The organism is Pseudomonas sp. No.117, assembly GCF_054558395.1.
The window spans coordinates 110996-166684 of sequence record NZ_BAAJNP010000009.1 but is presented as its reverse complement, the minus strand read 5'-3'; the positions used below and the strand labels follow the sequence as shown (position 1 = coordinate 166684).

55 protein-coding genes (2 of these 55 only partly in view) are annotated in these 55689 nt (G+C 66.8%); 25 read left to right on the top strand and 30 right to left on the bottom strand.

The window, feature by feature from the left end; genetic code table 11:
* Together ACYJP6_RS21755 and ACYJP6_RS21750 are read right to left on the bottom strand one after the other, a co-directional pair.
* On the bottom strand, positions 1-1527 hold the 5' portion of the coding sequence (locus ACYJP6_RS21755) for an ATP-binding protein (protein WP_459477757.1). 663 nt of this gene lie to the left of the window's left edge; only the first 1527 of its 2190 coding nucleotides appear in the window; its start codon is at positions 1525-1527; its stop codon lies off the left edge, out of view.
* Between the two features lie 92 nt (positions 1528-1619).
* Positions 1620-2207 (bottom strand): HAD family hydrolase, encoded by a 588-nt coding sequence (locus tag ACYJP6_RS21750; RefSeq protein WP_459477755.1) that lies wholly within the window; start codon positions 2205-2207, stop codon positions 1620-1622.
* A 101-nt stretch (positions 2208-2308) separates the two neighbouring features.
* On the opposite strand from ACYJP6_RS21750, the gene ACYJP6_RS21745 reads away from it, so the two are divergent.
* From ACYJP6_RS21745 to ACYJP6_RS21720, 6 genes are all read left to right on the top strand, one after another.
* Positions 2309-3058, top strand: coding sequence for a haloacid dehalogenase type II (locus tag ACYJP6_RS21745; protein ID WP_459477753.1), 750 nt, complete (start codon positions 2309-2311; stop codon positions 3056-3058).
* A 67-nt stretch (positions 3059-3125) separates the two neighbouring features.
* Positions 3126-3752: a CatB-related O-acetyltransferase gene (locus ACYJP6_RS21740; protein ID WP_459477751.1), complete on the top strand. Its 627-nt coding sequence runs from the start codon at positions 3126-3128 to the stop codon at positions 3750-3752.
* A gap of 69 nt (positions 3753-3821) precedes the next feature.
* Entirely contained in the window at positions 3822-4094 is a 273-nt protein-coding gene (locus ACYJP6_RS21735) for a hypothetical protein (protein WP_459477749.1), read from the top strand.
* A gap of 31 nt (positions 4095-4125) precedes the next feature.
* Positions 4126-4821: a tRNA (N6-threonylcarbamoyladenosine(37)-N6)-methyltransferase TrmO gene (gene tsaA / locus ACYJP6_RS21730; protein ID WP_459477747.1), complete on the top strand. Its 696-nt coding sequence runs from the start codon at positions 4126-4128 to the stop codon at positions 4819-4821.
* A 119-nt stretch (positions 4822-4940) separates the two neighbouring features.
* The gene (ppnN, locus tag ACYJP6_RS21725) at positions 4941-6317 is read left to right on the top strand and encodes a nucleotide 5'-monophosphate nucleosidase PpnN (RefSeq protein ID WP_459477745.1); all 1377 of its coding nucleotides are present in this window, start codon (positions 4941-4943) and stop codon (positions 6315-6317) included.
* Positions 6318-6665: 348 nt separating this feature from the next.
* The gene (locus tag ACYJP6_RS21720) at positions 6666-8879 is read left to right on the top strand and encodes a putative bifunctional diguanylate cyclase/phosphodiesterase (RefSeq protein ID WP_459477743.1); all 2214 of its coding nucleotides are present in this window, start codon (positions 6666-6668) and stop codon (positions 8877-8879) included.
* Here ACYJP6_RS21720 and ACYJP6_RS21715 read toward each other — a convergent pair.
* A complete protein-coding gene (locus tag ACYJP6_RS21715) occupies positions 8876-9562 on the bottom strand; it encodes a dihydrofolate reductase family protein (RefSeq protein ID WP_459477741.1) in 687 nt (228 codons plus the stop codon). The genes ACYJP6_RS21720 and ACYJP6_RS21715 overlap by 4 nt on opposite strands.
* 137 nt (positions 9563-9699) lie before the next feature.
* Complete coding sequence (gene fpr / locus ACYJP6_RS21710; protein ID WP_058760032.1) at positions 9700-10479, bottom strand: ferredoxin-NADP reductase; 780 nt, start codon at positions 10477-10479, stop codon at positions 9700-9702.
* 120 nt (positions 10480-10599) lie between these two features.
* On the opposite strand from fpr, the gene ACYJP6_RS21705 reads away from it, so the two are divergent.
* Positions 10600-11532: a LysR family transcriptional regulator gene (locus ACYJP6_RS21705; protein ID WP_459477739.1), complete on the top strand. Its 933-nt coding sequence runs from the start codon at positions 10600-10602 to the stop codon at positions 11530-11532.
* Here the strand turns inward: ACYJP6_RS21705 and ACYJP6_RS21700 are convergent, their stop codons facing one another.
* Positions 11533-11970: a DUF4345 family protein gene (locus ACYJP6_RS21700; protein ID WP_077172295.1), complete on the bottom strand. Its 438-nt coding sequence runs from the start codon at positions 11968-11970 to the stop codon at positions 11533-11535.
* A gap of 185 nt (positions 11971-12155) precedes the next feature.
* On the opposite strand from ACYJP6_RS21700, the gene pdxY reads away from it, so the two are divergent.
* The gene (gene pdxY, locus ACYJP6_RS21695) at positions 12156-13049 is read left to right on the top strand and encodes a pyridoxal kinase PdxY (RefSeq protein WP_459477736.1); all 894 of its coding nucleotides are present in this window, start codon (positions 12156-12158) and stop codon (positions 13047-13049) included.
* A 511-nt stretch (positions 13050-13560) separates the two neighbouring features.
* Here the strand turns inward: pdxY and dksA are convergent.
* Positions 13561-13965 (bottom strand): RNA polymerase-binding protein DksA, encoded by a 405-nt coding sequence (gene dksA, locus ACYJP6_RS21690; protein WP_459477735.1) that lies wholly within the window; start codon positions 13963-13965, stop codon positions 13561-13563.
* A gap of 192 nt (positions 13966-14157) precedes the next feature.
* Here dksA and ACYJP6_RS21685 point away from each other — a divergent pair, with 192 nt between their 5' ends.
* The 6 genes from ACYJP6_RS21685 to otnI all read left to right on the top strand — a co-directional run bounded on the left by ACYJP6_RS21685 (position 14158) and on the right by otnI (position 20105).
* Positions 14158-14862 (top strand): FadR/GntR family transcriptional regulator, encoded by a 705-nt coding sequence (locus tag ACYJP6_RS21685; protein ID WP_007163085.1) that lies wholly within the window; start codon positions 14158-14160, stop codon positions 14860-14862.
* Between the two features lie 22 nt (positions 14863-14884).
* Positions 14885-15778 (top strand): L-threonate dehydrogenase, encoded by an 894-nt coding sequence (gene ltnD / locus ACYJP6_RS21680; RefSeq protein WP_459477733.1) that lies wholly within the window; start codon positions 14885-14887, stop codon positions 15776-15778.
* A 5-nt stretch (positions 15779-15783) separates the two neighbouring features.
* Positions 15784-17076 (top strand): 3-oxo-tetronate kinase, encoded by a 1293-nt coding sequence (gene otnK, locus ACYJP6_RS21675; RefSeq protein ID WP_459477731.1) that lies wholly within the window; start codon positions 15784-15786, stop codon positions 17074-17076.
* The gene (otnC, locus tag ACYJP6_RS21670) at positions 17073-17711 is read left to right on the top strand and encodes a 3-oxo-tetronate 4-phosphate decarboxylase (protein WP_042138545.1); all 639 of its coding nucleotides are present in this window, start codon (positions 17073-17075) and stop codon (positions 17709-17711) included. Before otnK ends, otnC begins: the two co-directional genes overlap by 4 nt.
* A gap of 139 nt (positions 17712-17850) precedes the next feature.
* The gene (locus ACYJP6_RS21665; RefSeq protein WP_459477729.1) at positions 17851-19311 is read left to right on the top strand and encodes a GntT/GntP/DsdX family permease; all 1461 of its coding nucleotides are present in this window, start codon (positions 17851-17853) and stop codon (positions 19309-19311) included.
* 14 nt (positions 19312-19325) lie between these two features.
* On the top strand, positions 19326-20105 hold the full coding sequence (otnI, locus tag ACYJP6_RS21660; RefSeq protein WP_459477727.1) for a 2-oxo-tetronate isomerase: 780 nt from the start codon (positions 19326-19328) through the stop codon (positions 20103-20105).
* 407 nt (positions 20106-20512) lie between these two features.
* Here otnI and ACYJP6_RS21655 read toward each other — a convergent pair whose 3' ends face one another.
* Complete coding sequence (locus tag ACYJP6_RS21655) at positions 20513-21064, bottom strand: hypothetical protein (RefSeq protein WP_058793045.1); 552 nt, start codon at positions 21062-21064, stop codon at positions 20513-20515.
* Positions 21065-21166: 102 nt separating this feature from the next.
* Between ACYJP6_RS21655 and xseA the strand changes: the two genes are divergently transcribed.
* Positions 21167-22546, top strand: a complete 1380-nt coding sequence (gene xseA, locus ACYJP6_RS21650) for an exodeoxyribonuclease VII large subunit (RefSeq protein WP_459477725.1) — start codon at positions 21167-21169, stop codon at positions 22544-22546.
* Positions 22547-22618: 72 nt separating this feature from the next.
* Positions 22619-23653, top strand: a complete 1035-nt coding sequence (locus ACYJP6_RS21645; protein WP_459477723.1) for a purine-nucleoside phosphorylase — start codon at positions 22619-22621, stop codon at positions 23651-23653.
* Between the two features lie 162 nt (positions 23654-23815).
* Here ACYJP6_RS21645 and ACYJP6_RS21640 read toward each other — a convergent pair whose 3' ends face one another.
* Positions 23816-24070, bottom strand: a complete 255-nt coding sequence (locus ACYJP6_RS21640; protein WP_459477721.1) for a hypothetical protein — start codon at positions 24068-24070, stop codon at positions 23816-23818.
* A 163-nt stretch (positions 24071-24233) separates the two neighbouring features.
* On the opposite strand from ACYJP6_RS21640, the gene ACYJP6_RS21635 reads away from it, so the two are divergent.
* The 3 genes from ACYJP6_RS21635 (at position 24234) to ACYJP6_RS21625 (ending at position 26544) form a co-directional block, all read left to right on the top strand.
* Positions 24234-25340: an L-dopachrome tautomerase-related protein gene (locus ACYJP6_RS21635; RefSeq protein WP_459477719.1), complete on the top strand. Its 1107-nt coding sequence runs from the start codon at positions 24234-24236 to the stop codon at positions 25338-25340.
* A gap of 76 nt (positions 25341-25416) precedes the next feature.
* Positions 25417-26238 carry a peptidoglycan DD-metalloendopeptidase family protein gene (locus ACYJP6_RS21630; RefSeq protein ID WP_459477717.1) on the top strand — a complete coding sequence of 274 codons (822 nt, stop codon included), beginning with the start codon at positions 25417-25419 and terminating at the stop codon, positions 26236-26238.
* 99 nt (positions 26239-26337) lie between these two features.
* The gene (locus ACYJP6_RS21625; RefSeq protein ID WP_459477715.1) at positions 26338-26544 is read left to right on the top strand and encodes a hypothetical protein; all 207 of its coding nucleotides are present in this window, start codon (positions 26338-26340) and stop codon (positions 26542-26544) included.
* Positions 26545-26548: 4 nt separating this feature from the next.
* Here the strand turns inward: ACYJP6_RS21625 and ACYJP6_RS21620 are convergent, their stop codons facing one another.
* Together ACYJP6_RS21620 and ACYJP6_RS21615 are read right to left on the bottom strand one after the other, a co-directional pair.
* The gene (locus ACYJP6_RS21620) at positions 26549-27103 is read right to left on the bottom strand and encodes a DUF488 domain-containing protein (protein WP_459477713.1); all 555 of its coding nucleotides are present in this window, start codon (positions 27101-27103) and stop codon (positions 26549-26551) included.
* Between the two features lie 6 nt (positions 27104-27109).
* Complete coding sequence (locus ACYJP6_RS21615; RefSeq protein WP_459477712.1) at positions 27110-27499, bottom strand: DUF6491 family protein; 390 nt, start codon at positions 27497-27499, stop codon at positions 27110-27112.
* A gap of 185 nt (positions 27500-27684) precedes the next feature.
* Between ACYJP6_RS21615 and ACYJP6_RS21610 the strand changes: the two genes are divergently transcribed.
* Together ACYJP6_RS21610 and ACYJP6_RS21605 are read left to right on the top strand one after the other, a co-directional pair.
* The gene (locus ACYJP6_RS21610) at positions 27685-28965 is read left to right on the top strand and encodes a mechanosensitive ion channel family protein (protein ID WP_459477710.1); all 1281 of its coding nucleotides are present in this window, start codon (positions 27685-27687) and stop codon (positions 28963-28965) included.
* A gap of 28 nt (positions 28966-28993) precedes the next feature.
* Complete coding sequence (locus ACYJP6_RS21605; RefSeq protein WP_459477708.1) at positions 28994-29662, top strand: glutathione S-transferase family protein; 669 nt, start codon at positions 28994-28996, stop codon at positions 29660-29662.
* 256 nt (positions 29663-29918) lie between these two features.
* Here the strand turns inward: ACYJP6_RS21605 and ACYJP6_RS21600 are convergent, their stop codons facing one another.
* Positions 29919-30350, bottom strand: a complete 432-nt coding sequence (locus ACYJP6_RS21600; protein WP_459477707.1) for a DUF4174 domain-containing protein — start codon at positions 30348-30350, stop codon at positions 29919-29921.
* Between the two features lie 362 nt (positions 30351-30712).
* Between ACYJP6_RS21600 and leuA the strand changes: the two genes are divergently transcribed.
* The 3 genes from leuA to ACYJP6_RS21585 all read left to right on the top strand — a co-directional run bounded on the left by leuA (position 30713) and on the right by ACYJP6_RS21585 (position 36836).
* On the top strand, positions 30713-32383 hold the full coding sequence (gene leuA / locus ACYJP6_RS21595) for a 2-isopropylmalate synthase (RefSeq protein WP_459477705.1): 1671 nt from the start codon (positions 30713-30715) through the stop codon (positions 32381-32383).
* Positions 32384-32525: 142 nt separating this feature from the next.
* Complete coding sequence (locus ACYJP6_RS21590; RefSeq protein WP_459477703.1) at positions 32526-35831, top strand: EAL domain-containing protein; 3306 nt, start codon at positions 32526-32528, stop codon at positions 35829-35831.
* A 54-nt stretch (positions 35832-35885) separates the two neighbouring features.
* Positions 35886-36836 carry an aldo/keto reductase gene (locus ACYJP6_RS21585; protein ID WP_459477701.1) on the top strand — a complete coding sequence of 317 codons (951 nt, stop codon included), beginning with the start codon at positions 35886-35888 and terminating at the stop codon, positions 36834-36836.
* Between the two features lie 450 nt (positions 36837-37286).
* Here the strand turns inward: ACYJP6_RS21585 and ACYJP6_RS21580 are convergent, their stop codons facing one another.
* Positions 37287-37748 (bottom strand): Lrp/AsnC family transcriptional regulator, encoded by a 462-nt coding sequence (locus tag ACYJP6_RS21580; RefSeq protein ID WP_459477699.1) that lies wholly within the window; start codon positions 37746-37748, stop codon positions 37287-37289.
* A 133-nt stretch (positions 37749-37881) separates the two neighbouring features.
* Here ACYJP6_RS21580 and ACYJP6_RS21575 point away from each other — a divergent pair, with 133 nt between their 5' ends.
* Positions 37882-39030: an aminotransferase class V-fold PLP-dependent enzyme gene (locus ACYJP6_RS21575; RefSeq protein ID WP_459477697.1), complete on the top strand. Its 1149-nt coding sequence runs from the start codon at positions 37882-37884 to the stop codon at positions 39028-39030.
* Here the strand turns inward: ACYJP6_RS21575 and ACYJP6_RS21570 are convergent, their stop codons facing one another.
* The 18 genes from ACYJP6_RS21570 to ACYJP6_RS21485 form a co-directional block, all read right to left on the bottom strand.
* Positions 39031-39822, bottom strand: a complete 792-nt coding sequence (locus ACYJP6_RS21570; RefSeq protein WP_459477695.1) for an amidohydrolase — start codon at positions 39820-39822, stop codon at positions 39031-39033.
* Complete coding sequence (locus ACYJP6_RS21565) at positions 39810-40958, bottom strand: pyridoxal phosphate-dependent aminotransferase (protein WP_459477693.1); 1149 nt, start codon at positions 40956-40958, stop codon at positions 39810-39812. Before ACYJP6_RS21565 ends, ACYJP6_RS21570 begins: the two co-directional genes overlap by 13 nt.
* 699 nt (positions 40959-41657) lie before the next feature.
* Positions 41658-43145 carry a ribosome biogenesis GTPase Der gene (gene der / locus ACYJP6_RS21560; RefSeq protein WP_459477692.1) on the bottom strand — a complete coding sequence of 496 codons (1488 nt, stop codon included), beginning with the start codon at positions 43143-43145 and terminating at the stop codon, positions 41658-41660.
* 77 nt (positions 43146-43222) lie between these two features.
* A complete protein-coding gene (gene bamB, locus ACYJP6_RS21555) occupies positions 43223-44365 on the bottom strand; it encodes an outer membrane protein assembly factor BamB (RefSeq protein WP_459477690.1) in 1143 nt (380 codons plus the stop codon).
* Positions 44365-45006 (bottom strand): tetratricopeptide repeat protein, encoded by a 642-nt coding sequence (locus tag ACYJP6_RS21550; RefSeq protein WP_459477688.1) that lies wholly within the window; start codon positions 45004-45006, stop codon positions 44365-44367. The genes bamB and ACYJP6_RS21550 overlap by 1 nt, the downstream gene beginning before the upstream one ends.
* A gap of 11 nt (positions 45007-45017) precedes the next feature.
* Positions 45018-46325: a histidine--tRNA ligase gene (hisS, locus tag ACYJP6_RS21545; RefSeq protein ID WP_459477686.1), complete on the bottom strand. Its 1308-nt coding sequence runs from the start codon at positions 46323-46325 to the stop codon at positions 45018-45020.
* A 24-nt stretch (positions 46326-46349) separates the two neighbouring features.
* Positions 46350-47462: a flavodoxin-dependent (E)-4-hydroxy-3-methylbut-2-enyl-diphosphate synthase gene (gene ispG / locus ACYJP6_RS21540; RefSeq protein WP_058759998.1), complete on the bottom strand. Its 1113-nt coding sequence runs from the start codon at positions 47460-47462 to the stop codon at positions 46350-46352.
* Positions 47463-47489: 27 nt separating this feature from the next.
* Complete coding sequence (locus ACYJP6_RS21535; protein WP_459477684.1) at positions 47490-48467, bottom strand: RodZ domain-containing protein; 978 nt, start codon at positions 48465-48467, stop codon at positions 47490-47492.
* Positions 48464-49234, bottom strand: a complete 771-nt coding sequence (gene pilW, locus ACYJP6_RS21530) for a type IV pilus biogenesis/stability protein PilW (protein WP_145009460.1) — start codon at positions 49232-49234, stop codon at positions 48464-48466. Before pilW ends, ACYJP6_RS21535 begins: the two co-directional genes overlap by 4 nt.
* 10 nt (positions 49235-49244) lie before the next feature.
* Complete coding sequence (rlmN, locus tag ACYJP6_RS21525) at positions 49245-50384, bottom strand: dual-specificity RNA methyltransferase RlmN (protein ID WP_459477682.1); 1140 nt, start codon at positions 50382-50384, stop codon at positions 49245-49247.
* A gap of 93 nt (positions 50385-50477) precedes the next feature.
* Positions 50478-50909: a nucleoside-diphosphate kinase gene (gene ndk / locus ACYJP6_RS21520; protein WP_007162425.1), complete on the bottom strand. Its 432-nt coding sequence runs from the start codon at positions 50907-50909 to the stop codon at positions 50478-50480.
* 91 nt (positions 50910-51000) lie between these two features.
* Positions 51001-51201, bottom strand: coding sequence for a Fe-S cluster assembly protein IscX (iscX, locus tag ACYJP6_RS21515; protein WP_459477681.1), 201 nt, complete (start codon positions 51199-51201; stop codon positions 51001-51003).
* An 11-nt stretch (positions 51202-51212) separates the two neighbouring features.
* Positions 51213-51551, bottom strand: a complete 339-nt coding sequence (gene fdx, locus ACYJP6_RS21510) for an ISC system 2Fe-2S type ferredoxin (RefSeq protein ID WP_017639751.1) — start codon at positions 51549-51551, stop codon at positions 51213-51215.
* A gap of 7 nt (positions 51552-51558) precedes the next feature.
* A complete protein-coding gene (gene hscA / locus ACYJP6_RS21505; protein ID WP_459477680.1) occupies positions 51559-53418 on the bottom strand; it encodes a Fe-S protein assembly chaperone HscA in 1860 nt (619 codons plus the stop codon).
* A 45-nt stretch (positions 53419-53463) separates the two neighbouring features.
* The gene (gene hscB / locus ACYJP6_RS21500) at positions 53464-53985 is read right to left on the bottom strand and encodes a co-chaperone HscB (protein ID WP_459477678.1); all 522 of its coding nucleotides are present in this window, start codon (positions 53983-53985) and stop codon (positions 53464-53466) included.
* Between the two features lie 8 nt (positions 53986-53993).
* Positions 53994-54317: an iron-sulfur cluster assembly protein IscA gene (gene iscA, locus ACYJP6_RS21495; RefSeq protein WP_007162420.1), complete on the bottom strand. Its 324-nt coding sequence runs from the start codon at positions 54315-54317 to the stop codon at positions 53994-53996.
* A 9-nt stretch (positions 54318-54326) separates the two neighbouring features.
* Entirely contained in the window at positions 54327-54713 is a 387-nt protein-coding gene (iscU, locus tag ACYJP6_RS21490) for a Fe-S cluster assembly scaffold IscU (RefSeq protein ID WP_007162419.1), read from the bottom strand.
* Between the two features lie 28 nt (positions 54714-54741).
* Positions 54742-55689, bottom strand: the 3' portion of a protein-coding gene (locus ACYJP6_RS21485; RefSeq protein WP_459477677.1) for an IscS subfamily cysteine desulfurase. 267 nt of this gene lie beyond the right edge of the window; 948 of the gene's 1215 nt are visible here — the last part of the coding sequence; the start codon falls outside the window, past its right edge; the stop codon is at positions 54742-54744.

The following is a 55689-nucleotide window of genomic DNA, read 5'->3' as shown; positions in this document are numbered from 1 at the left end:
GCCCGCTGGTAGCGCCGACCCCGAGGCCGGCTGCACCCAGTTGGCCGCGCTGATGGTGAGGGTTCCCCCCGCCGGCATGGCGTCGCGACTGTTGATGGCGAGGTTGAGCAGGGCGTTTTCCAGCTGATGGGGATCGGCATCGACCTGCCAGAGCGCCGGCGCCAGGTCGACCTGGCAGCGAATCTGCGGGCCCAGGCTGTGCAGGAGGATTTCCTTGAAGTCGGCGATCAGGGTGCTGACGTCGACCGCCTGGGGCAGCAGCGTCTGCCGCCGGGAGAAGGCCAGCAGGCGATGGGTGAGGCTAGCGCCACGGCTCACCGACTGGGTAGCGGTCTCCAGCAGGCCGCCGACCTCGGCCAGGGCCTGAGGTGCCAGCCGACGGCGCAGCAGGTCCACGCTGGCCTGGATGCCGGCCAGCAGGTTGTTGAAATCGTGGGCGATGCCGCCGGTGAGCTGGCCGACCGCCTCCATCTTCTGGGCCTGGCGCAGCAGCTCTTCGGTCTGGGCACGACTGTGCATCTCATCGCGCAGTTGCCGATTGGCTGCCTCCAGTTCGGCGGTGCGGGCCTGTACCTGGACCTCCAGGGTGGCGCGCTCGCGGCGCAGGGCCTCCTCGGCCTCGCGGCGATCATCGATGTCCTCGGTGGTGCCGTACCAGCGGATCACCGCGCCGGTCTCGTCCTGGCGCGGATAGGCGCGGGTGCGCATCCAGCAATGGCTGCCATCCGCCACCCGTACGCGGTGCTCGTGGTCATAGGCCCGGCCGGTGGCGAGCGCGGTGGCCCAGGCCTGGCGGGTCGCCGTGCGGTCGTCCGGGTGCAGCAGCCGCCAGAAGGTCTCGGCGCGCAAGTCGGCCTGGCCGGTCAGCTGCTGCCAGCGCGGCGAGAAGACCACCTCGCGCCCGGTGGGATCGCAGGTCCAGGTGTATTGCGGATTGAGCTCCACCAGGTGCCGATAGTGGTCCTCGCTCTCGCGCAGCTGGCGATCCGCCTGATGCCGCTCGATGGCCAGGGCCGCGGTCTCGGTGACCAGGCGGAAGGCGTCGCGCTCGGCCGCCGAGGGACGGCGCGGCTCCAGGTAGTAGTTGGCGAAGGTCCCCAGCAGCCGGCCATCGAGGGCCAGGATCGGCATCGACCAGCAGGCACGCAGGCCGTGGCGCAACGCCAGGTCGCGGGCGCCGGCCCAGAGCGGATCGCTGGCGATGTCCTCGACGTAGACCGGCTCGCGCCGATAGGCGGCGGTGCCACAGGAGCCGGCCGTGGGACCGATCTCCAGGCGGCCGAGGTCCTGGCTGTAGGCCGCCGGCAGGCTCGGGGCGATACCGTCTTCCAGGAAGCGGCCGTCATCGCTGAGCAACAGGATGCAGGCGTGCAGCCGCACCTGGGCGAGGCGCTCCACCCGCTGCATCAGGGAGTGCAGTACCCGGGCCAGCGGCAAACCGGTCGCGAGACTTTCCAGCGCCTGGCGCTCGTACTGGCGCAGGTCGCTGGCAGGGGGATGATCGTGGCGAGATCGAGGAAGGCTCATACGACTGGCCCGGCATGAATCCAAAGCCAGCATCTTAGCCATGCCCCGGGCAACCGGTAGCCTCTTTACGCCTAACGGCTAATTTTCCAGCGTCAAAGAGCCGACAGGATCTCCTCGCAGGTTTCGAAGCGCTGGTCGCGGGCGGCCGGCCAGGGATCGTCGGGCTGGTTGACTTGCAGGGTGGTACAGCCCACCGCCCGGCCACACTCCAGGTCGTAGCGATGATCGCCGACCATCACCAGGCTCCCGGGTGCCACCTGCCACAGGTCGGCCAGCCGCAGCAGGCCGCCCGGATCGGGCTTGGGTGCCGCCTCGTCGCGGCCGAGCACGGCGCCGGGATCGAAACAGTCTTCCAGGCCGATGGCGGCCAGGGTCAGCAGCGCCAGGTCACGGGCATTGCGGGTGAGGATGCCCAGGCGGCAGCCACGGGCGTGCAGGCCACGCACCAGGTCCACGGCACCGGGCGCCGGCTTGGCGGCCACCGCCAGTTCCCGCTCGTGGGCGAACAGCCAGGCATGCTTGGCCTCGCGCTCGGTCGCCGGCAGCTCGGCCAGGTGGTGCAGGATGTCGGCCTGCGCGGGAATGTCCAGGTGCCGGCGAATGGCGGCGAAGTCATGGACGGCGAGGGTCAGGGTGCCATCCAGGTCGAATACCCAGTGGCTGAGGTGACGCAATGTCATGCAGGGATCCTTCGGCAAGGGGTGACCTCCGGGCACTCGGGGGGAACCCTCGTCACCCGCGCTCCGTCTGGTGGAAACAACCACCAGCAAGGAGTCTACCCATGACGACGACCGTTCGGGCGCTACTTTTCGATGTCTTCGGCACCGTGGTGGACTGGCGTGGCAGTCTGATCGAAGGGTTGCAGGGCCTGTCGGCCAGGCATGGCGTCCAGGCCGACTGGGCCAGGCTGGCCGATGCCTGGCGCAGCGAAGCCTACGAGGCCATCCTGCCGCAGATCGCCGCCCGCACCCTGCCCTGGCTGCCCCTCGACGAGGTCCACCGCCTGGCGCTGGACGAACTGCTGCCGCGCCACGGCCTGGTCGGCCTGACCGATGCCGAGGTGGCCTGGATCAATCGCCGTTGGCACCATCTCGACCCCTGGCCCGATGCCGTGCCGGGCCTGCAGCGACTGCGCCAGGGTTATCCGGTGTGCGCCCTGTCCAATGGCAACGTCAGCCTGCTGCTGGACATGGCCCGCCATGCCGGCCTGCCCTGGGACATGCTGTTCGGTGCCGACCTGTTCCAGCGCTACAAGCCGGCTGCGGAGGTGTACCTGGGCGCCTGCGCCCTGCTTGACCTGCAACCCGAGCAGGTGATGCTCTGCGCCGCCCACAATGGCGACCTGCAGGCCGCCCAGGAACTGGGCCTGGCCACCGCCTTCATCCAGCGCCCGCGGGAAAAGGGTCCGGCGGGAGGCGAGGTCGCCATGGGTAACTGGGATCTGCAAGCCAGCGACCTGCAGGACCTGGCCGACCAGCTGGGCCTGCCGCCGTCCCCCCTCCAGGCCGACGAAGACCGGGCCGAGGCCTGAATACGGCGATTGAGGCGCGCCCTGGCGCTTCTGTATCCTGCCGGATACTTTTCGCCAGGGCATTTCCATGGGTTTTCTCGACAAGCTGCGCAAGAAACGTGAACGCCAGGCCCTGGCCGCCCTGCCCCGCCTGCACCAGCGCACCGCGCGCCTGCGTCGCGAGCTGCCCGACTATGAGGTCGGCGCCGGTACCTATGGCGCGCCGCGGGTGTTCGATCTCAAGGAAGGCGCCACCCTGCGCCTGGGGTGCTACACCTCCATCGCCGAAGGGGTGCGCATCCTGCTCGGCGGCCTGCACCGGCTGGACTGGGTCACCACCTATCCCTTTCCCGCCTTCGTCGACGACCTGTCCCATATCGCCGACTACGGCGGAACCCGCGGCGACGTGGTGATCGGCAGCGACTGCTGGATCTGCACCGATGCGCTGATCCTCTCCGGCGTCACCATCGGCCATGGCGCCGTGGTGGCCGCCGGTGCCGTGGTCACCCGCGACGTGCCGCCCTATGCGGTGGTGGGCGGCAATCCGGCCCGCTTCATCAAGTGGCGCTTTCCCGAGGCCACCTGCCAGGCGCTGCTCGACATCGCCTGGTGGGACTGGCCCGAGGCGGAGATCCTCGCCGCCGGCGAACACCTGTGCAGCGCAGATATCGACGGCTTCATCGCCTATGCCCGGGCGCGCCATCCGGCGCCCTGAGTCCGGCTGCCGGAACTCGGAGCCCCAGATCAGGCTCCCCTTCATTAGTCATTCTTTTGAAGGTCATCCATGGAACTGCTCGATCTGCTGCAATGGCCGGCCATGGCCATCACCCTGCTCGCCGCCTGGCTGGTAGCCTCCCAACGCCAGGGCCGACGTAACCTGGGCTTCTGGGTGTTTCTGCTCAGCAACGCCCTGTGGATCGCCTGGGGCCTGCAGGCCGAGGCCTATGCGCTCATCGTGCTGCAGCTGGGCCTGGCGGCGATGAATCTGCGTGGCGTGCGGCGCAACGCCAGCGAGGATGCGGCGGCGACCCTCCCCGAGGGCCCGAGCAGGGCATAATGGCGGGCCCCGCGTCAGACGGCCCAGACCCATGCAGCACAGCGTCACCCCCATCGGCCACGTCCGCTCCTGCTTCAAGGAGAAATTCGCCATCCCCCGCCAGCCGGCCCTGGCCCCGGCCGCCCGCGGCGTACTGGAATTGCTGCCGCCCTTCGACCGCCCCGAAGCGGTCGAAGGGCTGGAGGGCGTCAGCCATGTCTGGCTGCTGTTTCTCTTCCATCAGGCGCTGGAGAGCCAGCCGCGGCTGCGGGTACGGCCGCCGCGCCTGGGCGGTAATAGCTACCTGGGGGTGTTCGCCACCCGCGCCACCCATAGACCCAATGGGATCGGCCAATCGGTGGTCCGCCTCGATGGCATCGAGCCGGGACGGCTGCTGCTCTCGGGCATCGACCTGCTCGATGGCACCCCGGTGCTGGACATCAAGCCCTACGTGCCCTACGCCGACAGTCCCGCCGACGCCCACAACGCCATCGCCGCGGCGCCGCCGCCGGCGCTGAGGGTGAGCTGGGCGGACGCGGCGCGTGCCCAGGCCGAGGCCCATGGCCAGCGCCTCGGCGAGCCCCTGGCCGCGCTGATCGAGCAGTGCCTGGCCCAGGATCCGCGCCCTGCCTATCAGGTACCCGCGCCCGAGCGGCGCTATGGGGTGCGGCTGTGGGACGTGGAGGTGCATTGGCACTATCCGACTGCGGACCAGATCCGGGTATTGGAGGTGACCGCAGCGCCCTGACGTCGCCCCGTTTGCATTCCGGCAGCCGAGGCCCCAACAATGACCTTGCCGGATCGCATGAGGCGATCCGCATCCGGCTACGGTCGCCGTTCGGCCGTATCACCGATAGGGAAACATCTATGGCTCCAAGCAGACAGGTCATCAACGCTCAGGTCAGCCCCAAGGGCAGCCTGGAGACCCTTTCCCAGCGCGAGGTCCAGCAGCTCAGCGCCGCCGGCTCGGGCAACCTCTACCAGCTCTTTCGCCAGTGCGCCCTGGCCATCCTCAACACCGGCGCCCACAGCGACAACGCCAAGACCATCCTCGAGGCCTACCAGGACTTCGAGATCCTCATCCACCAGCAGGACCGCGGCGTCCGCCTGGAGCTGATCAACGCCCCGGCCGATGCCTTCGTCGACGGCGAGATGATCGCCAGCACCCGTGAGATGCTGTTCAGCGCCCTGCGCGACATCGTCTACACCGAGAGCGAGCAGAGCAGCCTGCGCATCGATCTGGAGAGCTCCGAAGGCATCACCGACTACGTCTTCCACCTGCTGCGCAACGCCCGTACCCTGCGCGCCGGCATGGAGCCCAAGATGGTGGTCTGCTGGGGCGGTCACTCCATCAGCACCGAGGAATACAAGTACACCAAGAAGGTCGGCCACGAGCTCGGCCTGCGCAGCCTGGACATCTGCACCGGCTGCGGCCCGGGGGTGATGAAGGGCCCGATGAAGGGCGCCACCATCGCCCACGCCAAGCAGCGCATTCAGTACGGGCGCTACCTGGGCCTCACCGAGCCGGGCATCATCGCCGCCGAGGCGCCCAATCCCATCGTCAACGAACTGGTGATCCTGCCGGACATCGAGAAGCGCCTGGAGGCCTTCGTCCGCGTCGGCCACGGCATCATCATCTTCCCGGGCGGTGCCGGTACGGCGGAGGAATTCCTCTACCTGCTGGGCATCCTCATGCATCCGGACAACCGGGACATCCCCTTCCCGGTGATCCTCACCGGTCCGCAAAGCGCCGCGCCCTACCTGGAGCAGCTGCACGCCTTCATCGGCGCCACCCTGGGCGAAGCCGCCCAGCGTCACTACCAGATCGTGGTCAACGATCCGGTCGAGGTGGCCCGGCAGATGGCGCAGGGGCTCAAGGCGGTCAAGCAGTTCCGCCGCGAGCGCCATGACGCCTTCCACTTCAACTGGCTGCTGCGCATCGAGGAAGGCTTCCAACGCCCCTTCGATCCCACCCACGCCAATATGGCCGCGCTGCAACTGACCCACAGCCTGCCACCCCACGAATTGGCGGCCAATCTGCGCCGGGCCTTCTCCGGGATCGTCGCCGGCAACGTCAAGGCCAAGGGCATCCAGCTGATCGAGGAGCATGGCCCCTACGAGATCCATGGCGATCCCGACATCATGCGCCCGCTGGACCGCTTGCTGCAGGCCTTCGTCGAGCAGCACCGCATGAAGCTGCCGGGCGGCGCCGCCTACGAGCCCTGCTATCGCGTGGTGAGTTAGCGACCTGGGCCTTTCGCCCGCTATCGGCAATCGATGACCGCTCGTCCTTACCCCATATCGACGAACGGTCATCTTTACTAGCACCTTGATATCAAATAGTCGCTAGCTAGCTATCTAGAGCGCTTCGCTTGGCGATCAGGCCGATGCCTTTCGCCACTACGGCCCTAAGTCTGGAAAACCTTGCGCGCTAACCGCTCCAGTCCCGGTTAAAGCCCCTCTTCCCGACGCCGATAGGGCTAGGCAAGCTAAACTCAGAGCGCAGGCTGCCGTCGTGAAAGCCACCCTGGCCGGAGATCCCGCCGGGCCATCTTCACCCAGCCCTGCCGGATTTCCTGCCGAGGCTACGGAATGAATAACTGGCTGGGACTCGAGTTCCTTGTCGCCCCCCTTGCCCAGGACCAGGTGCACCTGCATGGTCAGCACGATGCCTGGCTGGTGGCACTCGCCTATCTGGTCGCGGTCAGCGCCTGTTACGTCACCCTGGTGTTCGCCGAGCGCATCGGCCAGACCCGCACCCTGGCGCGCCGGCGGGCCTGGAGCCTGATGGGCGCCCTGAGCTTCGGCTTCGGCGTCTGGGGCATGCACTTCATCGCCATGCTGGCCTACACCGTGCCCACCCGGGTGCACTACGACCTCTTCATCACCCTGGCGTCGCTGCTGATCGTGGTGCTCGCCGGCCTCATGGCCATGCCCGCCCTGAGTCAGCCCGACCTCACCCTGGGGCAGCGGCTCAAGGCCGGTCTGGTGCTGAGCGTGGGCATCGTGCTGATGCACTACACCGGCATGTCCGCCGTGCACACCGAAGCCGTGGTGCTCTATCGGCCGCTGCCCTTCCTGGGGTCGATCGCCATCGCCGTGGGCGCGAGCTTCGCCGCCCTGCAGCTGATCCAGATCTTCCGGCGCCACTACACCGGCATCTATCGCTGGCTGCGCATGGCCACCGCCCTGGTGATGGGCCTGGCCATCGCGGCCATGCACTTCACCGGCATGTGGTCGATGGTGCTGATCGCACCGACCGCCACCGAGACCACGCTGCAGGGCGCCAGCAATGCCTGGCAACTGGGTGTGGGCATCGCCATCATCGCCCTGCTGCTGGTGGTGGGCGGCCTGGGCGCGGCCTGGGCGGATCGCCAGCTGCAGCGCAAGGAACACGACCTGGAGCGGGTCAACTCCCTGGTCGGCCAGCTCGACGAGGCCCGGGCCTCGCTGCAACAGGCAGCGCACTACGACCCCCTCACCGACCTGCACAACCGACGCGCCTTCAACCAGGCCTTCGCCGAGACCCTCGCCCGCCACGCCCAGCAGGGCCGCAGCCTGGCGGTGATGTTTCTCGACATCGATCATTTCAAGCGCATCAACGACAGCCTCGGCCACGATGCCGGCGACCAGTTGCTGGTCGCCATGGCCAAGATCATTCGCGATGCCGTGCGCGAAGGCGACCTGGTGGCGCGCTTCGGCGGCGACGAATTCTGCATCCTGGCCAGCCTGGCCAATGCCGACGAAGCCCGCCACCTCGCCCAGCGCATCCTGGAGCGCCTGCGCAATCCCATCACCATCGGCAGCCGCCCCCTGGTGATGACCACCAGCATCGGGATCAGCCTCTATCCCCGCGACGGTGGCTGCTGCGAAGAGCTGCTCAAGAGCGCCGACCTCGCGCTCTACCTGTCCAAGGGCAACGGCCGCAACACCTACAGCTTCTTCGACGAGACCCTGCGCGAGAAGATTTCCCTGCAGTTGGAGCTGGAAGCCGAGCTGCGCGAAGCCCTGACCGAAGAACGCGGCCTGCAACTGTATTACCAGCCGATCCTGGACGTCGCCAGCGGCCACCTGGACAAGGCCGAGGCGCTGATCCGCTGGGACCATCCGCGCCTGGGCCTGCTGGCGCCCAACTTCTTCCTCGGCATCGCCGAGGCCAACGGCTTCATCGAGGAACTGGACGCCTGGGTGCTCAAGCGGGCCTGCCGCGACCTGGCCGAGCTGACCGCCGCCGGCCTGGCCGACCTGCGCGTCGCCATCAACTGCTCGGCGCTGAGCCTGAGCAATGACGCCCTGCCGGCCCAGATCGCCTGGCGGCTTGACGACCACTGCCTCTCGCCCCGTCGCCTGGAGCTGGAGGTCACCGAGAATGCCCTGGTCAAGAACGTGCAACCCACCATCGAGGTGCTGCAGCGTATCCGCGACCTGGGCGTGGCGGTCTCCATCGACGATTTCGGCACCGGCTACTCATCGCTGGCCTATCTCAAGCGCCTGCCCATCGACACCGTGAAGATCGACCGCTCCTTCGTCACCGGCCTGGCCGAAGGCAATGCCGATCACCAGATCGTCCAGGCCATCATCGGCATGGCCCGGCCGCTCAAGCTCAAGGTCACCGCAGAGGGCGTCGAGCAACTGGAACAGCTGCGGCTGCTCTGCGCCCTGGGTTGCGACTTCATCCAGGGCTATCACATCAGCCGGCCGGTGCCCCTGGCGCAGGTCGCCGAGGTCGTAAGGTGCTACGCCAGCGGCGTCTGTCCGCTACAGGCCGGAGCCGACGCCCTGGCCATGGCGAAGGCCCTCGGCTAGCGCTGGCGATAGCGTAGCCAGACGCTGCCGTCATCCTGGGCCTCGGCCGAGGCCAGCGTGAGATACAGCGGCTGCTGCCAGGCCTGTTCGGCGATCTCGAAGGACGCCGGGTGGGCACCGCGCCCGTCCACCAGCGGGATGATCAGCACGCTGATCTCATCCACCAGCCCGGCGGCGACGAAGGAGCCGCTGACATGGGGACCGCCCTCCACCACCAGCCGCTCGATACCCAGCTCGGTATTCAGCAGCTCCAGCACCGCGGCCAGATCCAGCTCCCGCTGGCCGCCGAAGACGTAGGAGGCGCCGATGTTCTGCAGGTGGGCCAGGTAGTCGTCGCTCACTCCCTCGGTGAGCACCGCCACCACATGGGAATCCAGGGCCTCGTTCTTTTTCCAGGCCACCTTGCCCTGGGGATCGATGGCGATGGCGTACTTGGCGGCATCGCGCTGGACGAAGTGATGAATACGGGGTATGGGCGCCTGGGCCACGCCCGTGGGATAGCCCTCGCCATGGGCGATCTCTTCCATGGTTACCCGGCCGCAGGCCCAGGCATCGAACTCGAAGCGCTCGGCCAGGCGCTCGTAGGTGGCGTCGGCCTGCTTCTTGAGCGGACGTTCCCAGCCATCGGTGAGCGCGTGGCCGTCGACCGACGACATCATATGGCAGATCACATAGGGCTTCATGGGGGCTCCCGGCAGTGGCGTGTCACCCTGACACGTCCTCCAGCAACCGACCGATCCGCCCCTGGGGGAGTTCAGCACCCCGGCCTGCGGAAACGAAAAACCCGCCGGAGGGCGGGTTTTCGCGGAGCCTGGCGGCGTTACTTCTCGACGAAGGCGCGCTCGATCAGGTAGTCGCCCGGGTCGCCCATGCGCGGCGAGATGGTCAGGCCGAATTCGTTCAGCACGGCACTGGTCTCGTCGAGCATGCTCGGGCTGCCGCAGATCATGGCGCGGTCGTCCTGGGGATTGATCGGCGGCAGGCCGATGTCCTCGAACAGCTTGCCGCTGCGCATCAGGTCGGTCTGGCGACCCTGGTTGCGAAATTCCTCACGGGTGACCAGGGGATAGTAGATCAGCTTCTCGCGGACCAGGTCGCCGATGAACTCGTGCTCGGGCAGGGTCTTGGTGATGAAGTCGGCATAGGCCAGCTCGTTCACGTAGCGCACGCCGTGGACCAGGATGACCTTCTCGAAGCGCTCGTAGGTCTCCGGGTCCTGGATGGTGCTCAGGAAGGGCGCCATGCCAGTGCCGGTGCTCAGCAGGTAGAGATGCTTGGCGGGCTTGAGGTCACTGAGGATCAGCGTGCCGGTGGGCTTGCGGCTGACCATCAGGTTGTCGCCTTCCTTGAGGTGCTGCAGGCGCGAGGTCAGGGGGCCGTCCGGCACCTTGATGCTGAAGAACTCCAGGTGCTCTTCGTAGTTCGGGCTGGCGATGCTGTAGGCACGCATCAGCGGGCGACCGCCCTCGGTTTCCAGGCCGATCATCACGAACTGACCGTTCTCGAAACGCAGGCCCGGATTACGGGTGGTCTTGAAGCTGAACAGGGTGTCGTTCCAGTGATGAACGCTCAGGACGCGCTCGGTGTACAGGTTGCTCATCGATGACTCCAGGAAAAATCGGTACAGCCCGGGGCTGGATAGAAATTGCGCGACAGTTTATAGAGGGGGAAAATATCCGTGAAATGAATAATTCGAATATCGGTTATCCAAAAGGCAGATATGAGATTCACGTTGCGTCAACTCGAGGTCTTCGTCGCCGTGGCGCGCCAGGAAAGCGTTTCCCGGGCAGCCGAGGCGCTCAATCTGTCGCAGTCCGCCACCAGTACCGCCCTGGGCGAACTGGAGCGGCAATTCGATTGCCGGGTATTCGACCGCGCCGGAAAGCGTTTGACGCTCAACGCCCTGGGTCGGCAACTGCTGCCCAAGGCGGTGGCCCTCCTCGACCGCAGCGCCGAGGTGGAAAACCTGCTACGCGGCAAGACCGGTTTCGGCTCCCTGGAAGTGGGCGCCACCCTCACCATCGGCAACTACCTGGCCACCCTGCTGCTGGGCGACTTCATGCAGCGTCATCCCGACTGCCGGGTGCGCCTGCACGTGCACAACACCGCCAGCGTGGTGCAGCGCATCGCCAACCATGACATCGACCTCGGCCTGATCGAAGGCGACTGCCAGCATCCGGACCTGGAGGTGCAGCCCTGGATCGAAGACGAACTGGTGGTGTTCTGCGCGCCTGGGCATAGCCTGGCGGGCAAACGGGCCACCCAGGCTGAACTGGAGTCCCAGGCCTGGATCCTGCGCGAGCAGGGCTCCGGCACCCGGCTGACCTTCGACCAGGCCATGCGACATCACGCCCAGCCGCTGGACGTGCGCCTGGAACTGGAGCACACCGAGGCCATCCTGCGGGCAGTGGAATCGGGGCTGGGCATCGGCTGCCTGTCACGGCTGGCCCTGCGCGACGCCTTCGCCCGCGGCACCCTGGTGCCCATCGACACCCCGACCCTGGACCTGCGCCGGCAATTCTGCTTCATCTGGCACAAGCAGAAGTACCAGACCGGGGCCATGGTCGAATTCCTCGACCTCTGTCGCCAGCTGACCTTGGGCCTCAGTCGCAGCGACCAGATCGACACTGCGCGGCCCCGCACCCCAGGCTGATCACTGGCCCTGGTAGATCCGTCGATTCTCCAGCTCTCGCTGCTCGTGGCGGCGGTGGGCGCGGAGCGCCAGCAGGGCGAGCACGCCGATGACCAGGCGATAGCCCTGGGAATAGAGGTCCAGCTCGGCGGTGGCCGACTCGCCCAGCATGCCGCTGATCAACCGCACCACGAACAGCGTCAGCTGCACGAAAGCCACCAGCAGCAGCCCGGCCGACAGCCATTCCGCGCGACGGAACGCCAGCACGGCGAACAGCGCCAGGGCGAATTGCATACCGCCATACCAGACCCGCGCCTCGGCGACCGACGCCGAATCCATCAGCACCATGCCGCGGGCGTTGGCCATCTCGTAGGGATAGAACCAGTGCGCCAGGGCGAGTCCAAACCAGACCAGGGCCTGCAGACCCAACACCAGACGTGCGAAGCGAAGCTCGGACATTCCCCGTTTCTCCTTGGGGCCAGAGGTGGATGACAGCCGCTCCAGTGTAGCCAGCGCCGGGAGCGATCTGCACTGCCGATGCAGACCGCCGCAGGCGGGTTAGGGTTCGCCGGGAGGGCTGGGGTAAGCTGCAGGTCTCCACCCTTCCGGCTCCCGCCCCCGAGCCCGCCGCCCGAGAGACCGCCATGCCCGCCGCCCTGCCCGCCCAGCCGCCGCTGGTGCTGTCCATCCAGTCCCATGTCGCCTACGGCCACGTCGGCAATGCCGCCGCCACCCTGCCGCTGCAACTGCTCGGCCTGCAGCCGGTGGTGGTCAATACGGTGCAATTCTCCAATCACACGGGTTACGGTGAATTCAAGGGCCAGGTCTTTCCCCCCGAACACATCCACGACGTACTCGACGGCCTGCGCGCCCGCGGCGTGCTGGAGCGCTGCGTCGCGGTGCTGTCCGGCTACCTGGGCGACGCCGCCATCGGCGAGGTGATCCTCGGCGTGGTGCAGGAGATCCGCCGTCAGCGCGGCGACCTGCAGTATCTCTGCGATCCGGTGATGGGCGACGTCGGCCGCGGCATCTTCGTGCGCCCCGGCATCCCCGACTTCCTGCGCCGTCGCGCCATCGAACAGGCCAGCCTGATCACCCCCAACCAGTACGAATTCGAGTTGCTGCACGGCCAGCCGTTGGCCGACACCGCCGCCGCCGTGGCCGCTGCCCGCTTGCTGCTCGGCCGCCCCGGTCAACCGGGCCCCAAGACCATCGTCATCACCAGCCTGCGCACCCCGGATCTGCCGACCGACGTCCTCAGCACCCTGGTGGTGGAGGCCGCGGACGCCTGGCTGGTGCAGACGCCCTACCTGGATCTGCAGCCGCTGCCCAACGGCATGGGCGATGTCTTCTCCGCGGTGCTGCTGGGCCAGTTGCTCAACGGCCAGTCCACGCCCGCCGCCGCGTCCCATGCGGTCAGCGCCCTCTACGCCCTGGTCGCCCGCACCGCCCCCGGCAGCCGCGACCTGCCGCTGATCGCCGCACGCGAGCAGATCGTACGGCCGGGCGAGCTGTTCGAGGCCCAACGGCTGGCGTAGGTCGGGTTGAGCGTTAGCGAAGCCCAAGGGTGTCCCGCTCTGTTGGGCTTCGACGATGGAGCCGTCCCAGCCCAACCTACGAGTCCGCCTATAGGTGAAGGAGGCTTGCGTAGGTTGGGTTGAGCGCAGCGAAGCCCAACGATACCGGCCTCGACCCCGCCTTGTTGGGCTTCGACGATGGAGCCGTCTCAGCCCAACCTACGAGTCCGCCTAGAGGTGAAGGAGGCTTGCGTAGGTTGGGTTGAGCGCAGCGAAGCCCAACGATGCCGGCCTCGACCCCATCCTGTTGGGCTTCGACGATAGAGCCGTCTCAGCCCAACCTACGAATCCACCTAGAGGCAAAGGGGAGCTTGCGTAGGTTGGGTTGAGCGCAGCGAAGCCCAACGATGGCGGCCTCGACCCCGCCCTGTTGGGCTTCGACGATGGAGCCGTCTCAGCCCAACCTACGGCTGCTCCGCCCCCTCTCCCCCTGGGAGAGGGCTGGGGTGAGGGAAACCCCAACCTCGAACCCTCACGACGACTGCATATGCCGCTCTCGCAGTTCCTGGCGCTCCTTGGCCTCCACGCTCAGGGTCGCGGTGGGCCTTAGCAGCAGGCGAGCCAGGCCTATGGGCTCGCCGGTCTCCGCGCACCAGCCGTAGTCCTCACGCGCCAGGCGCTCCAGAGCCTCGTCGATCTTGTCCAGCAGCTTCTTCTCCCGTTCCAGCTGGCGCAGTTGCCACTGGCGTTCCTGCTCGGCATTGCCGATGTCAGCCGGATCGCCGTGGGTGTCCAGGCCGCGCAGGTCTTCCACCTGCTCGTCGATCAGGCGCTGCAGATCGCCACGCTGGGTCAGCAGCAACTGGCGAAAGAATGCGCGCTGGACCTCGTTCATGTAGTCCGCAGCAGGTTGCGCCAGCAGTTCTTCAGGGGTCATCGACCAGCCCTCCATCCACAAATGTTATAGTATAACACTTGTTAGCGGCTCTAGCCCGCCCCTGCCAGCCGTAGAATCCATCACAAAAATTCCGTAGTGCCTCAGCCCAAACCACTACACAAAGGCAAAAGCCTGTGCGAAAGTAGCGCCACAACCTGTATGACAACCTTACAACCACAAGAGCAGGTCTCCATGTTCGCCAAGGTTCCCGCCAATGTCCTGAGCGACAATGTCGCTCAGCAGCTGCTGGACAAGATCGAAGCCGGCGTCTTCGCCCCCGGCAGCAAGATCCCCAGCGAAGCCCTGCTCTCCGAAGCCTTCGGCGTCAGCCGTACCGTGGTGCGCGAGGCCATCTCCCGCCTGAAGAACGAAGGCGTGCTGCAGCCCCAGCAGGGTCGCGGCATCTTCGTCACCGCTCACGCCAGCATCCGTCCGCTGCGTATCGACGCCGACGAAGCCAGCCTGCCCGGCAGCGTCTTCCACCTGCTGGACCTGCGTCGTGCCATCGAGGCCGAAATCGCCTCCGAAGCCGCCATCAACCGCAGCGAGACCGATCTGGTCGCCATCGACGAGGCCCTGGCCGCCATCGACGAAGAGGTGGCCGACGGCCATGACGGCGTACGCGCCGACGTGGCCTTCCATCGCACCATCGCCCAGGCCACCGGCAATCCCTACTTCATCAGGACCCTGGAATTCGTCAGCCAGTACCTGGAGACGGCCACCCGCATCACCCGCACCAACGAGGCGCGGCGCGAGGACTTCTCCCGTCAGGTGCACGAAGAACACCAGGCCATCGTCGCCGCCATTCGCCTCGGCGATCCCCTGGCCGCCGCCAACGCCGCCCGCCAGCACATCTACAACGCCGCCCGCCGCCTGCGGCAGGCCGGCTTCGCCTGACCTTTTTACGGAGAACAACAAGATGCAAGACAACGTCGGTGTCATCGGCCTCGGGGCCATGGGTCTGGGCGTCGCCCGTTCGCTGCTGCGGGCCGGCTTCGCCGTGCATGCCTGCGACGTGCGCGCCAGCGTGCTGGAAGCCTTCGCCAGCGAAGGCGGCGTGGCCTGCACCTCGCCTGCGGGCCTGGCCGACAGCTGCGACATCCTCATCACCGTGGTGGTCAACGCCGAGCAGACCGAAGCCGTGCTGTTCGGTGAAGGCGGCGCCGCCTCTGCCCTGCGTCCGGGCAGCCTGGTGATCGCCTGCGCCACCGTGGCCCCGGCCTACGCCGTCGAGCTGGGCGAGCGCCTGGCCGAGCGCGGCATCCTGCTGCTGGACGCCCCGCTGTCCGGGGGCGCCGCCAAGGCCGCCAGTGGCGAGATGACCATGATGACCTCCGGCACCGCGGAAGCCTATGCCAAGGGCGAAGCGGTCCTGGCCGCCATGGCCGGCAAGGTCTATCGCCTGGGCGACGCGCCCGGCCAGGGTTCCAAGGTCAAGATCATCAACCAGCTCCTGGCCGGGGTGCACATCGCCGCCTCCGCCGAGGCCATGGCCCTGGGCCTGCGCGAAGGCGTCGATCCGGAGGCCCTCTACGAGGTCATCACCCACAGCGCCGGCAATTCCTGGATGTTCGAGAATCGCGTGCCGCACATCCTCAAGGCCGACTACACCCCGCTGTCCGCCGTGGACATCTTCGTCAAGGACCTGGGCCTGGTGCTGGATACCGCGCGCACCTCGAAATTCCCGCTGCCGCTGTCGGCCACCGCCCACCAGATGTTCATGCAGGCCTCCACCGCCGGCTTCGGTCGTGAAGACGACTCGGCGGTGATCAAGATCTTCCCGGGCATCGAGCTGCCCAAGGCCGCGGAGTGATCCCGATGAGCGCGACCGAGACCCGCCCGCTGCTGGGCTGCATCGCCGACGACTTCACCGGCGCCACCGATCTCGCCAACATGCTGGTGCGCGGCGGCATGCGCACCGTGCAGGTGATCGGCGTGCCCGCTGCCGACGCCGAACTGGAAGCCGCCGACGCCGTGGTAGTGGCGCTGAAATCCCGCACCACGCCGGCGGCCGAGGCGGTGAGCGAATCCCTGGCCGCCCTCGCCTGGCTGCGCCAGCGTGGCTGCCGGCAGTTCTTCTTCAAGTACTGCTCCACCTTCGACTGCACCGCGGAAGGCAACATCGGCCCGGTGGCCGAGGCCCTGCAGGAGGCGCTGGACTGCGACTTCACCCTGGCCTGCCCGGCCTTCCCGGAGACTGGCCGCACCCTGTTCCGTGGCCACCTGTTCGTGCAGGACCAGCTGCTCAGCGAATCCGGCATGCAGCACCACCCGCTGACGCCCATGAGCGATGCCAACCTGGTGCGGGTGCTGCAGGCCCAGAGTCGCGGCAAGGTAGGGCTGCTGCGCTACGACCAGGTTGCCCAGGGTCCCGAGGCCGTGCGCGCCGCCATCGCCGAGCTCCGAACTTCGGGTCATCGTCTGGCCATCGCCGATGCCCTGTCCGATGCCGATCTGCACACCCTGGGCGCGGCCTGTGCCGAGCTGCCCCTGGTCACCGGTGGTTCGGGCATCGCCCAGGGCCTGCCGGAGAATTTCCGCCGCGCCGGCCTGCTGCAGGCGCATGACGCCGCCGCCCTGGAGCTGCCCGCCGGTGGCGAAGCCGTACTGGCCGGCAGCGCCTCCCAGGCCACCAATGGCCAGGTCGCCGCCTGGCTGGAAGCCGGTCGCCCAGCCCTGCGCCTCGACCCCCTGGCCCTTGCCCAAGGTGACGACACCATCGACGCCGCCCTCGCCTGGGCGCGCGAGCAGGCCCATGCCGTGCTGATCTATGCCACCAGCCCCGCCGACGAGGTCAAGGCCATCCAGCGCGAGCTGGGCGTGGCGCGCGCCGGAGAACTGGTGGAACGCGCCCTCGGCCTGATCGCCCGCGGCCTGTTCGACAGCGGCGTACGCCGTCTGGTGGTGGCCGGTGGCGAGACCTCCGGCGCCGTGGTCCAGGCCCTGGGCGTACAGGCCCTGCGCATCGGCGCCCAGATCGATCCGGGCGTGCCGGCCACCCTCGGCCAGGTACAGGGCGAACCCCTGGCCCTGGCGCTCAAGTCCGGCAACTTCGGCAGCCGCGACTTCTTCGCCAAGGCCCTGCGCCAGCTGGCGGGAGAACAGCCATGAGCGTCGAAGCCCGGCTACGCGAAGAGATCTGCACCGTCGGCGCCAGCCTCTATGCCCGCGGCTACACCGTGGGCAGCGCCGGCAACATCAGCGCCCGCCTGGAAGACGGCTGGCTGATCACCCCCACCGATGCCTGCCTGGGTCGCCTGGATCCGGCCGCCATCGCCAAGGTCGGCCTGAACGGCGACTGGGTCTCCGGCGACAAGCCGTCCAAGACCCTGGCCCTGCATCGCCAGGTCTATGACCGCAATCCCGGCGTGGGCGGCGTGGTGCATACCCACTCCACCCATCTGGTAGCCCTGACCCTGGCCGGCGTCTGGCGCCCGGACGACATCCTGCCGCCCATCACCCCCTACCAGGTAATGAAGGTCGGTCATATCCCGCTGATTCCCTACGCCCGCCCCGGCGCCGCCAGCGTCGCCGAGCAGGTGGCGCAACTGGCCAACCGGGTCCGCGGCGTGATGCTCGAACGCCTCGGTCCGGTGGTCTGGGAAAGCAGCGTGAGCAAGGCCAGCTTCGCCCTGGAGGAGCTGGAAGAAACCGCGCGGCTGTGGCTGCTGACCGAGCCGCGCCCGGCGCCGCTGGATGCCGCCGCGCTGGCCGAACTGGCGGAGACCTTCGGCGCCGTCTGGTGACCTGAAGCCCGCGTTACCGCAATACCCCCACGATGGCCCTCGTTGGCCGTCGCGGGATCGGCTTGCCCTGGAAAAACAACAATAGCGAGGAAAGTGCCATGTCCCACGTCGTCAGCCCCATCCGCCCGGAGTCCCGTTCATGAGTCCGTTGCTGCTGGTCCTCATCGCCGCGGCGGGCATCGCCCTGCTGCTGTTCCTGGTTCTCAAGTACAAATTCCAGCCCTTCGTGGCGCTGATGCTGGTGAGCATCCTGGTGGCCCTGGCCGCTGGGGTCGAGCCGTCCAAGCTGGTGGCGACCATCGAAGGCGGCATGGGCAAGATCCTCGGCCACATCGCCATCATCATCGCCTTGGGCGCCATGATCGGTCGCATCATCGAACTCTCCGGTGGCGCCGAGGCCCTGGCCAAGACGCTGATCGAGCGCTTCGGCAACCGACGCACGCCGCTGGCGCTGACCCTGGCCGGCTTCCTGGTCGGCATCCCGGTGTTCTTCGAGGTCGGTGTGATCGTGCTGATGCCGCTGGCCTATGGCATCGCCCGCACTGCGCGCAAGCCGCTGATCATCTTCGCCCTGCCGATGTGCGCCACCATGCTCACCGTGCACGCCATGCTGCCGCCCCACCCGGGCGCCGTGGCCGCCGCCGGCCAGTTGGGCGCCGACCTGGGTCGGGTGCTGCTGTTCGGCCTGCCGATCACCGCCGTGCTGGCCCTGATCGGCTGGTGGGTGGCCGGGCGCATGACCCGTCGTCACTACCCCATGACCGACGATATCCGTAGCGACGTCTATGGTCCGCAGATCACCGACACCCACCTGCAGCAGTGGGGCCGCGGCCAGGACATGGCCCCCGGCCTGCCCAGCCTCGGCGCCGCTGCGGTCAAGGTCGACGAGACCCCGGCCGGCCTCGCCGCCGGTCTGCCGCCCGCCCCGGCGCCCGGCTTCGGTCTGGTAGTGACCCTGATCCTGCTGCCCATCGTGCTGATCCTGCTGGGTACCCTGGCCACCAGCTGGCTGCCCGCCGGCAACCTGCTGCGCGACATCCTCACCGTGGTCGGCGCGCCCCTGGTAGCCCTGCTGATCGACACCCTGCTGTGCGCCTATGTGCTGGGCTTCCGCCGCGGCTGGTCGCGCGAGCAGGTCTCGGACGTCATCGGCTCGGCGCTGCCCGGCGTAGCCATGGTCATCCTCATCGCCGGTGCCGGCGGCGTCTTCGGCAAGGTGCTGGTGGACACCGGCATCGGCGCGGTGGTCTCGGAGCTGCTGCGCGCCACCGGCCTGCCGGTGCTGGCGCTGGGCTTCGTGCTGACCCTGCTGCTGCGCGCGGTCCAGGGCTCCACCACCGTGGCCCTGGTCACCACCGCCGGCATCCTCGGCCCGCTGATCGCCACCCTGGACCTCTCGGCCAACCACATGGCCCTGCTGTGCCTGGCCATGGGCGCCGGCGGCCTGGCCGTGTCGCACATCAACGACGCCGGCTACTGGATCTTCACCAAGCTGGTCGGCCTGAGCGTCGCCGACGGCTTGCGTACCTGGACCGTCTTGACCACGCTGTTGGGTGTCCTGGGCTTCGCCATCACCCTGCTGCTCTGGCCCTTCGTCTGACTTAGGAAATCGCCATGCCCCGTTTCGCCGCCAACCTCAGCATGCTCTACCCCGAGCAGGCCTTCCTCGACCGCTTCGCCGCTGCCGCGGCGGATGGCTTCCAGGCCGTGGAATACCTCTTTCCCTACGAGCACGCCGCCGCCGAGATCAAGACGCGCCTGGACGGTGCCGGCCTGACCCAGGTGCTGTTCAACGCGCCACCCGGTGACTGGGCGGCCGGCGAACGCGGCCTGGCCGCCCTGCCCGGCCGCGAGGCCGAATGCCGCGCCGGCATCGACCGCGCCCTGGACTACGCCGCGGTGCTGGGCAATCGCCTGGTCCACGTCATGGCCGGCCTGCTGCCGGCCGGGGTCGACCGGGCCCGCGCCCGTGACACCTACCTGGGCAACCTGGCCCACGCCGCCGAACAAGCGGCCAAGGCCGGGGTGACGATCCTCATCGAGCCGATCAACCCGCGCGACATGCCCGGCTACTTCCTCAATCGCCAGGACGACGCCCAGGCCATCCGCCAGGCCATAGGCGCTGACAATCTCAAGGTGCAGTTCGACTGCTACCACTGCCAGATCGTCGAGGGTGACATCAGCAAGACCTTCGAGCGCGACTTCGCCGGCATCGGCCATGTGCAGATCGCCGGCGTCCCCGACCGCCACGAACCGGACCTGGGCGAGCTCCATTACCCCTACCTGTTCGAGCGCTTCGACGCCCTCGGCTACGACGGCTGGATCGGCTGCGAGTACCGCCCCCGCGGCGATACCTCGGCGGGTTTGGAGTGGTTGCGCAAGCTCAGGGCGTAAGCCGACCTCCCACGCTGCCTGCACCCCCGTTGAGCTGCGACGAAAGAACCGTCTCAACCCAACCTACCCTCCCATAGGTTGGGCTGAGCAACGCGAAGTCCAACAGCTCACCCTTCCAGCTTGCAGGGCGGACAACGGCGCAGCCTTGTCCACCTTCATGCACCGTGCCCGGTGGAAAACGCTACGCGGTTTTCCACGCTACGGATCTGAGCCCGACATTCTGCACTGCCTGCGCCCCCGCTGGGCTTCGACAAAAGAGCTGTCTCAACCCAACCTACGATCGGACTTGTAGGGTGGACAACGGCGTAGCCTTGTCCACCGCCAGGCACCTGGGCCCAGTGGAAAACGCTGCGCGGTTTTCCACGCTACGTATCTATCGTGGACGGCCATGGCCGCGCTAAAAACGCCTACACCTCCACCACCGCCAACGGCTGCCCCAGCCGCCGGCGAAACTCCTCCAGGAACGCCGGAGCGAAAGCCCGGGCCGGCCAGTGGTTGAAGATGAAGCCCAGGTCGGAAAAGGCGCAGGGCTGGGGGAAGTCGAAGCCATTGATGTCGTCTTCGTGATCGCATTCCGGACAGGCGAAGTTGTCGCTTTCCGCCGGCATCCAGACTTCCAAATGCTCGAACAGCGCCTCGCCGATCTCGCGACGGCAGGCAGGGCACCGCGCCCGCCCCTCGAAGCCGTCCAGCGGGGTGAAGATGCAGCGCTCGGTGACGATCTCCAGACCGCCGTCGGCATAGTCGCGCGGATCGTCCATGCCTGGCGTCAGGCGCAGCACCTCGGTCAGCCGCGGCCCCGGCGCATGGCCACGGCGGCCACGGCTGGGCAGGCAGGGCGAAGCCTCGGCTGCGACCACGCCGGAGGCGGCGAGCCAGCCAAGGATTTCCACCGCCGTGCGTTCCACCCGCGGATGGCTGGAGATGCGGGGAGCGAGGATGGTCTGGCGCAAGGTCATGGAGCGTGGGTCTCGAAGGCAGGGGCGCGCAGCTTAATCCCCTGCTCGCCCCGCGCCCAGAGCTGCTAAGGTGAGGCCGACGAAAGCCACAGAAAGCGCCCCATGTTCAAGGACCCCTTCGCCCGCCTCGGTCTCGACCGCGAGGTGCTCAGCGTCAGCCAGCTCAACAGCCGCGCCCGGGTGCTGCTGGAGGACGTCTTCGCCCAGGTCTGGGTCGAGGGCGAGATCTCCAACCTGGCCAAGCCCGCCTCGGGCCATCTCTATTTCACCCTCAAGGACGGCCAGGCCCAGGTGCGTTGCGCGCTGTTCCGCCAGCACGCCAGCCGGGTGCGCCAGGCGCTGCGTGACGGCCTGGCGGTCAAGGTGCGCGGCAAGGTCTCGCTGTTCGAAGGCCGTGGCGACTACCAGCTGATCCTCGACAGCGTCGAACCAGCCGGCGATGGCGCCCTGCGCCTGGCCTTCGAAGCGCTCAAGGAGCGCCTGGCCGCCGAGGGCCTGTTCGCCGCCGAACGCAAGCGCGCGCTGCCCGCCCATCCGCAACGCATCGGCATCGTCTCCTCGCCGACCGGCGCGGTGATCCGCGACATCATCAGCGTGTTCAAGAGACGCGCGCCCCAGGTGGAGCTGACCCTGATCCCCACCGCCGTCCAGGGTCGCGAGGCCACCGCCCAGATCGTCCGCGCCCTGCAGCTGGCCGATCGCCAGGGCTTCGATGCGCTGATCCTGGCGCGCGGCGGCGGCTCCCTGGAAGACCTCTGGTGCTTCAACGAAGAACCCGTGGCCCGCGCCCTGGTCGCCTGCCAGACCCCGGTGGTGAGCGCCGTGGGCCACGAGACCGACGTCTCCATCGCCGATTTCGTCGCCGATGTCCGCGCCCCGACCCCGTCGGCGGCGGCGGAACTGCTGGCGCCCCATAGCGCCGACCTGCGCCAGCGGCTGGACGGCCTGCAGCGCCAGTTGCTCTTGCGCATGCGCGAACGCCTGGCCCGCGAGCGCCTGCGCCTGGAAGCCTGCAGCCGCCGCCTGCGCCACCCCGGCGAGCGGCTGCGCCAGCAGGCCCAGCGCCTGGATGACCTGGACCTGCGTCTGCGGCGTGCCTACGTCATCGCCCAGAATCGCCGCCGCGATCGCCTGGCGCATCTGGAGACCCGTCTCGCCGGCCAACACCCCGGGCGCCAGCTGGCCCAGCTGCGCCAACGCCTGGAGCTACTAGCCGAGCAATTGCCACGGGTCATGCAGCGGCAATTGAAAGAGCGCCAGCAGCGCCTGGCCGTTGCGGTGCAGACCCTGCAGATCGTCAGCCCCCTGGCGACCCTGGGTCGCGGCTACAGCATCCTGCTCGACGAACGTGGCCAGGCGGTGCGGTCCGCCGCTGAGGTCGCCAATGGGCAAAGGCTCACCGCCAGACTCGCCCAGGGCGAATTGGCGGTGCGGGTACTGGACAATCATCAGGAACCGACCACTCTGTCTCTGTTGGACTAATCGGTCCAACCCGGACCGATGGTGGCACGCATCTTGAACCCTCGGTCAGGATTTTCCCTACCGAGGCTCTCCATGCACGTCCTTCTGCGTTCCTCCCTGTTGCCCCTCGCCGCCACCCTGCTGGCCGGTGCCGCCCACGCCGCCACCGCGCCTGCACCGGTGCAACCCAAGGTCATGATCGTGGCGATGTTCGCCCCCGAGGCCCAGACCTGGATCGATCGCCTCAAGCTCACCCGCAAGATCGCCGTCGACGGCCTCTCCGCCGACTATCCCAATGTGCTCTGCAATGAGGCACGGGTGTGCCTGATGACCACCGGAATGGGGCATACCAACGCCGCCGCCTCGACCCTGGCATTGACCCTGTCGCCCAAGCTCGACTTGCGCAAGACCTATTTCCTGGTCGCCGGCATTGCCGGGATCAGCCCCAAGGAAGGCACCCTGGGCACCACCGCCTGGGCGCGCTACCTAGTGGACTTCGGTATCCAGTGGGAACTGGACTCGCGTGACGTACCCAAGGACTGGCCGACCGGCTACCTGGGCATCAATACCCGCGGTCCTGGCGAGAAGCCGCCGCTGGACTACAAGACCGAGGTGTTCGAACTCAATGTGCAGCTAAGAGACAAGGCCTATGCCCTGTCGCGTCAGGCCGAGCTGACCGAGAGCGCGGAATCCAAGGCCTGGCGCCAACGCTACGACTACGCTCCGGCCAACCAGCCGCCGGTGGTGACCCGTTGCGACACCCTGGCCGGCGACACCTGGTATTCCGGTACCCGCCTTTCCGAGCGGGCCGAGGAATGGACGCGCCTGCTGACCAATGGCGAGGGTCGCTACTGCACCACCCAGCAGGAAGACAACGCTACCTACGAGGCGCTACTGCGCGCCAGCCGCCTGGGCAAGGTCGACCTGCAACGCCTGGCGGTGGTCCGCGCCGGTTCGGACTTCGACCGTCCTGCCAAGGGCGCCTCCGAGGTGGACAACCTGCTCGACTACGCCAAGCAGGGCGGCTTCGCCCCGGCGCTGGAGAATCTCTATCGCACCGGCAATCCCTTGGTGCAGGAGATCGTCGAGCACTGGGACACCTGGCAGAAGGGCGTTCCCGCGAGCTAAGAGCCTGCTCATCACTTGCTACGCGTCAGCCAAACTACGTCGAAAAGCCCTTCGGAATGCTCATTTACCCTGGGTAAACCCGAACGCAGGTCCGATCCGCTTCCTCAGGCCTTTTCTTCTTGTTTGGCCCTAGCTCTCGAGCTTATGAACAGGCTCTAAGAGCTACTGCGCCCGCTCCGTCCCCTGCGGTGTCGCCTGGGACGGATTGGCGGTGTCCGGCGACCGCGGTGCCAGCAGGTCCTTGTTGGTCTGCTCCACCGTCCGCCCCGGGGATTGGGTGGCGGGATCGCTGCCCGGGGCGCTCTTCTGCACCACCTCGCTGCGCTGGGGTGGCGGCGTTTCCGGTGGCTTGTCGCAGCCGGCGAGCAGGGCGCTCAGGGTCAGCAGGGCCAGGCTGCTGGTGACGAAACGGGGCATGGTCTTCTCCTCTGAGGTTTCAAGGATGACTCCCGAACGCTCAGTGGCGTTCCCCCGCCAGGGCCCGCCCGGCCGATCGTCGGCCCTGGCGACCTTCGCCGCGAGCGGCGCAGTCGTACCTGTAGCACCGGAGCTTCCGGTCACCGCCTACAAGGACACCGCCATGCCCAGCCTCGCCCTCAATCGCCTCGCCCTGGCCACCCTGCTGGCCACGCTGCCACTCGCCCCCGCTGCCTTCGCCGCCGACGCCAGCGCCACGCTGGAAAAGGTCGCCAGCTTCGATCACCAGGTGACCGGCGTCACTGTCAGCGAGAGCGGGCGGATCTTCGTCAACTTCCCGCGCTGGACCGAAGACAGCGAGGTCTCGGTCGCCGAGCTCAAGCCCGATGGCAGCTTGGTGCCCTATCCCGACGCCGCCTGGAACGGCTGGCGCAATGCCCAGCGCGACGCGCTGACGCCGGGCGATCGCTGGGTCTGCGTGCAATCCGTGGTGGCCGACGGTCGCGGCAGCCTCTGGGTGATCGACCCGGGTGCCCCCGCCCAGGCGCTGGTGGTGCCCGGCGCGCCCAAGCTGGTGAAGATCGACCTGGCCAGCAACCAGGTCAGCAAGGTCTATGCGCTGGACGAGAGCGTGGCGCCCCAGGGCAGCTACCTCAACGACGTGAGATTCAGCCCCGACGGCCGCCATGCCTACATCACCGATTCGGGTGCCCGGGGCGCCCTGGTGGTGCTGGATCTCGAGAGCGGCAAGGCCCGCCGGGCCCTGGATGGCGACCCCACCACCCAGGCCGAGAAGGGCGTCAAGGTCAAGGCCGATGGCAAGCCGCTGATGCGTCCCGACGGCCGGGGCGTGGAATTCGCCGCCGACGGCATCGCCCTCTCTCCGACCGGCGACTATCTCTACTGGCAGGCGGTCAAGGGCAACACCCTCTACCGCATCCCCACCGCTGCCCTGCAGCACGACGACCTCGGAAGCCTGCCGGCCAAGGTGGAAAAGGTCGGCGAGAACGGCCCGGCCGATGGCCTGCTGATGGACCCGCAAGGGCGCCTCTATGTCAGCGCGGTGGAAGAGCATGCGGTCAAGATCCGCGAGAACGGCCAGCTCACCACCCTGGTCCAGGACAAGAAGCTGAGCTGGCCCGATACCTTCGGCCGCGGTCCGGACGGCACCGTCTACGTCACGGATTCGCGTATCCCCGAGATGAGTTTCTTCGATCCCAAGCAGAAGCCCGCCCTGGAAACCGTGCTCTACAAGATCGTGCCCAACTGACGAAGCGGGCCGCCAGCGCCTTGCCCTGCGGCCTTCGCCTGCGCCAGCATGGGCGCTTTCGCCACCGGAAGCGCCCATGTCCCGTCTGCTCGCCCTGCTCTGCTGCCTGCTGCTGACCCTGCCCGCCCATGCCGGCACCTATCTGCAACGCCTGCTGGACAAGCCCGTGCCCGGTGGCGTGGCCGTGGTGCCGGTCCCCGGCGAACAGGCGCCGCGGGTGCGCTACCAGGGCAAGCCGGTGCTGGTGGTCAAGGATGGCAACGGCTGGGTGGCCATCGTCGGCATCCCCCTGGGTACCGCGGTGGGGCGCCAGCCGTTGGAGGTCGCCGGCGCCGCGTCGCTCTCCTTCACGGTGGGCAACCGCCACTATGCAGAGCAGCGCATCACTCTGAAGAACCAGCGCCAAGTCACGCCCAACCCCGAGGACCTCAAGAGATTCGAACGCGAACTGGCCGAGCAGCAGGCCGCCTACCGGCTGTTCTCGCCGAACCAGCCAAGCAACCTGTTGCTGGATAAGCCCGTGGAGGGCCCGCTCTCCAGCCCCTTCGGCCTGCGCCGCTTCTTCAACGGCCAGGAACGCAATCCCCATTCGGGCCTCGACTTCGCCGTGCCCGCCGGCACCCCGGTCAAGGCGCCCGCCGCCGGCAAGGTGGTACTGGTGGGCGACTACTTCTTTAATGGCAAGACGGTGTTCGTCGACCACGGCCAGGGGTTCATCAGCATGTTCTGCCACCTCTCGCGGATCGACGTCCAGGTCGGCCAGCAGGTCCCTCGCGGCGGCGTGGTCGGCCGCGTTGGCAGTACCGGGCGCGCCACCGGGCCGCACCTGCACTGGAACGTCAGCCTCAACGACGTGCGGGTCGATCCGAGCATCTTCATCGGCGCCTTCAAGCCCTGAGCGGGCGCCTCATACTTGGTTGCAATCCGGGGCATTGCCAGGCATCGCGCTTCGGATTAAAAGGGACGCCCCATCCGCCCGGCCCCGGAATGACCCACCATGACCGCAAAACCCCGCCTCGGCAGCGCCCTCGGCAGCATCCTGCTGGTCGCCGCCGCCTGCTATCTGCTGGTGGGCTTCTCCCAGGGCTTCGTGCTGTCGGCCTGGTCCTGGCGCACCTGGGTGGTCTATGCCGTGCTGGTGACGGTCTATCCGGTCGGCCTGTTCGCCGGCTGGTGGAAGAAGCGCGAGCCGGTCGAGCGCTGAGCGTTCAACCCCAGCCGTGGCGGGCATAGGCCCGCACCAGCCGCTCCTCCCGCGAACTGAACAGATCGCCCTCCGCCAGGCCACCCGCGGCCAGCAGTCGATCTTCCAGTTCGGCCTGGCTTTCCAGCCGCCCGTCCGGGTGGATGTGCATCACCGCCAAGCCCCGCTGCACCAGGCAGGGCGCCACCAGCAGGCCACGATGGCAGGTCAGGGGATCGCGCTCGGCGCAGAGCAGGGCGATACGCCAACGCGCCTGGCCCTGCTCCAGGCGCAGCAGTCCCTGCTGGAACAACTCGCTGGCGGCCAGGCGGTCGTAGCGCAGCCGACCGTCCTGGTAGTGCGCCGGATCGGGGCTGCGCGCGCCCAGCTCCGCGCCGAGGAAGACATAGGCGATCCCCGCGGTCGCCAGGCCCTCGCGCAAGGCCTCCAGGCAAAACTGCGGCACATGGCGGCTATAGGGCTGGGAGCGCACGTCGGCCACGGCAGTCACGCCCTGGGCCTGCAGCAGTTCCACATAGCGCACCAGCGGATGATTGGAGTGCCCGAGGGTCAGGATCATGGCGGCTCAACGCAAGGGATCGAGGCGGGACAGCCCGGCGATGGGACATTCCAGCCGACTGCCACGGGCATCGGTGGAGACCAGGGCATCACCGGCCTGCAACCCCGCGGCGCGGGAGCGATAGCCCAGGCGATTGCCCGCCGCGAGATTACGACAGGGCACGGCGAAGTCCACCAGGTAGGCGCGGCCCAGGCCGGTCCCCAAGGCCAGGTGGCGACTGTCCAGATAGCGCCAGCCGGACAGATCGAAGCCGAGGATGGTCGCCACCGGGGCGCCCTGGCGATAGCCCAGCTCGGCCAGGCGGTCGTCCAGGGTCGGCGGGCCGAAGGGGCGCACCGCACAGCCGGCGAGCAGCACCAGCCCCAGGAGCGCAAAGAGTCGCAAAGCCACGGCCATAGGATTTTTCCACGAGAAACTGAAACTTGGACCGGTCGACGACGCCGAATACGGCAGCCCAGGCAGAAGCTGCAGCCTACCCGGTCCACAATGGCTCAGTGTACCCTCCTGCGCCCTCGAGACCTTGGCCGGCCCAGACGGGCTCGCCAACGCCTCTGCCGCCGTACCCTACAAGAGAGCACCCGATGCCCCCGGCCCTGACCTCCCTGCTTGCCGACCTCGAACGCCATCCACACCTGCTCACCCTGGTCGCCTGCCTCGGCCTGCTGCTGGCCGCCTGGCTGCTCAACTGGGTCGTCAAGCGCATCCTGGTGCGCGGCTTCTATCGCCTGCTGCGCAGCACCTCCTTCGGCCAGGACCAAGAACTCAACCACCACCGGGTCATCGGCCGCCTGGCCAACATCGTCCCCGCCTTGGTGCTGGCGGGCGGCATCGAACTGGTGCCCGATCGCCCCGCGGCCCTGGTCACCGTGGTGCAGAACGTCTGCAGCGCCTTCATCGTGCTGACCATCGCCCTGGCCCTGGGCAGCGCCCTCAACGTCATCAACGTGCTCTACTCGCGGCGGCCCTCGGCGCGGCTCAAGCCGATCAAGGGCTACGTCCAGGTCAGCAAGATCGTCATCTACGCCATCGCAGTCATCCTGATGATCGCCACCCTGATCGATCGCTCGCCGCTGATCCTGCTCTCCGGCCTCGGCGCCATGGCGGCGGTGCTGCTGTTGATCTTCCAGGACACTCTGCTCTCCCTGGTGGCCAGCGTGCAGATCTCCAGCAATGACATCATCCGCGTCGGCGACTGGATCGAGATGCCCCAGCTCAACGCCGACGGCGACGTCATCGACATCGCCCTGCACACGGTGAAGGTGCAGAACTTCGACAAGACCATCACCACCATCCCCACCAAGAGATTCATCACCGACTCCTTCCGCAACTACCGCGGCATGCAGGAAGCCGGCGGTCGACGCATCAAGCGCGCCCTCAACATCGACCAGCACAGCGTGCACTTCCTCAGCGACGCCGAGCGCGAGCACCTGCACCGCTTCAACCTGCTGGACGACTACCTCACCGCCAAGGAAGAGGAACTGGCCAACTGGAATCTCAAGCTGGAGAAGCGTGGCCAGGAGCCGGTCAACACCCGGCGGGTGACCAACCTGGGCACCTTCCGCGCCTATGTGGAGCGCTACCTGCGCGCCCACCCCGGGGTGCGCCAGGACATGACCCTGCTGGTGCGGCAGATGCCGCTCTCCGCCGAGGGTTTGCCGGTGGAGATCTACTGCTTCACCAACACCACGGTGTGGGCGCAATATGAAGGCATCCAGGGGGACATCTTCGATCACCTGCTGGCCATCCTCCCGGAATTCGGCCTCCATGTATTCCAGCACCCGAGCGGACGCGACTTCCGCGGGCGGCTGGAGCCCCGCGAGGCCATGACCTCCCTCGGTGAACCAGGCACCCCGGCGCCCTGATCTCCAGCCCCATGCTCAAGGAAAGACCATGATCGTCGTCCACCACCTGAACAACTCCCGCTCCCAGCGGGTGCTCTGGCTGCTCGAAGAGCTTGGCATCGACTATCGGGTGCAGCGCTACGAGCGCGCCGCCGGCGGCCTGTTCGCCCCGCCGGAATTGCGCAAGGTGCATCCGCTGGGCAAGTCGCCGGTGATCGTCGATGGCGACCTGACCCTGGCCGAATCCGGCGCCATCGTCGACTACCTGGCGCGACGCTACGGCCAGCAACTGCTGCCGGCCCAGGACAGTCCCGAGTTCGTCCGCTACACCTACTGGCTGCACTACGCCGAAGGCTCGGCCATGACGCCACTGCTGCTCAAGCTGGTGTTCGACCGCATCGCCACCTCGCCGATGCCCTTCTTCGCCAAGCCCATCGCCAAGGGCATAGCCGCCAAAGCCACGGCCAGCTTCATCCAGCCGCAACTGGACCTGCACCTGGACTACCTGGAAAGCCAGCTGGGCGCCAGCGGCTGGTTCGTCGGCGACAGCTTCACCGCCGCCGACATCCAGCTCAGCTTCCCCCTCGAAGCCGCCAATGCCCGCGCCGGCTTGAACAACGGCAAGCGACCCAAGCTGGTGGACTTCCTCCAACGCATCCACGCCCGCCCGGCCTACCAGCGGGCATTGGAGCAGGGTGGGCCCTACGTCTACGCCTGAGGACTGGGCTCGTTGGGCTTCGCTGGACGCTCAACCCAACCTACGGTGCCTGCGCCCCTCTCCCTCGGGGAGAGAGCTGGGGTGAAGGAAAACCCCACCCCCGTAGCGTGGAAAACCGCGCCAGGGTTTTCCACTGACGGCACGCCACCTTACCCACGTAGACAAGGCTGCGCCGTTGTCCATCCTACACGGCGTCCGGATGGCCTCGGAGAACCCCCTCTCCCCCTGGGAGAAGGTTGGGGTGAGGGAGCCACGACTACCGCCGCATCGGCATCCGGTCGATGGTGCCGAACAGCGCCTTGAGCGACCAGTCCTGCTGCTCACGCACCTTGACCCCACCATCCTTGCCGACCAGATAGAGGGTGGCCGGCTGCCCGGCGCGGGCATCGAGTGCCTTGAGCAGCGCCTGGGTCTGCTCGGGGCGCAACGGCCGGTCGTTACGGCTGCCGGCGCCGTCCACCACCGTATAGAGCACCATCTCACGCTCGACGAAGGCTTCGCGATTGGCCGGTTGCGCCAGTTCGGCACGTAGCTGCGTCACCTGGGGATCGTTCGCCGTGGGCGCCACTAGGATCAACGGCCGCGTCTGCCAACGCTCAGCGGCGAGGGGGTTGTCAGCAGCCTGGGCCGTGGCTACCAGACCGGCGAGCAAGGTGGTCGCCACCCCGACCAGGGACAGGATCTTCATGGATGCTTTCCTCCGACCTCTTGGACTCCAACTCTCTAGCCTTGACCTCAGGCAAGCGATACGGATCGCCCCAGCGACGTCCCGTTACAGAAAGAAGATCGTCCAGCTTTTCAGGAATCACCAAAATCTTCTTTGAACGCGCAATAAATCACCAACAAGCAGGCAAGGATGTTCAAACCTGCCAATTTTAAAAAGAACATTGCGAGCCGTACCCTGGGCGGACTAACGTAGGCGCCATGCACAACGCCCATACCCTCATCCTCCTCCGGCAGCACCGCTGCCTGCGATTGGTCAGTCCACGACTGCGAAGCTCAACCGCGCTCGCTTCGTAAGTCCCGACCACGCCCAAGGAAAGACCCACCATGACCATGCTCAAAGATCCCTCGAAGAAATACCGTCCCTTCACCCCCGTCGCCCTGCCCGACCGTACCTGGCCGGACAAGCTCATCGACAAGGCGCCGATCTGGCTGTCCACCGACCTGCGCGATGGCAACCAGTCGCTGATCGAGCCGATGGACGCCGAGAAGAAGATGGCCTTCTTCAAGTGCCTGGTTGCCGTGGGCCTGAAGGAGATCGAGGTGGGCTTCCCCTCCGCCTCCCAGACGGACTTCGACTTCGTCCGCGAGCTGATCGAGGGTGGCCATATCCCCGACGACGTCACCATCCAGGTGCTGACCCAGGCCCGTGACGACCTCATCGAACGCACCTTCGAATCACTCAAGGGTGCCAAGCGCGCCATCGTCCACTACTACAACGCCTGCGCGCCGAGTTTCCGCCGCATCGTCTTCAACCAGGACCAGGCCGGGGTCAAGGCCATCGCCGTGGCCGCTGGCCAGACCATCGTGCGCCTGGCCGCCGAGCGCCCAGAGACCCAGTGGGGCTTCGAGTACTCCCCCGAGGTGTTCAGCTCCACCGAGACCGACTTCGCCGTCGAGGTGTGCAACGCCGTGATCGGCGTGTTCCAGCCGACCCCGGCCAACAAGCTGATCCTCAACCTGCCAGCCACCATCGAGTGCGCCACGCCGAACAACTATGCCGACCAGATCGAGTGGTTCGGCCGCCACATCGACCGCCGCGACAGCGTGCTGATCAGCGTCCACACCCACAACGACCGCGGCACCGGCGTGGCTGCCTCGGAGCTGGCGGTCATGGCCGGCGCCGATCGTGTCGAAGGCTGCCTGTTCGGCAACGGCGAGCGCACCGGCAACGTCTGCCTGGTGACCCTGGCACTCAACCTCTACACCCAGGGCGTCGACCCCGAGCTGGATTTCTCCGACATCGATGCCGTGCGCAAGACCGTCGAGGAATGCAACCAGTTGCCGGTACACCCGCGCCACCCCTATGTCGGCGACCTGGTCCACACCGCCTTCTCCGGCTCCCACCAGGACGCCATCCGCAAGGGCTTCGCCCAGCAGCAGCCGGACGCCCTCTGGGAAGTGCCCTACCTGCCCATCGACCCGGCCGACATCGGTCGCGACTACGAGGCGGTCATCCGCGTCAACAGCCAGTCGGGCAAGGGCGGCATCACCTTCCTGCTGGAGCAGGAATACGGCATCAGCCTGCCGCGCCGCATGCAGATCGAATTCAGCCAGGTGGTCCAGCGCGAGACCGACCGCCTGGGCCTGGAGATGACCGCCGCCCAGATCCACGGGCTGCTCGAACAGGAATACCTGCAGGCCAAGAGCCCCTATGCCCTGGTCAGCCACAAGCTGCGCGAGGAAGACGGCACCTCTACCGTCGACATCCAGGTAGCCGTCGAAGGCCGTACCGAGCACTGGCACGGCACCGGCAAGGGCCCGCTGGAAGCCCTGGTGGCCAGCCTGCCCGAGGCGGTGGAGATCATGGACTACCATGAGCACTCCATTGGCGCCGGTACCAGCGCCAAGGCCGCGTCCTACATCGAGATCCGCCTGGAAGGCCAGCGTCCGCTGCACGGCATCGGCATCGACGAGAACATCACCACCGCCAGCTTCCGGGCGCTGCTCAGTGCCCTGAACCGCGCGGTCACCCAGGCACAGGCCAAGGCCGCCTGAGTCTGACGCTGGTCAAAGCAAAGGGAATGCCCGTCGGCGTTCCCTTTTTTTATGTCACCGCTGCGTCGATACTGATCGCCTTAAGGACTTTCCGCTCCCGCCGCGCGGTCTGGCGAAGGGACCGTTCCAGTACGGACGATCAATGAAGGTATCTTCACTTCGCGTTTTACCCGCCCTGTTCAGCGCCCTGGCGCTCTGTGGCGTGTTCCTGACCGCATCCCTGGTGTGCATAGCGCTCGCCCGCCAGGATGCCAGCTCGGTCCCCACGCTCTGGTTGCCCAATGGCCTGGCACTGGCGTGGTTGCTACGCAGCCAGCGGCGGCAATGGCCCCTGCTGGCCGCCGCGGTACTGGTGGCCGCCAGCCTGACCGACCTCCTGAGCGGCGGCCGGCTCCTGCTTGGGCTGGGCTTCGGGCTGAGCAGCCTGGCGGAGATCCTGCTCGGTGCCACGCTGCTACGCCGCCATAGCCTGGCGTTCGATCGCAATATCGCCGCCATGGGCCGGCTGCTGGTCCAGGGCGTCTTGCTGCCGCCACTGCTCGGCGCCGCCCTGGGCACCCTGGTCTTCGGCCTCAATGGGGAAACCGGGCTGCTGACCATCGCCGTGCACTGGTACATCGGCGACGCCCTGGGTCTGTTGGTGGTGCTGCCGCTGGCCTTCCTGCCCTGGCCGGTCAGGCTGTCTGCCTTCACCCGACATGGTCCCAAGGAATTCCTCGCCCTGCTGGTGCTGAGCCCGCTGCTGGCGATCGGCATCCTGGACTATCTGCCCTACCCCTTCGTCTACCTGGCGACGCTCCTGCTGGTATTGACCATGCGCCTGACCGTGGCCGGCACGGCGCTCATCGGCGGTCTCCACATCCTCATCCTGGGCACCCTCATCGCCTACGATCACGTCATCGACCTGACCCAGGTCTCGCTGGCCATCCAGGCCCTGACCTACATTCCCGTGGCGCTGATGCAGATTCCCCCGCTACTGCTCGCCGCCGCCGTGCAGCAGAGCCGCCATCAGCACCAGCGCCTGCAGCGCAACGAGGCTCGCTACCGGCATGCCATGCACTCCGCCCCCTATGGCATGGCACTGCTGTCCACCGCGGGCCGCCTGTCGAACGTCAATCCCGCCCTGGAAGCCATGCTCGGCTATCCACGCGGCACCCTCGACGGCCTGCAGCTGCGCGACCTGCTCGCCACCCCCGACCTCGAACCGGACCTCGGCGAAGACGAGCAGACGCTGCAGCTGCGTCACCATCAGGGTCATGCCCTCTGGGTCGCACTGGCCTGCTCCCCCGATCACGACGACCAGGATTTGCTGTCGGGCTATCTCGTCCAGCTTCGCGACATCGATGCGGAGCGGCGCGCCGATGACACCAACGCTCATTTGCGCGAACGCCTGCAACTGGCCATTCGCGCCAGCAATGTCGGGATCTGGGAGTGGGACAGCCGCAATCGGCTGTTCATCGCCGATGCCAAGGTCCACGAGCTCTACGGACTGCCGGTGATCGAAGGCCATCACGACCTGACGATCTGGATCGCGGCCCTGCATCCGGACGATCGCGACGCCTCCATGACCATCTTCCGCGAGGCGATCCGCACCCTGTCCTCCTACGAACATGAATTCCGCATCGTTCGCCCGGACGGGGGGGTGCGGCGGATCCGCACCGAAGTCATCGCCATCGAGAGCAGCGATGGCCAATGCCGCATCGTCGGCAGCAACAGGGACGTCACCGAGCACCACCGCCTGACCACGGCGCTCTACGAGGAAAAGGAACGGCTGCAGGTCACCCTGGCCTCCATCGCCGACGCCGTGCTGACCACCGACGTGGACGGCCGCATCCTCTTCCTCAATCCGGTCGCCGAGCAGCTCACCGGCTGGTCGCTCGCGGATGCCCAGGGGCGTCCCCACGAAGAGATCTTCCGCATCCTGGACAACCAGAGCGAGGCGATCCTGCCCAGCCCGGTGACTCGCTGCCTGCGCGAACAGACCATCACCTCGCTGGACGAGGGAGCCGTCCTGCTCAGTCGCCATGGCGAAAGACACGAGGTCCAGGATTCCGCCGCCCCGGTGCGCACAGTCGATGGCCGTATCATCGGCGCGGTACTGGTGTTCCAAAACGTCACCCATGCGCGCAACCTGCAGCGCGAACTGAGCTACAACGCCTCCCACGACGCCCTGACCGGACTCTACAACCGCCTGAAGTTCGAACAGGAACTGGACGCCGCCTGGCAGCAGGCCCAGGCGGGCACCACCCAGCACGCCCTGTGCTTCATCGACCTCGACCGTTTCAAGGTGGTCAACGACTCCGCCGGCCATGCCGCCGGCGACCTGCTGCTGCGCGAGCTGGGCACCCTGCTGCGCGACACCGTGCGCGGCTCCGACGCCGTGGCCCGGATCGGCGGCGACGAATTCGCCCTGCTGCTGCGCGATTGCGACCTGGTACAGGCCGAGGCCGTGGCCGAAAAGCTCATCGCCAGCATCGGCGCCGTGCGCTTCAATTGGCAGGACCGGGTCTATGACGTCGGCGCCAGCGCCGGCATCGTCGCCATCACCGCCGAGACCCGCAGCCCGGCCGAGCTGATGAGCCAGGCCGACGTGGCCTGTTACACCGCCAAGCACGCCGGCCGCAATCGCGCCGCCCTCTACCGGGCCGGCAGCGAAGACGTGGAGCGCCAGTACCGGGAGATCCTCATGGCCAGCGGCCTGCGCGAGGCCCTGGAGCAACATCGCTTCGAACTGCATGCGCAACCCATCGTCGCCACCCGCGCTAACGGTCGCGAGGAACAGCACGTGGAGTTGCTGCTGCGCCTGCGCGACGTCCAGGGCCAGCTGATCTCGCCGGCCACCTTCATCCCGGCCGCGGAACGATTCGGCCTGATGAGCAGCATCGACCGCTGGGTAGTGCGCCAGGTGCTGGTCGAGCTGGTGCCCTGGTTGCAGGAAAGACCCCAGTTGCACGTCGGTATCAACCTCTCCGGCAACAGCCTGAGCGACCCCGACTTCCTGCCCGAATTGCTGGAACTGATCGCCGCCTCGCCGCTGGATCCACAACGCCTGCTCTTCGAGCTGACCGAGACCGCGGTGATCAACAAGCTGTCGGTGGCCTCCGCGCTCATCAGCCAGGTCCGCGAGCGCGGTTGTCGCATCGCCCTGGACGACTTCGGCGCCGGCCTCAGCTCCTTCACCTACCTGAAGAACTTCCGCGTCGACTTCGTGAAGATCGACGGCAGCTTCGTCCGCAACCTCGACCAGGATCCCCTGGATCGGGCCATCGTCGAGTCCATCAACCAGGTCGCCCACCACCTGGGCGCCGCGACCATCGCCGAATTCGTCGAATCCCGCGCCACCTTCGAACTGCTCGGCACCATCGGCGTGGACTACGCCCAGGGCTACGCCCTCGGCAAGCCGATCCCGCTGAAGGACTGGCAGGAGCCGCCCCGCCTCGAACCTTGAGCCCTGGCCACCGGTCGTAACCTGGGTATCTCCACCTATCTGGATGAGGATCCCATGCAAAAACGTACCCTCGGCCATTCCGACCTGCAGGTCCCGCCGCTCTGCTTCGGCGGCAACGTCTTCGGCTGGACCCTCGACGAAGCCCAGTCCTTCCGCATGCTGGACGCCCTGCTCGACGCCGGCCTCGACTTCATCGACACCGCCGACGTCTATTCTCGCTGGGCGCCCGGCAACCAGGGCGGTGAGTCCGAGACCCTGCTCGGCAAGTGGTTCGCCCAGAGCGGCAAGCGCGACCAGGTGATCCTCGCCACCAAGCTGGGCATGGACATGGGTCAGGGCCGCAAGGGCCTCAAGGCGAGCTACGTGCAGCAGGCGGTGGAAGCCTCCCTCAAGCGCCTGCAGACCGATCGTATCGATCTCTACCAGGCCCACTGCGACGACGAGGACACGCCCCTGGAAGAAACCCTGGGTGCCTTCGCCAAGCTGGTGGAACAGGGCAAGGTGCGGGTCATAGGCGCCTCCAACTATGGCGGCCAGCGTCTGCGCGAAGCGACCCAGGTGGCCGCACGCCTGGGCGTACCGGCCTACCAGAGCCTGCAGCCCCACTACAACCTGCATGCGCGGCAGGAATACGAGACCGAGCTGGAACCCGTGGTCGAGGAACTCGGGCTGGGCGTGATCAGCTATTTCTCCCTGGCCAGTGGCTTCCTCACCGGCAAGTACCGCACCAAGGACGACCTCCAGGGCTCGCGGGCGGAAATGGCCAAGCGCTACATGGACGAACGCGGCATGGCCATCCTCGCCGGTCTCGACGAGATCGCCGAAAAGCACGGCGCCACCTCGGGCCAGGTCGCCCTCGCCTGGCTGATCGCCCGGCCGAGCATCACCGCCCCCATCGTCAGCGCCACCTCCCAGACCCAGCTCGACGAACTGGTCGCCGCCACCCGGCTGCAGCTACCGGCCGACGACATCACCCTGCTGAATCAGGTCAGCGCCTACCACTGAAGCATAGCGGCCATAGGCCGCAGGCATTACTGTAGGTTGGGCTGAGACGGCTCTATCGTCGAAGCCCAACATTGCCAGCCCCGAGGCGATGTCGGGCTCTGCTACGCTCAACCCAACCTACGGCGGCCCGCAGGAGCGGGCCATGGTCGCGATCTGGCCTGAGCTTGTGGAAACGCCCCGTGCTTGGACAACCCTCCTCTCCCTCTGAGAGAGGGCTGGGGTGAGGGCACGCCTCACAGCGAAATGCCGAGCGCCCGCTCGGACAGCCCCCTCTCCCTCCGGGAGAGGGTTGGGGTGAGGGCACGCCTCACAGCGAAATGTCGAGCGCCCGCTCGGATAGCTCTTTCTCCCTCCGGGAGAGGGTTGGGGTGAGGGCGCACCTTGCCGCGGATTTCCACCAAGTGGAAAAGGCTGCGCCGTTTTCCACGCTACGGATCCGAGGCCGCTCCCTCACCGCACATAATCCAGCGGCAGGGCCGTGCTGTACTTGATCTGCTCCATGGCGAAACTGGAGCTGACGTCCAGCAGCCCCGGCACCTGGATCAGTCGCTTGTAGACGCCATCGTAGGCCGCGATGTCCGGGACCACGATGCGCATCAGGTAATCGGTGTTGCCGGCCATGCGATAGAGCTCCACCACTTCCGGGATGGCCGCTACCGCCCCATGGAAGCGCTGTAGCCAATCCTGCGCATGCTGGCTGGTGCGGACCGACACGAATACCGTCACCCCCACGTTGAGCGCACGGGGATCGAGCAGGGCCACCCGCGCGCGGATGACGCCCTGCTCCTCCAGCTTCTGGATGCGTCGCCAGCAGGCGGTGGTACCCAGGCCAATGCGCTCGGCGATCTCGGCCACCGGCTGGGTGCTGTCCTGCTGCAAGAGGTCAAGAATGGCGCGGTCGAAACGATCCAAGGAAAAATTTTCTCTTTAATTTCCTATTGGCAGAATCATATTCGAATTCAATCTCAGCCTAGCGAGGAAAAAGCAAATTCCTTCACCGGCGACGGCGTTAACCTGATGCCATCCAAACGCCTGAGGCCCCGCCATGGACGCTCTTCCGCTGTATTTCGACTACGCCGCCACCACGCCGGTCGATGACGCCGTCATCGAAGCCATGCTCGGCTGCCTGGGTCGGCAAGGGGTATTCGGCAATCCCGCCTCGCGCGGCCATGCCTTCGGCAACGATGCCCAGCGCGCCGTGGACACCGCCCGCCAGCAGGTCGCCGAGCTGCTCGGTGCCCGGCCCGAGCAGCTGATCTGGACCTCCGGAGCCACCGAATCCAACAACCTCGCCTTGCTCGGCGTGGCGCGCCGCCGCGGCCAGGGTCACCTCATCACCAGTTGCCTGGAGCACCGCGCGATCCTCGATACCGCCGCCCAGCTGGAGGCCGAGGGCTTCGCCGTCACCTACCTGACGCCCGACGAGCAGGGCCTCATCACCGCGGAAGCCGTCGAGGGTGCCTGGCGCGACGATACCTTCCTGGTTTCGCTGATGCGGGTGAACAACGAACTCGGCACCCTGACCGACATCGCCCACATCGGCACCCAGGTTCGCGCCCGCGGGGCGCTGTTCCACGTCGACGCCGCCCAGGCCACCGGCAAGGTCGCCATCGACCTCGCGCGGCTGGAGGTCGATCTCATGTCCTTCTCCGCCCACAAGACCTATGGCCCCAAGGGCATCGGCGCTCTCTATGTCGGCCCGCGCGCGGAAGGGGCCCTCCAGGCACAGATCCATGGCGGCGGTCATGAGCGTGGGCTGCGCTCGGGTACCCTGGCCACCCACCAGATCGTCGGCATGGGTACGGCCTTCGCCCTCGCCGGGCAGGCCATGGCGCGCGAGAGCGAGCGTCTCGGCCAGTTACGCGAGCGGTTCCTGGCTGGGGTGCAGACCCTGAACGGCATGCAGCTCAATGGCTGCGCCCGGCAGCGCATCCCCCACACCCTCAACCTGACCTTCGCCACGCCGCTGGATACCGCAGCGCTGCAGCGCCGGCTGGCCTTCTCCACCACCTCAGCCTGCAGTTCGGCCAAGGCCGCACCTTCCCATGTCCTGCTGGGGCTGGGCCTGGAGGCGGAGCAGGCGGCACGCAGCTACAGATTCAGCCTGGGTCGCTACACCAGCGAAGCGGACGTGGACCAGGCCGTCGCCCTGATCCACGCCCATGCCGCCCCGCCCAAGCCCTTCTGGGCCTGATCAGTCAAGGCTGAAGGCGTCGGCGTCGCGCTGCGCCGGGAAGCGCTGACGATAGGCGGCCAGGGCGGCCGCCGACAGAGTGGCACGGAAGATACCAGCCGCCGCGCCCGCCTCGACCAGGGCTTCGCCCTGGAAGTCCAGCACCTGGCTGTCACCCGCATAGGGATGGCCATTGCCGTCGCTGCCGAGCCGATTCACCGCGGCGACGTAGCAGAGATTCTCGATGGCCCGCGCCGGCAGCAGGCGGTTCCAGTGATGCCGCCGGGGTGCCGGCCAGTTGGCCACATAGAGCAGCAGATCGGTATCGTCCTGGGCGCGGCTCCATACCGGGAATCTCAGGTCGTAGCAGACCAGCGGGCGGATGCGCCAACCCTTGAGGATGATCCGCTGCCGCTCCGCGCCGGGCGCATAATGCTCGTGCTCGCCGGCCATGCGAAAGAGATGGCGCTTGTCGTAGTGCAGCAATCCACCGTCCGGGGTCGCCCACAGCAGACGATTGCGATACTGGCCGTGCTCGTCCTGCACGATCAGGCTGCCGGTCACCACGGCGCCCAGGCGCTGCGCCTGGGCGCGCATCCAGGCCGAGGTGGGTCCCTCCACGGGCTCGGCCAGGGTTGCCGAGTCCATGGAGAAGCCGGTGGTGAACATCTCCGGCAGGATGATCAGGTCGACCGCCCCTACCTCCGCCAACAGGCCCTCGAAGTGGGCCCGGTTGGCCGCCGGGTCATGCCAGGCCAATTCGCTCTGCAGCAGCGCCAGGCGCAGGTCCTGGGTCGGAGTCAGATCGCGCATAGCCGCTCCGCTGCCTGGCGCAGGGTTTCTTCGCGCTTAGCGAAGCAGAAGCGCACCAGGCGCAGGTCCGTGGGTGGCGTCTGGTAGAACACCGACAGCGGGATGGCGGCGACGCCATGCTCACGGGTCAGCCATTCGGCCATGGCCACGTCATCCAGGTCAGGGCGGATGGCGGAGTAGTCCACCACCTGGAAATAGGTGCCGGCAGCGCGCTGGAAGGTGAAGCGCGAGCGACCCAGCAGATCGCAGAAGAGATCGCGCTTGGCCTGGTAGAAGGCCGGCAACTCACTCAGATGCTCGGGATGGGCAGCCATGAAATCGGCCAGGGCGCACTGGATCGGCGTCACCCCGCAGAAGCTCACGTACTGGTGCACCTTGCGCAATTCGGCACTGAGCGCCGGCGGGGCCACCACGTAGCCGGTCTTCCAGCCGGTGACGTGATAGGTCTTGCCGAAGGAGCTCACCACGAAGGCGCGGGGATAGAGTTCGTCATGGGCGATGACGCTGGCATGACGCTGGTCGTCGTAGACCAGATGCTCATAGACCTCGTCGCTGACCAGATAGAGATCGCGCCCGCGGATCAAGGCGGCCAGGCGATCCAGCTCGGCGGCACCGATCAGGGCACCGCTGGGGTTGTGCGGGGTATTGAGTACGATGGCCCGGGTGCGCGGGCTGAGCGCGGCTTCCAGAGCCGGCCAGTCGATGCCGAAGCCCGGCAGGGCCAGGGGCACGTGCACGCAACGCCCACCGGCCAGTTGCACCGATGGCTCGTAGCTGTCGTAGCAGGGATCGAAGACGATCACCTCGTCACCCGGCCGCACCAGCGTCTGGATCGCGCAGAACAGGCCCTGGGTGGCGCCGGGCACGATGGTGACCTCGGTGTCGGTACTCACCTGCCGGCCATAGAAGGCCGCGACCTTGGCCGCCACCTGCTGGCGCAACGCCGGCAGGCCGGTCATGGGTGCGTACTGGTTATGGCCGGCCGCGACATGGCGACCGACCGCTGCCAGCAACTCGGCGGGACCGTCGAAGTCGGGGAAACCCTGGGAGAGATTCAGCGCCCCGGTTTCGGCGGCGAGCTGGGACATGCGGGTGAAGATGGTGACGGCGAGGTCGGGAAGCTTGCTCTGGATCATCGCGCGGGCACAGGTCTGGCTGGGAGGAGACCGGCAGCCTGCGATCTTTTGCGGCGAAGGGCAAGTCTTGCCATGCCGATCGGCCAGGCAACGGCCTTGGCCTAGCTAAGGCTAGGGCTAGGGCTAGGGCTAGCGCCAGGGACCTGATCCAAACATCCCCTCTCCCTCCGGGAGAGGGCCAGGATGAGGGCAACCGCAGGTGGTCGGGTTACCATTGGCGACGTAACGGGGAACGGCTTACGACCTGTTTCATTGAAAGCTCATCACGGGGCAGGCCCTCACCCCAGCCCTCTCCCAGAGGGAGAGGGGGTAGTTCAGTGCGCCCGGCCGCATCGACGCACCGCCGCTGCCGCGATGAGGAACCACCGTAGCGTGGAAAACGGCGCAGCCTTTTCCACTGAAACAGACGTCGCACGGGATGCCCTCACCCCAACCCTCTCCCAAAGGGAGAGGGGGTTGTCTCGTGCACCCGGCCGAATCGGCGCACCACCACTACCGCGATCAAGCAACCACCGTAGCGTGGAAAACGGCGCAGCCTTTTCCACTGGGACAGACGTCGCACGGGATGCCCTCACCCCAACCCTTTCCCAAAGGGAGAGGGGGCAATTCGGTGCGGCGGAGGAACCCCCTCGCTCTATCCTCTACCAAAGAAAAAGGGGGCTATCAGCCCCCTTCCCTTCGCAGCAACGTCCTGCCAGCCTACCGCCGCTTGTCCTTGCGCTTCTTCTCGGCCTTCTTGTGGTGGCTCATCAACCGGCGCTTCTTGTTCACCTGGCGCTCGGTGAGGGTGTTCTTCTTGCCCTCGAAGGGGTTCTCGCCACCGCGGTATTCGATGCGAATCGGCGTGCCCACCAGCTTGAGCACCCGGCGATAGGTCTTTTCCAGGTAGCGGGTATAGGACTTGGGCACCGCTTCCGTCTGGTTGCCGTGGATCACGATCAGCGGCGGGTTGGCACCGCCCAGGTGGGCGTATCTCAGCTTGATGCGGCGGCCACTGACCATCGGCGGCTGGTGCTCCTGTACCGCGTCCTCGAGGATCTGGGTCAGGCGGCTGGTCGGCCAGCGGGTGGTGGCCGAGGCGAAGGATTGCTGTACCGACTTGTACAGATGGCCCACGCCGGTGCCGTGCAGCGCCGAGATGAAGTGGATGTCGGCGAAGTCGACGAACAGCAGGCGGCGTTCCAGTTCGGTCTTGACGTAGTCACGCTCGCCGGACTCCATGCCGTCCCACTTGTTCAGGGCGATCACCAGGGCGCGACCGGTCTCCAGCACGAAGCCGAGCAGGTTGAGGTCGTGCTCGACCACCCCCTCGCGGGCGTCCATGACGAAGATCACCACGTTGGCGTCCTGGATCGCCTGCAGCGTCTTGACCACCGAGAACTTCTCGACCGCCTCGAAGATCTTGCCGCGGCGGCGCACGCCGGCGGTGTCGATCAGGGTATAGCGCTCTTCGTTGCGTTCGAAGGGGATGTAGATGCTGTCGCGCGTGGTGCCGGCCTGGTCATAGACGATCACCCGCTCTTCACCGAGCATGCGGTTGACCAGGGTCGACTTGCCGACGTTGGGCCGGCCGATCACGGCGATCTTGATGCCGGTGGTCTCGTCGATGCCCTGGACCCGGCGGAAGACGTCCCCGCCCTCTTCCGCGGCGGCCTTCACCTCTTCCTCGGAGAGCTCCTCGACCTGCACCTCGTCCTTGGGAAAGACGCCCAGGGCGGCTTCCAGCAGGTTGTTCACGCCACGGCCGTGGGCCGCCGCGATGGGATAGGCGTCGCCGATGGCCAGCGGGCTGAACTCCGCCCGGGCGATGTCCGGATCGACGGTGTCGACCTTGTTGGCCACCAGGAAGGTGCGCTTGTTTCTCTTGCGCAGGTGCTCGGCGATCATCTGGTCGGCGACGGTGAGGCCGTCGCGGGAGTCCACCAGGAAGAGCACCGCATCGGATTCCTCGATGGCCTGCAGCGACTGCTCGGCCATCTTCAGGTCGATGCCTTCCTCGTCACCGGAGATACCGCCGGTGTCGACCACGATGTAGGTCCGTCCCTGCCACTTGGCTTCGCCGTACTTGCGATCGCGAGTCAGGCCGGCGAAGTCGGCGACGATAGCGTCGCGGGTCTTGGTCAGACGGTTGAAAAGCGTGGATTTGCCGACGTTCGGCCGCCCCACCAGGGCAATTACGGGAACCATGCGGCTCTCCCAGAGCAGAAAACACGATGGCCGCTACCGAACTTCACGGTAGCGGCCATCGGTTGAGGATAAAAATTCTAGCGCAGACGATAGGCGGCGAGTGTACCGCCATTGCCGTAGACGTAGAGCATGTCGCCGACGACCAGTGGCCGTACCCGGACGCCGTCACCATCGACCTTGGTCCGGCCGACGAAACGGCCATCGACCTGGCTCAGCAGATGGATGTAGCCGGCGTAGTCGCCCACCACCACGTTGCTCGACCAGACCACCGGCCCGGTGAGCTGGCGACGGGCCAGGTCGGCGTTGGTCCAGAGCGCGGACGTCGAGGACTCCTCGACCGCCTCGACGGTACCGTTGTCCAGGCTCAGGTAGACGTTGCCGAAGCCTTCGGCGACGCCGTCGTAGCTGGAGGCGTCACGCTGCCAGAGGATCTGGCCATTGGCCGGGTTGAGCGCCGCCACGCGGCCGTTGTAGCTGACCACATAGAGGGTGTCGCCCGCCAGCGACAGGCCACCGTCGACGTCGACGATGCGCTCCAGTTCGGAACGACCCTTGGGCACGGCGATCTGCTGTTCCCACAGCGGCAGGCCACGCTGCACGTCCAGGGCGACGACCTTGCCGCTGGCGAAACCGGCCATGACCAGCTGGTTGGTGACCAAGGGGGCACCGGTGCCACGTAGGCTCAGCACCGGCTGGGTGTCCTCGTAGATCCAGCGACGGGTACCGCTGCCCAGCTCGAAGGCCTGCAGCTTGTCGTCCTGGGACTGCACCACCACCACGTCGTTGTTGACCACCGGTGCGGACAGCACCTCGCTGGAAGCCTGGGCGCGCCACTTCTCGTCACCACTGCCGGCGTCGAGGGCGATCACCTGGCCGCGCAGGGTCCCAACCACTACCAAGCCGGAGCCGACCCCGACACCGCCGGAAACCGGCAGGTCCAGGTCCTTCTTCCAAAGCACCGCGCCGGTCTCGCGATTCATCGCCATGATCCGGCCATCGGCATCGGCGGCGAAGATGGTCTGGCCATCGACGGCCGGTACCAGGCGGTTGTATTCCTTGCCCTGGCCATCGCCCACCGAGCGACTCCAGACTTCATCCAGCCGGACTTCCGCCTTGATGTCCTTCAGCTCGGCCGGGGGCAATTCCTTCTTGCCGGTGCTGCTGCACCCGACGACCGCAAGGGCGAGACCCAGTACCGCGATAGGCTTCCAGCGCAACATCAGGCGTCTCCTTTGGCGAGATCATCGAGTTTCATCTGCAGCACGCCTTCGGCTGCATCGTTGGGCAGCGCCGCGCGGGCTTTTTCATAGGCGGCGCGGGCCTCGGCCGGCTTCTTCAGCGCGACCAGCAGGTCGCCACGCAATTCTTCGCGGTTGGCGACATAGGCCTTGGGCGCCTCGCCGTCGAGCAGTTTCAGGCCTTCTTCGGCCTTGCCCTGGGCCGCCAGTACCCGGGCCAGACGCTCGCGCGCCAGCTCGCCGAGTTCGGCGTCGTGGGGCTTGTCCACCACCGCCTTGAGCTCGTTCGCCGCGTCGTCGAGACGATTGCTCTCCACCGCCACCTTGGCGACGAAGAGACTACCGTACTGGGCGTAGGCGGTGCCGGAATAATCCTGCTTGAGCTTGCCGTAGGTGTCGGTCACCCGTGCGGTGTCGACCTTGCCACCGGGGGCCAGGGCCGCTTCCACCAGCTGTTGGTAGAGCACCGAGGCGCCCTGCGCCTGGCTATTCTGATAGCGCTGCCAGCCCTGCCAGCCGAGCACCGCCACCAGGGCGATGACGCCACCGGCCACCAGCGGCTTGCCGTTACGCTGCCACCAGGCCTTGGCGACCACCAGATTGTCGTCGTCGATGGAACTCAAATCCGTTCTCCTCAATTCCCGCGGCCGGAACCGGCCGGGGGCAAAATCTCGTCCAGACGGGCGGCCAGGGCCGCGAAATCGACCTTTTCCTGGGGCGCATCGCCACGCAGTGGCTTGAGTGCCACCTGTTGCGCGGCCAGTTCGTCCTCGCCCAGGATCATGGCCCAGAGCGCGCCGCTCTTGTCGGCCTTCTTGAACTGGCTCTTGAAGCTGCCAGCGCCGGCGTTGACCAGCAGGCGCAGGTCAGGGCGGGCATCGCGCAGCTTCTCGGCCAGGCCCAGGCCGGCCAGCTCGGCCGCCTCGCCGAAGGCGCAGAGGTAGAGGTCGGCCGGACGCTGCAGGTCGCTCGGCAGGCGGTCCAGGGTTTCCAGCAGCAGGACCAGGCGCTCGACGCCCATGGCGAAGCCGACACCCGGGGTGGGCTTGCCGCCGAACTGGGTGATCAGGCCATCGTAGCGGCCACCGGCGCAGACGGTGCCCTGGGCACCGAGCTTGTCGGTGACCCACTCGAACACGGTACGGCCATAGTAATCCAGGCCACGTACCAGCTTGGGATTGATCTCGTAGCGGATGCCAACCGCGTCCAAGCGGGCCTTGAGGCCGTCGAAATGGGCGCGCGACTCGTCGTCCAGGTAATCGGCCAGGTTCGGAGCTTGCTGCAGCAGCGCCTGGGTCTGGGCGTTCTTGCTGTCGAGGATGCGCAGCGGATTGGTGGTCAGACGGCGCTGGCTGTCTTCGTCGAGCTGCTCGAAGCGCTCCTGCAGATAGGCCACCAGGGCCTCACGGTAACGGGCGCGATCGGCGCTGGAGCCCAGGCTGTTGAGCTGCAGGGTGACGGCGTCGGTCAGCCCAAGGCGCTGCCAGAGGCGCGCGGTGAGCACGATCAGCTCGGCGTCGATGTCCGGTCCGGGCAGGTTGAACACCTCCACGCCGATCTGGTGGAACTGGCGATAGCGGCCCTTCTGCGGCTTCTCGTAGCGGAACATCGGGCCGGCGTACCAGAGCTTCTGCACCTGGCCACCGCCGGTGAGGCCGTGCTCGAGCACCGCCCGCACGCAACCCGCGGTACCTTCCGGACGCAGGGTCAGGGATTCTTCGTTGCGGTCGAGGAAGGTGTACATCTCCTTGTCCACTACGTCGGTGCCCTCGCCGATGCCGCGGGCGAAGAGTTCGGTGAACTCCATGATGGGCAGGCGGATCTCGTGGTAGCCATAGCCGTCGAGCAGCGTGGCGAAGGTACGTTCCAGGTAGCGCCAGGCCGGAGTCTGCTCCGGCAGGATATCGTTCATGCCACGGATGGCTTGCAGGGACTTGCTCACGAAAGGGCCTTATTCCTTGATCTTTCAGCTGCGCGCGATGAGTGCGGCATCCGCTTCGGCCTTTTCGGCCGCCTTGCGGCGGATGAGCCCTTCCAGCTCGTCCACCAGATTGTCGTTGTTCAGCTTGGACGCCGGCTTGCCGTCGATGTACACCAGGTTGTTGGGCGTACCCCCGGTCAGGCCGACGTGGGCTTCCTTGGCTTCGCCAGGGCCGTTGACCACACAGCCGATCACCGCGACGTCCAGGGGCACCAGCAGGTCCTCCAGGCGTCCTTCCAGCTCGTTCATGGTCTTGACCACGTCGAAGTTCTGCCGCGAGCAGCTCGGGCAGGCGATGAAGTTAATGCCGCGGGATCTCAGGCGCAGCGACTTGAGGATATCGAAGCCGACCTTGATCTCCTCGACCGGATCGGCCGCCAGGGAGATGCGGATGGTGTCGCCGATGCCTTCGGCCAGCAGCATGCCCAGGCCGACCGCGGACTTCACCGTACCCGAGCGCAGGCCGCCGGCTTCGGTGATACCCAGGTGCAGCGGCTGCTCGATGCGGGTCGCCAACTGGCGGTAGGCGGCCACGGCCATGAAGACGTCGCTGGCCTTCACGCTGACCTTGAAGTCCGGATAGTCCAGCTTCTCCAGGTGATCGACGTGACGCATGGCCGATTCCACCAGGGCTTCCGGGGTGGGCTCGCCGTATTTCTTCTGCAGGTCCTTTTCCAGGGAGCCGGCGTTGACGCCGATGCGGATCGGGATGCCGCGCTCGCGCGCCGCGTCGACCACCGCCTTGACGCGGTCCTCGCGGCCGATGTTGCCGGGGTTGATGCGCAGGCAATCCACGCCCAGCTCGGCCACGCGCAAGGCGATCTTGTAGTCGAAGTGGATATCGGCCACCAGCGGCAGGCTGACTCGCTGCTTGATGCGACCGAAGGCCTCGGCCGCGTCCATGTCGGGCACCGAGACGCGCACGATATCGGCACCGGCGTCCTGCAGGCGCTGGATCTGCGCCACGGTGGCATCGACGTCGCAGGTTTCGGTGTTGGTCATGCTCTGCACGGCGATGGGGGCATCGCCGCCGACCGGCACCGAGCCGACCCAGATCTTGCGGGACAACCGACGTTTGATGGGCGATTCGCTATGCATGCTGGTATCCCATGAGGTCGCCGGACGTCATTGTCCGGCCTGACCGAGTTTGATGCGGGCGGTCTCGCCCTTGGTGAACGGTGCGAGGTCGACGACCTGGCCGTTGTAGGTGATCTGGGCTCCGCGGGCGTAGCCAAGACGGATATTGACCGGCGGCTTGATCGAGGCGTAGTCGAGGGTCTCGCCGCCTTTCTTCAAGCCACTGAAGAGGATCTTGCCGCTACCGTCGCTGACCTGCATCCAGCAGTTTGCGGTGAAGCGGATGTTCAGGCTGTCGCTGCCCGCGGCAGAGGCCGCCGTGGCGGCGGGTGCCGGACTGACAGGGGCCGCGGCGGCGGGCGTCGTGGTCGCCGGGGCGCTGGTGCCGGTCACCGGGGCCGGGGTGGGCGCGGCGGTGGGCGCGGTCATGGCGGCGACGGCATTGGCATCGGGAGTGGGCGTGCCCACCGGCGACGGGAGGCTGGCGGACGGCTGCTGGGCAGCGACCGAGGGCTGCTCTTCCGGCTCGTCGATGGGATGGATCTCGGTCTTGCCGTCGGCACCCTCGACCTCGACGTGCTCCATGCTCACGGCGCTGCTGCTGGAGGCCTGGCGACTGCGTTCCTGCCACCAGAACAGGCCCATGGCGATGATCAGCACCACCAGGATGAAGCTGACGAATCTAAGGACGTTGCGTGACAGCCGTACCGGCTCGTCGAGCCGGCCAAGGCTGTGCACGGTGCTGCCTTTGGCATCGGTACCGGTGTAGCCGTCGAAGGTGCGCACCAACTCGACCTGGTCCAGGCCAAGCAGCTTGCCATAGGCCTTGGTATAGCCGCGGGCGAAGGTGTGCCCCGGCATCTGCTGATAGTTGCCGGATTCGAGCTGCTCGATGATGCGCTCGCTGAGGTTGAGATTCTGCGCGACCTGGGCCTGGCTCCAGCCAAGCGCCAGACGCTTCTGCCGCAAGATCTCACCGGGATTGCCCCGTCCGGCGTGTACCGCTTCGGATTGCACTGCGGTCATTTCTGCTCCGACTGAAGTTGACGATATTCAGGTGAGTTCGGGTACAGGCGCTTCAGCTGCAGGGCATAGCTCGCGGCGGTGTTGCGATCGTTGAACACTTCGGCGAGGCGGATCCCGAGCAACAGGCTGCGGGCATCCTGGGGACTGAGCTGGCTGAAGGCCTGGTAATAGCTACGAGAAGGCACGTAATCGCGCGTCTGGTAGGCCAGTTGAGCCAATTCGAACAGGGCCCTGGGCTGGTTACGATCCAGCCGCAGGGATTTTTCCAGATTTTCCTTGCCCAAGTCGACCTGATTGAGTCGCAGGGCGGTCAGGCCGAGGTTCTCGAACACCCGGGCGCGTTCGGGATAGAGGCTGTCTTCGGCGGCCTGGGTGAAGCGTTCGTAGGCATCCTTGTAGCGCCCCTGCTCATAGAGGAAGCTGCCATAGTTATTGAGGATGCGGGCATCGCGGGGCCGTTCGCGCAGGGCCAGGCGGTATTCCTGGTCGGCCAGGTCGGTCTCGCCCTGGGCCTGGAACACCAGCCCGAGGGCGGCATGGGCATCGGCACTGGACGAATCCAGTTCCAGGGCCTTCTTCAGCGGCACCTTGGCCTGCTCGGTGTTGCCCTGCTGGACATAGCCGAGGCCGAGCTGGATGTAGGCGTCACGGGCCTGCATCCGTCCCTGGCGGGTATCCATGGGGTTGCGATCACCCTCGGTCACGCAGCCGGCCAGGCCGCCGACCAACAGGGCGAGCGCGAGGGCCGCACAGCGCGTGATCGCCATGGTCGCGCCCTCAGCCCTGGAGCGGCGATACGGTTTCGGCACCGTCGAGCTGGCGAACGGCGATGTAGCGCTGGCTGCGGCGGGTGCGGTCCATGACCTGCCCCACCAGCTGGCCGCAGGCGGCGTCGATGTCGTCACCGCGGGTGGTGCGCACGGTGACGTTGAAGCCGGCCTGCTGCAGCAGCTCCTGGAAACGGCGGGTGGCGTTCTTGCTCGGCCGCTCGTAGCCGGAGTGCGGGAAGGGGTTGAAGGGGATCAGGTTGATCTTGCAGGGCACGTTGCGCAGCAGCTCGATCATCTGCAGCGCGTGCTCGGGCAGGTCGTTGACGTCCTTGAGCAGGGTGTACTCGATGGTCAGGACGCGCTTCTCGCCCAGTTGCCCGATGTATCTCTGGCAGGCGTCGAGCAGCATGGCCAGCGGATACTTGCGGTTGATCGGCACCAGTTCGTTGCGCAGCTCGTCGTTGGGCGCGTGCAGCGACAGCGCCAGGGAGACGTCGACGTGCTTGGCCAGCTCCTCGATCATCGGCACCACGCCCGAGGTGGACAGGGTGACCTTGCGCTTGGAGATACCGTAGCCCAGGTCGTCCATCATGATGCGCATGGCGGAGACGACGTTGTCGAAGTTCAGCAACGGCTCGCCCATGCCCATCATCACCACGTTGGTGATGGCACGGTCGATCTTGGCCGGCACGCTGCCAAAGGACTTGTTGGCGATCCACACCTGGCCGATCACTTCGGCGGCGGTGAGGTTGCTGTTGAAGCCCTGCTTGCCGGTGGAGCAGAAGCTGCAGTCCAGGGCGCAACCGGCCTGGGAGGACACGCACAGGGTGCCCCGGCCATTCTGCGGGATGTAGACGGTCTCGACGCAGCTGCCGGAGGCGACGCGGATGACCCACTTGCGGGTGCCGTCGCGGGAGATGTCTTCGCTGACGATTTCGGGCCCACGGATTTCCGCGGCGGCCTTGAGCTTTTCCTTGAGCGCCTTGCCCAGGTTGCTCATGGCGTCGAAGTCGTCGATGCCGAAGTGATGGATCCACTTCATGACCTGGCCGGCGCGGAAGCGCTTCTCCCCGATCGACTCGAAGAACGACTCGAGTTGCGGCTGGGTCAGGCCCAGCAGATTGACCTTATCGGTGGCTGTGGTCATGGGATCACCTCGACGAAATCTGTTTGAAGCCCGCGCGGCGCGCGGGCGGTGCCAGGAAGGCGGGCTGGCCGCTTCCCTGGCCGGCGCTCATCCTTAGCGGATGCGCTCGCAGACTTCGGTGGCTGCGAAGAAGTAGGAGATCTCGCGAGCGGCGGACGCTTCGGAATCCGAACCGTGGACGGCGTTCTCGTCGATGGACACGGCGAAGTCGGCGCGGATGGTACCGGCGTCGGCCTTCTTGGGATCGGTGGCGCCCATCAGCTCACGGTTCTTGGCGATAGCGTTGTCGCCTTCCAGCACCTGGACCACGACCGGACCGGAGGTCATGAAGGAAACCAGGTCCTTGAAGAAGGGACGCTCTTTGTGTTCGGCGTAGAAGCCACCGGCTTCGCGCTCGGACAGCTGGACCATCTTGGCAGCGACGACGCGCAGGCCAGCTTTCTCGAAGCGGGTGACGATCTCACCGACGACATTCTTGGATACGGCATCGGGCTTGATGATCGACAGGGTACGTTGAACAGACATGTGAACTCCGGATGTGGGTATAGAGCAAAAACGAAACCCGCGGATTATACGCGGGTCCCGGTGAAAAGCGTAGCGCGGTACGGGCGATGCGTCAGGCGGACTCTTCGATCCAGGCGGCCTGGATGGCCTCCAGCACCTTCTCGCCGCCGCGCTGGGGATCGTCGTCGAACTCCGGCAGGGCCACGACCCAGTTCCGCAGATTAACGAAATTCACGTAGCGCGGATCGACGTCGGGATGGGCGTCGTTGAGTTCGATGGCGATATCCAGCACATCGGTCCATTTCAGTGCCATGACAGCTATCCTCAGTGGCCTTCGGAGACCTGGTTGATGGTGTAGCGCGGAATCTCCACTACCAGGTCTTCGCTGCCTACTACCGCCTGGCAGGACAGGCGCGAACGCATTTCCAGGCCCCAGGCCTTGTCCAGCATGTCGTCCTCGAGTTCATCGGAGGGTTCGAGGGAATCGAAGCCTTCCTGGACGACCACGTGGCAGGTGGTGCAGGCACAGGACATCTCGCAGGCGTGCTCGATGTCGATGCCGTTGCGCATGGCCGCGGCGATGATGGTTTCGCCTTCGCTGGCTTCGAAGACCGCACCTTCAGGGCAGTGCTCGGCGTGGGGCAGCAGGGTGATCTGCGGCATGATGGAACTACTCCTCGATATCGTTGAGACGGCGACCCGCCAGGGCCGCCTTGACCGAGGCGTTCATCCGCCGGGCGGCGAAGGCATCGGTCACCTGGGAAAGACGCTTGGTCTGCTCTTCGAGCGCCTGGACGTCAGTGGCTTCCAGCAGCTCGGCCAGCCGGCCGATTTCCAGCTCGATCACCTGACGCTCCTCGGCGTCCAGCAGGCGCTCGCCATCGGCCGCGACCGCGGCGCTGACCGCCTCGATCAGTCGCCGGGCCTCGACCTGCTGCTCGCGCAGCGCGCGGGCCTGCATGTCGTCGCCGGCATGGCGGAAGGAATCCTGCAGCATGTTGGCGATCTCGCCATCGGTCAGGCCATAGGACGGCTTGACCTGGACACTGGCTTCCACACCGCTGGACAGCTCGCGGGCGCTGACGCCGAGCAAGCCATCGGCATCGACCTGGAAGGTGACGCGGATCTTGGCGGCGCCGGCGACCATGGGCGGGAAGCCGCGCAATTCGAAGCGGGCCAGGGAACGCGCATCCTTGACCAGTTCGCGCTCACCCTGCAGCACGTGCACCAGCATGGCGGTCTGGCCGTCACGGTAGGTGGTGAAGTCCTGGCCGCGCGCCACCGGGATGGTGGTGTTGCGCGGAATGATCTTTTCCATCAGGCCGCCCATGGTCTCCAGTCCCAGGGACAGCGGGATGACGTCAAGCAGCAGCAGCTCTTCGCCAGCCCGGTTGCCGGCCAGGGAGTCGGCCTGCAGAGCGGCGCCGATGGCGACCACGCGATCCGGGTCGATGTCGGTGAGCGGGTTGCACTCGAAGAGTTCGCCCACGGCCTCACGCACATAGGGCACCCGGGTGGAGCCGCCAACCATGACCACGGCGGAGATGTCGGTCGGTTCGACCTCGGCATCGCGCAGGGCACGGCGGCAGGCCTTGAGGCTGCGTGCGACCAGCGGGGCGATAAGTTCCTGGAAGGTGCTGCGCTCCAGCACGCCCGACCAGTCGCCATGGCCAACCTCGACGCGCTCGGCGGCCGACAGGGCTTCCTTGGCGGCACAGGCGGTCTGCAGCAGGCGCCGCTGGGTGCCCGGATCCAGATCGCTGGACAACCCGGCCTGCTGGACGATCCAGCCGGCGATGGCGTGATCGAAGTCGTCACCGCCCAGGGCACTGTCGCCGCCGGTGGCCATGACCTCGAAGACGCCGCGGGTCAGGCGCAGGATGGAAATATCGAAGGTGCCGCCACCCAGGTCGTAGATGGCGACCACGCCCTCCTCGCCCCGGTCCAGGCCATAGGCCACGGCCGCCGCGGTAGGTTCATTGAGCAGGCGCAGGACATTCAGGCCGGCGAAGCGGGCCGCGTCCTTGGTGGCCTGACGCTGGGCATCGTCGAAATAGGCCGGCACGGTGATGACGGCGCCGACCAGTTCGCCGCCCAGGGTGGCTTCGGCGCGCTCGCGCAGCACCCGCAGGATGTCGGCGGAGACTTCTACCGGACTCTTGCGCCCGGCAGCGGTATCGATGAAGGGCATTTCCGATTCGCCGGCCACGAAGCGATAGGGCAACTGCTCGCCCAGCTGCTTGACGTCGGCGATGCCACGCCCCATGAGGCGCTTGACGGAGAGGATGGTATTGAACGGATCCTGGGCGGCGGCGGCCTTGGCCCCCGCCCCCACTTCCACGCCAGCGGCGGCATAGCGCACGGCGGACGGCAGGATCACCTCGCCCTGAAGGTCGGGCAGGGTCTCGGCCACGCCACTGCGCACGGCGGCCACGAGGGAATTGGTGGTACCCAGGTCGATGCCCACCGCCAGCTTGCGCTGGTGCGGCTTGGGCGCCATTCCGGGTTCGGCTATCTGCAATAGAGCCATTGGCTAGTCGGCTTATGGTTATCGGTGCCTGAGCGACACCTGTGATTAATCGTCCAGACGCTCTTCGAGCTGGCGGATCTCGCTGGCCAGCTTGTCCAGGAACTGCATGCGACGGACCAGGCGCTCGGCGGACTCGCGCTGGGCGGGATCCTTCCAGATCGCCGCGAAGGCCTGCTCGATATCCCGCTGCGCATCCTTGAGGCGCTGGCGGAAGGCGGGAATGCCCGCACTATCGCCGGCGTCCTGCAGGTCTTCCAACTCCTCGCGCCACTGCAGCTGCTGCATGAGGAAATCGGTGTCCTGGATGGTCGCCTCCAGCGGCATCTCGTGCCCCTCGAGTTCCAGCAGGTAGCGCGCACGCCGCGAGGGCGCCCGCAGCACGTGATAGGCCTCGTTGAGCTCGGCCGACCGCTCCAGTGCCTGGCGACGCTCACGCTCGGGCGCATCGGCGAAGCGATCCGGATGGACGGTGCGGGCCAGGTCGCGATAGCGCGAAGCCAGGCCCGCCTGATCGATCTCGAAGGCGGGCTTGATCTCGAACAGGGCGAAGTGGCAGGGCTTACCCATGGCAGGCCTCAGATGTTGAAGCTTTCGCCGCAGCCACACTCGCCACGCACGTTGGGATTGTTGAACTTGAAGCCCTCGTTGAGGCCTTCACGCACGAAATCCAGCTCGGTGCCGTCCAGGTAGACCAGGCTCTTGGGGTCGATGATGACCTTGACGCCATGGCTTTCGAACACCTGATCCTCGGCCGCGAATTCGTCGACGAACTCGAGTACGTAGGCCAGTCCCGAGCAACCCGTGGTACGAACGCCCAGGCGGATGCCCTCACCCTTGCCGCGCCCATCCAGGGAGCGCTGCACGTGACGGGCGGCGGACTCGGTCATGCTGATCGCCATGGTTCCTCCTTAGAGCAGGCCTTTCTTCTGCTTGTAGTCGCTGACGGCCGCCTTGATGGCGTCTTCGGCGAGTACCGAGCAGTGGATCTTCACCGGCGGCAGGGCCAGTTCTTCGGCGATCATGCTGTTCTTGATCGACGCCGCTTCCTCGATGCTCTTGCCCTTCATCCACTCGGTGGCCAGGGAGCTGGAGGCGATGGCGGAACCGCAGCCGTAGGTCTTGAACTTGGCGTCTTCGATGATGCCCTGCTCGTTGACCTTGATCTGCAGGCGCATCACGTCGCCGCAGGCCGGGGCGCCGACCATGCCGGTGCCGACATCGGGATCGGCCGCGTCGAACTTGCCGACGTTGCGCGGGTTTTCGTAGTGGTCGATGACCTTTTCACTGTATGCCATGGTTCAATCCTCACTCATCAGGGGTTGGTCAGTGGGCTTGCCACTCGACCTGACTCAGGTCTACGCCTTCTTTGAACATATCCCACAGCGGAGACAGCTCGCGCAGCTTGGTGACGGCCTCGGCCACCTTGCTCGCGGCATAGTCGACGTCTTCTTCGGTGGTGAAGCGGCCGAAGGTGAAACGGATCGAGCTGTGCGCCAGTTCATCGTTGCGGCCCAGGGCGCGCAGGACATAGGACGGCTCCAGGGAGGCCGAGGTACAGGCCGAACCGGAGGAAACCGCCAGGTCCTTGAGCGCCATGATCAGCGACTCGCCTTCGACGTAGTTGAAGCTCAGGTTCAGGTTGTGCGGTACGCGGTGCACCAGGCTGCCGTTCAGGTAGACCTCTTCCAGGCCTTCGAACTGACGGTAGAAGCGATCGCTCAGGGCCTTGATGCGGGCATTTTCCTGGACCATCTCTTCCTTGGCGATGCGGAAGGCCTCGCCCATGCCGACGATCTGGTGGGTCGCCAGGGTGCCGGAACGCATGCCGCGCTCATGACCGCCACCATGGGTCTGGGCCTCGATACGCACGCGCGGCTTGCGGCGGACGTAGAGGGCACCGATACCCTTGGGCCCATAGGTCTTGTGCGCCGAGAAGGACATCATGTCGACCTTGAGCTTTTCCAGATCGATCTCGACCTTGCCGGTGGACTGGGCGGCATCGACGTGGAAGAGCACGCCACGGGAGCGGGTCAGCTCGCCGATGGCGGCGATGTCGTTGACGGTACCGATCTCGTTGTTGACGTGCATGATGGACACCAGAGTGGTGTCTTCACGCAGGGCCGCCTCGACCATCTCGGGCGTGATCAGGCCGTCTTCGCCCGGCTCCAGGTAGGTCACCTCGAAGCCTTCGCGCTCGAGCTGGCGGGTGGTGTCCAACACCGCCTTGTGCTCGATCTTGGAGGTGATCAGGTGCTTGCCCTTGTTCTGGTA

Coding starts and splice junctions, on each gene's coding strand:
- otnK (WP_459477731.1), top strand. CDS start 15,784: ATGAGCGCGACCGAGACCCGCCCGCTGCTGGGCTGCATCGCCGACGAC.
- ACYJP6_RS21565 (WP_459477693.1), bottom strand. CDS start 40,958: ATGATCCAGAGCAAGCTTCCCGACCTCGCCGTCACCATCTTCACCCGC.
- ACYJP6_RS21705 (WP_459477739.1), top strand. CDS start 10,600: ATGAGATTCACGTTGCGTCAACTCGAGGTCTTCGTCGCCGTGGCGCGC.
- ACYJP6_RS21605 (WP_459477708.1), top strand. CDS start 28,994: ATGATCGTCGTCCACCACCTGAACAACTCCCGCTCCCAGCGGGTGCTC.
- iscX (WP_459477681.1), bottom strand. CDS start 51,201: ATGGCACTGAAATGGACCGATGTGCTGGATATCGCCATCGAACTCAAC.
- ACYJP6_RS21535 (WP_459477684.1), bottom strand. CDS start 48,467: ATGACCGCAGTGCAATCCGAAGCGGTACACGCCGGACGGGGCAATCCC.
- rlmN (WP_459477682.1), bottom strand. CDS start 50,384: ATGACCACAGCCACCGATAAGGTCAATCTGCTGGGCCTGACCCAGCCG.
- ACYJP6_RS21750 (WP_459477755.1), bottom strand. CDS start 2,207: ATGACATTGCGTCACCTCAGCCACTGGGTATTCGACCTGGATGGCACC.
- ispG (WP_058759998.1), bottom strand. CDS start 47,462: ATGCATAGCGAATCGCCCATCAAACGTCGGTTGTCCCGCAAGATCTGG.
- otnI (WP_459477727.1), top strand. CDS start 19,326: ATGCCCCGTTTCGCCGCCAACCTCAGCATGCTCTACCCCGAGCAGGCC.
- ACYJP6_RS21700 (WP_077172295.1), bottom strand. CDS start 11,970: ATGTCCGAGCTTCGCTTCGCACGTCTGGTGTTGGGTCTGCAGGCCCTG.
- ACYJP6_RS21590 (WP_459477703.1), top strand. CDS start 32,526: ATGAAGGTATCTTCACTTCGCGTTTTACCCGCCCTGTTCAGCGCCCTG.
- ACYJP6_RS21575 (WP_459477697.1), top strand. CDS start 37,882: ATGGACGCTCTTCCGCTGTATTTCGACTACGCCGCCACCACGCCGGTC.
- ACYJP6_RS21655 (WP_058793045.1), bottom strand. CDS start 21,064: ATGACCTTGCGCCAGACCATCCTCGCTCCCCGCATCTCCAGCCATCCG.
- ACYJP6_RS21610 (WP_459477710.1), top strand. CDS start 27,685: ATGCCCCCGGCCCTGACCTCCCTGCTTGCCGACCTCGAACGCCATCCA.
- fpr (WP_058760032.1), bottom strand. CDS start 10,479: ATGAGCAACCTGTACACCGAGCGCGTCCTGAGCGTTCATCACTGGAAC.
- ndk (WP_007162425.1), bottom strand. CDS start 50,909: ATGTCTGTTCAACGTACCCTGTCGATCATCAAGCCCGATGCCGTATCC.
- ACYJP6_RS21640 (WP_459477721.1), bottom strand. CDS start 24,070: ATGCCCCGTTTCGTCACCAGCAGCCTGGCCCTGCTGACCCTGAGCGCC.
- ACYJP6_RS21615 (WP_459477712.1), bottom strand. CDS start 27,499: ATGGCCGTGGCTTTGCGACTCTTTGCGCTCCTGGGGCTGGTGCTGCTC.
- ACYJP6_RS21715 (WP_459477741.1), bottom strand. CDS start 9,562: ATGAAGCCCTATGTGATCTGCCATATGATGTCGTCGGTCGACGGCCAC.
- ltnD (WP_459477733.1), top strand. CDS start 14,885: ATGCAAGACAACGTCGGTGTCATCGGCCTCGGGGCCATGGGTCTGGGC.
- ACYJP6_RS21635 (WP_459477719.1), top strand. CDS start 24,234: ATGCCCAGCCTCGCCCTCAATCGCCTCGCCCTGGCCACCCTGCTGGCC.
- otnC (WP_042138545.1), top strand. CDS start 17,073: ATGAGCGTCGAAGCCCGGCTACGCGAAGAGATCTGCACCGTCGGCGCC.
- ACYJP6_RS21645 (WP_459477723.1), top strand. CDS start 22,619: ATGCACGTCCTTCTGCGTTCCTCCCTGTTGCCCCTCGCCGCCACCCTG.
- tsaA (WP_459477747.1), top strand. CDS start 4,126: ATGCAGCACAGCGTCACCCCCATCGGCCACGTCCGCTCCTGCTTCAAG.
- ACYJP6_RS21685 (WP_007163085.1), top strand. CDS start 14,158: ATGTTCGCCAAGGTTCCCGCCAATGTCCTGAGCGACAATGTCGCTCAG.
- ACYJP6_RS21585 (WP_459477701.1), top strand. CDS start 35,886: ATGCAAAAACGTACCCTCGGCCATTCCGACCTGCAGGTCCCGCCGCTC.
- ACYJP6_RS21600 (WP_459477707.1), bottom strand. CDS start 30,350: ATGAAGATCCTGTCCCTGGTCGGGGTGGCGACCACCTTGCTCGCCGGT.
- ACYJP6_RS21740 (WP_459477751.1), top strand. CDS start 3,126: ATGGGTTTTCTCGACAAGCTGCGCAAGAAACGTGAACGCCAGGCCCTG.
- pilW (WP_145009460.1), bottom strand. CDS start 49,234: ATGGCGATCACGCGCTGTGCGGCCCTCGCGCTCGCCCTGTTGGTCGGC.
- ACYJP6_RS21570 (WP_459477695.1), bottom strand. CDS start 39,822: ATGCGCGATCTGACTCCGACCCAGGACCTGCGCCTGGCGCTGCTGCAG.
- hscB (WP_459477678.1), bottom strand. CDS start 53,985: ATGGGTAAGCCCTGCCACTTCGCCCTGTTCGAGATCAAGCCCGCCTTC.
- ppnN (WP_459477745.1), top strand. CDS start 4,941: ATGGCTCCAAGCAGACAGGTCATCAACGCTCAGGTCAGCCCCAAGGGC.
- fdx (WP_017639751.1), bottom strand. CDS start 51,551: ATGCCGCAGATCACCCTGCTGCCCCACGCCGAGCACTGCCCTGAAGGT.
- ACYJP6_RS21735 (WP_459477749.1), top strand. CDS start 3,822: ATGGAACTGCTCGATCTGCTGCAATGGCCGGCCATGGCCATCACCCTG.
- iscA (WP_007162420.1), bottom strand. CDS start 54,317: ATGGCGATCAGCATGACCGAGTCCGCCGCCCGTCACGTGCAGCGCTCC.
- ACYJP6_RS21665 (WP_459477729.1), top strand. CDS start 17,851: ATGAGTCCGTTGCTGCTGGTCCTCATCGCCGCGGCGGGCATCGCCCTG.
- ACYJP6_RS21630 (WP_459477717.1), top strand. CDS start 25,417: ATGTCCCGTCTGCTCGCCCTGCTCTGCTGCCTGCTGCTGACCCTGCCC.
- ACYJP6_RS21745 (WP_459477753.1), top strand. CDS start 2,309: ATGACGACGACCGTTCGGGCGCTACTTTTCGATGTCTTCGGCACCGTG.
- iscU (WP_007162419.1), bottom strand. CDS start 54,713: ATGGCATACAGTGAAAAGGTCATCGACCACTACGAAAACCCGCGCAAC.
- hscA (WP_459477680.1), bottom strand. CDS start 53,418: ATGGCTCTATTGCAGATAGCCGAACCCGGAATGGCGCCCAAGCCGCAC.
- dksA (WP_459477735.1), bottom strand. CDS start 13,965: ATGACCCCTGAAGAACTGCTGGCGCAACCTGCTGCGGACTACATGAAC.
- bamB (WP_459477690.1), bottom strand. CDS start 44,365: ATGTTGCGCTGGAAGCCTATCGCGGTACTGGGTCTCGCCCTTGCGGTC.
- xseA (WP_459477725.1), top strand. CDS start 21,167: ATGTTCAAGGACCCCTTCGCCCGCCTCGGTCTCGACCGCGAGGTGCTC.
- ACYJP6_RS21720 (WP_459477743.1), top strand. CDS start 6,666: ATGAATAACTGGCTGGGACTCGAGTTCCTTGTCGCCCCCCTTGCCCAG.
- der (WP_459477692.1), bottom strand. CDS start 43,145: ATGGTTCCCGTAATTGCCCTGGTGGGGCGGCCGAACGTCGGCAAATCC.
- ACYJP6_RS21625 (WP_459477715.1), top strand. CDS start 26,338: ATGACCGCAAAACCCCGCCTCGGCAGCGCCCTCGGCAGCATCCTGCTG.
- leuA (WP_459477705.1), top strand. CDS start 30,713: ATGACCATGCTCAAAGATCCCTCGAAGAAATACCGTCCCTTCACCCCC.
- pdxY (WP_459477736.1), top strand. CDS start 12,156: ATGCCCGCCGCCCTGCCCGCCCAGCCGCCGCTGGTGCTGTCCATCCAG.
- ACYJP6_RS21620 (WP_459477713.1), bottom strand. CDS start 27,103: ATGATCCTGACCCTCGGGCACTCCAATCATCCGCTGGTGCGCTATGTG.